Genomic DNA, 56657 nt, shown 5'->3' on the forward strand with positions numbered 1-56657 from the left:
CCATGCTGATGAGCGAAAACCAGCGCAATAAATTGAACGGCTGCTTGCGCGAGCTCAGGCAAACATCACCCTCCTCGGCCTGGAGTGTTTGAGTAGGCATGTCCATGGACGTGTTCCCGACGATTCCCCCTATAGGGTTATAGCCCACTAATAGCCGTTTGCCCGACGTTGGGTCTCGTCCCCCCCACTTCCTCCTTATCCCCATCTCCCCCCAATCCTGGGGACAGTGGCCCGCTCCCAAAAACCGCGCTCCGATGCCGTTTGTGAGTGACACGCCCGTGACTCGGGCCTCTACAGGCCGTTTTCGCCGGTTGGTATGGAAGTTGCCGACCCCCCTCTCAACTGACCCGCCTCCATGGGGCAGGCATTCCGATATAGAGGGCTTAACTCATGCACCCTTTACTGTCCAAAACCGCGGCCGCCCTGATCGTTAGCGCACTGGCCCAAGGCGTCGCCCAGGCGGCGCTTTTTGCCGTCGACCCCGGCCCCTACCTGCCAGCCAATGGTTCGTTCGCCGCCTGGTATCAGGACACTCACGGTCGAACCCTCGATCTTTGCCTGTCCAAGGCCGTCAGCTCGCGCGTGCCCAGCGCGCCGGGCGCACCGACGTACATGTGCAACTTGCTGCCGACCCCCGGGATCTTCGACGACACGCAACCGCTCGTCTTCCCGAGCAACTTCCCTGATGAGGCGTTCTGGTTCACCGGCGACGGCACCATCGTCGACGCCGCCCGAGGTATCGACCTGACCTATGTCAGCGCCGTTGAAGCCGCCTTCAGCGGTGGCGAACCCGTCGAAGGTGACCAGATCAGCTTCGCCCGCATCCGCATGCGTATCGATGTACCGACCGCGGGCACCTACGTCATTACCCACCCCTACGGCGTCGATGTCTTCAACGTCGATACCCCCGGGCGTCGGGCGATCAACATGACCCGGGACATCGGTATCGGTGCGTCGAAGACTTACGACGGCGCGCTCAAAGGTGACATTGGACCGTTCCTGCGCAGCGTCAATGGCCCCTACACCGAGACCAATCCGGTCACCGGTTCAGCCGAGCAATTCGTCGGCGACCCGAACCTGGAGGAGGCCTTCACCGGCAGCCCTTTCAATACCAATTACATCCGCATTGAAGGACCCAACGGGCTGGATTTGCGCACGACGGTGATGGCCATCTCCGGCAAGTTGGCGACAGTCGCCCGGCCGACGCCAATGATCACCCAGCGCAGCACCTACTCGCGTAAACCCGGCGCCAGCGCTCCAGTGGCCCAGCAAGACGTGTTCGTCCTGGCCCCGCCGCCACCGGCCAAAGTGACTCTGGACAGCAACAACCCGGTGTTGAACCTTACCGAGGCCAACACCACCGGCAACTGGTATGCGCAGTCTTCGACCAACCCGAGCTTGCCGAGCACTTTGCAAGTGACCGCCGACAACCACCTGGCCATTGCTAGCAGCACGCCGACCACCTTACCCATGCCCCTGACTGACCTGGTGGTGATTTCACGTGCCGAGTACAGCCTCAGCACCGGGCAAATAACGGTCGTGGCCTCGACCAGCGACGAAACTTCGCCACCGGTGCTCACGGCCACCTCTGGCACAGGTGTCGCCATCGGCGCCCTCAGTGGCGATGGAGCCGTGAAATCCCTGGCCACCGGCATCTCGCCGATACCACCGGCCAAGGTTCGAGTGACGTCATCCAATGGCGGCAGCGACACCGAAGAAGTGGTCATCGTGCAATGAACGCTCACATGCCCAGATCCTCATCAGGAGGCATCATGAACAATTGGCCACGCCTGGCGCTCAACGCCCTGGGACTGACGCTGTCGCTGTCGCTGTCCGGCAGTGCTTTCGCGCAACTCGCTGCAGTCGACCCCGGTCCTTATACCTTTGCCTCTGGGAAATTCCCGATCTGGTATCAGGACAAAAATCTGCTGTCGATGGAACTGTGCCAGTCCCGGGCCGCCAGCTCGCGGGTGCCGGCTGCCACACCACCGGCCTACATGTGTACCCTGCTGCCGACACCGGGCATTTTCGACGACACCCTGCCGATGGTGTTCCCGGATAACTGGCCAGATGAAGCCTTCTGGTTCCTCGCCGAGACCAACATTCCCAACAATGCCGCTGGCTATGGAATGGACGCCTACGTGGCCGGGGTAGAAGCAGCTTTTGCCGGCGGAAATCCGCTCGATGGCGATCAAATCAGCTTTGCGCGGATTCGTATGCGGATAAACGTGCCCGTCGCCGGGACCTACACCATCACTCACCCTTATGGCGTGGAAACGGTCAAAGTCACCACCCCCGGTCGTCGCGCAATCAACATCACCAGAGACATCGGCGTCGGTGCGCCGGGAGTTTTCAACGGGGCATTGAGCGGTGCTATCGGGCCATTCCTGCGCAGCGTCAACGGCCCCTACACCGAAGTGAACCCGGACACCGGCGCAATCGAAACCTTCGTCGGCGACCCGAATCTCACCGAACAAATCACCGGCAGCCCCAACAACACCAACTTTGTGCGCATCCAGGGCCCGGCCGGGACGATCCAAAGCAACCTGTTCACGCTGGCTGGCAAAGTGCTCGACAATCGTGCGCAAACCCATGTCGACCTTAGCCGTGCAACCTACCGTCGCATCGTCTCGGGCACTGGTACCAGCACCCGGGTCGAAGTCTTTGGCAAAGCGGACAACAGCTCTAAATTGTGCTTCCGCGAAACCGTCGCCCTTGTGCCAGGCCCACCGCCTTCACCCTGCCTGACCAACATGGTGGGTGACGGCACCGGGTTGTACTTCGGCCAGCGTCTGCTCAGCGGCCCCGTGCCTCCGGTCGTGGTGCTCACCGCCACCAACCCGGCCGGCACCACCCGCCCTACGGCGGTCTCGAGCAAGCTCACCGACCTGGTGAAAATCCAGACCGCTCGCTACACCTGGAGCAATCACAGCCTGCTGATCGAGGCCACGTCCACTGATGAAGTGGCGGTGCCAGACATGGTCGCGCAGGGTTATGGACGTCTGTCGAAAACCGGCACCCTGCAAAAAATCACCGTCGCCGATCTGCCCCAGCCACCCGCAACTGTCACGGTCAAATCCGCCGCTGGTGGTAGTGACACCGAGCCTGTCGTCGTGGTGGGCGCTGCACCGGATGCCGGCGAGAACCAGGCGCCACTGTCCGTGGCCGACACCGGCAGCACCAGCTTCGGCGTGCCGATCACCCTCAACCTGCTGGCCAACGACAGAGACCCGGACGGCAACACGCCACTGAGCATTAGCGCGCTGACCCAACCGGCCGCAGGCCAGGGCACCGTGGCATTGAGCGGAACGACAGCGGTGGTCTACACCCCGCCCGCCGTGGTCGCTGTGCCGTTAACCACGACCTTCACCTACAAGGCTCAAGACATCAAAGGCCTGGATTCGGCTACCCCAGCGACCGTGACCATCACCGTGGCGCCTAACCGGCCACCGGTGGCAGTCGCCGACGCCGTCGCGACCCTGGGCGTGGCGATACCGATCAACGTATTGGCCAATGACACTGATCCGGAAGGCAACGTGCCTTTGGCTGTCGCCAGCCTGACCCAACCTGCGGCCGGCCGTGGCACCGTCAGCAGCAACGGCACAGTGATCACCTACACCCCACCGGCTACGGTCACGACGGCCTTCACTACAACCTTCACCTACATCGCCCGGGACAGCTTCGGCGCCCTGTCGACACCGGCCACGGTCACGGTGCAAGTCTCACCAAGGCCTGTTGCGGAAACCTTCACGGTGACCACGGCGACGGTGTCGGCTCGCTCCAACAACCGCTTCACCTGGAGCTTTGCAGGCACCTCATCGGTGGTCACCGGCAACACCATCACCATCAGAGTCTCCACCCCGACCGGGCTGGCAACCCTGGGCACCACCTCGGTACCGGCGAACGGTCGCTGGAAGCTGACGGTGAACAACACCACGACGGTGATTCCATCGGCGAACCCGACAGCCACCATCACCTCGTCCCAAGGCACCGTGCGCACGGTCTCGGTGATCTCGAACTGAGCCCTCGCCCCACCCGCCGATTCGGTGGGTGGGGCCGGCCTCTTCCCAAAGGACGCCGCCCGGAGCTGGCTCGCTCCCACAGTGGATTTTCGTCGTTCACAAAATCTGTGTCCCATGAAGATCAATGTGGGAGCGAGCCTGCTCGCGATCGCGGTGTGTCATTCAACATTGATGGTGGCGGACCCACCGCTATCGCGAGCAGGCTCGCACACAGGGATTGAGTACGTCCGGGAACAACTGCTGGGCTGTCAGGCCGTCTCGCGTGTTTTGTGCACGACGCGGATCAACTGTGGGAGCGTGGCTTGCCCGCGATTGGTCCTTCAATCCAGCCAATAACCCGCTGAAAAACCACCCTCCCCCAAACACCGCGAAAAATTCGGACTTCCCCTACAAGCCAAACCGAATCCCCCGGCATCCACCATTGAGCCCCATCGCCAAAGTGCCCCGTTTCCAAGGACCGGGCACAACGCGTGACAAAACTCATCCCCCAGCACCAACTCGCCGGCCAGAGCGGCCAAGTACTCGACAGCCATCAAGCTGCCGATGCTCTTCGTCAGGCCCTGAACTACCCATACGACTTACAAGGCTTCGACGACCTGCTAAATGCCGTAGGGGCCAACCACTCCAACTACATGCAGGCCACCCACCAGCAAAAACTGATTCAGGCCGTGAGCAACGGCGATTGGGTGATGGTCACGCCTCGCGTCAATCTGGATAACAGTGGCGGCTCATGGAATGGATTCAAGACCCAACCCGAACCACCCCCGGCGCAACATCTGGTCGAAGATCACGCCTTCACCCAGCCCAAGCCTGCGGAAACGGGGTTTCACATTGTTGAAAAGCCCATGAGCCTTGAGTCGCTGGAACGCTCGCTGTACGAGAGTTCGCCAAGTGATGCATTACGTCGCGAATTTCGTTCGCTCAATCGTCATCTGGGTGAACACGTGAAACCGGGGCAAATGGTGATTTTCAGCGACTCACGGCATTACATGTGCCGGCGTGAAGAGGCGCAGATGATGATCGCTGCGCAGAAGGTCAATGACGCGCTCAAGGATCTGAGTGATGAAGAGGCTTCGTTCATGATTGAGCACCATGAAGTGATTGAGCCGTTTCTGGAGGTCTCGGCGGGATCGTTGGGTGTGGCGTCGTTCATGATTGGGCAGCATCTGGAGGGTTTGAAAAATGCCCTCAAAGAACTGGAGGAGCTGCATCAGCAACAATATCGCCAGTACCGCAATCTGCATTCGCCAGAGTTTTTTTCCAAGCGTAAACGACTTATGGCGAAGCTTGATGCCAGCCTTGGGTCACTCGTACGCAAAGGCACCGGCATTGCGGATCACCCGAAACTCAAGCGAGCCTTGGGGTTATCAACTCGCAGAACGATTCATCGCTGGGACAAGGCTGGGGCACCAACACAGTTGCCTGGGTACGCAACGAACATTGAGGGTGTCTCACGAGCGGCAAAATATATGAAAGCCGGTGGTTATGTCGGGATTGGTCTGCAGTTAGGCGCATCCAGTTTAAAAATTCATGAGGTCTGCACTACTGGTCGCGAGGATGAATGCAAGCAAATGAAATTTGTTGAGGGCGCAAAAATGGTGGGCGGTACAGCCGGAGCTGTCGCCGGGGGTGCAGCAGGCTCGAAAATAGGCACCGCTGTGTGTGCAAAAGTAAAAGGACTCGGAAAACTCGTTTGTGTACTCGTTGCCGGCGCGGTAGGCGCCACGGGAACCGGAACGCTGATGACCGACGGCGGCGAACTTATTGGGCAAGAACTCTATGAGCATTCTGAATAATGGAACTCACTAGAACAACACTCGCCTGGGTCTGGGGAGCGCTTATCCTGCTGAGCCTTTTCGACGTAGCTATCATTTTTTACGCTGCTCACACAAAACTCGAGGCACTGGAAAAGCATTTCAAGCAACTGGATTCCATATGCGTCAACCGCCTCACGTGGGGCACGGGGCATCATGGAAGAATTTTTCGTCTGGCCGCAATCAGCGCTTTAATCTCGTCAAAAAAAATTCAGCGCCAGGAACCCTTATCAGTTGAAGAAGTGAAACGGTTGCCTAAAAGGCTTAAGCGCTGGGCAGCGTATCCATTTCATATTGCCTATTTCGTTACAGGGGCGGTGGTGGTTCTTTGGCTATATGGGAAATACACCGGCCTACTCAAATGAAGAACCAGCAGCTAATTCGACGACCCCATACGAGTCCCTACATTCATGAATGAAGCCAAAGACATTTTTCTTATCTTAGGTATGGGTATGTTTTATTAATTTTTATCAGCCAAGGGATTCTTTTGTACGCCGCCTTTTTCAAGCTCGATCACATTGAAAAACACTTCAGTTCTTATTGTTGGAGGCGCGCCCGAATCCTATCTTGAGAGTTCATACTTCATCGGCCGCAACCGCCGGGTGTTGGGTGACGGGGTGCTCGATCGACTCTGCCGCTTGACTCACATTTCTTTGATGCTGGCGCCAGATAGCGATTTTGTTTTTGGCAATGATGTGCAGGTGATAAAAGCCGTTAAGACGTTTCCTGGCCATCATCGACGATGGATCGAAATCTCGCAGAGATTTACTGCCTGTTCATTCTTCGGTTTGGTCGCTTTGGGGGCTGGGGAAGGTCACTGGACTACTGGGCTAACACGCAACCGCTTAGACGCAGATCTAGATTTTTGCATCCAGATACTAAAGGCCGCTAAAACGCAAAGTCCTTGAAAGGACTAGCCGCAAGGACGAAAACCCAAGTGGCCGTTGCCGCAGGAATGGATATGTACACCTGAAAGAAATAGGTCGGCTATCAGGCCGCCATCGCAAGCAAGCTCAGCTCCTACATTTGATCGGGGTACACCTGAAAGAAATAGGTCGGCTGTCAGGCCGCCTTCGCGAGCAAGCTCGGCTCCTACAGTTGATCGGGTACACCTGAAAGAAATAGGTCGGCTGTCAGGCCGCCTTCGCGAGCAAGCTCGGCTCCTACAATTGATCGGGTACACCTGAAAGAAATAGATCGGCTATCAGGCCGCCTTCGCGAGCAAGCTCGGCTCCTACAGTTGATCGGGGTACACCTGAAAAAAATAGGTCGGCTATCAGGCCGCCTTCGCGAGCAGGCTCGCTCCCACATTGGGACGGGGTACACCGTCCGCTTCTCACCACTCAACAGGCCGAGCGTTAGCTCGCCTGCAGCTCTTGATCTTGACCTGCCCGCCCCTTCGGGAGGCTGAGTGGAGGTGTTCATCTGGGGGTAGGCGCGCAGCGCCGTTCGACGCAGTCGAACACATCGAGAGGAGGTTGAAGCGAAGCCAACCGGAGGCGATGCCCCCAGATGAATACCGGAACGAAGGAACGCCGAGCCTAAGCGAGGGGCCGGACGCTGGGGCGAAGCCTTTTGGTTCCTTTTTGGCGTTTGAAAAAGGGACTCGCTGTAAGAGCCATCCCTTTCAAGGTCTTTTGACTTTGGCGGCCTTGAGCACCCTATCCGTCGACACGTGGGCATGCACTGCCTTGCCTTCAAGCCACTCCTTGGATTTAGGCACCTTCGGACCTCGTTTGCTTTTAGCGACGGTTTTTGGCGGGACTTTTCTGGCCAGCGCCAGTAAGTGCTGAGCCAGCCCTCCTGCGCGGATTGGGATGGATAAGTGCTCTGGCGGCAAGGCAATCTGCATGCCCTCATAACCACTGCGTACCTGTATCGTCAGGTGGAAAATCGATGCTTCCCAATCTTCAGGTTGGGTCTGGCGATGAGCCTGTTCAACGCTGCGCTTAAGCACCGACAAAATGTTGTAAGCCAACACAGCCGACGCAAACCCCAGCAGGGCTGCCTTAGGGTTGCCCAAGGTTTCGATTTCACTTTCCAGCACCGATTCCAGGCGCTGGAACATCCCTTCGATACTCCAGCGACGACGGTACAAGTCGGCGATTTGTTCAGCGCTGATGGTGTCGGGCAAGTTGCTCCAGAACAACAGCGTGGCGTCGCCTGATTCGGTGGGTTTTTGCAGGCGAAGTTCGACACGCCGCCACTGGCGTCCGCTTTTCACTTCGATGGTTTGCTCGCGCACGTTTCCCGTCGCGACCGCGACAGACTCCTGCCAGTCGCTTTCCTGAAACAGGCGCGGATGCTTACTTGGCTCACGAATAATGAATGAAGCCCCGGCATCTTCGCAGGCCTCCATGACCGGGAGCGTGCAATACAGTCGATCAGCCATCCACAGTTGGCCAGCACTGGCTTTTTCCAGCAACGGCAGCACGCTGACGCGCTCGCTGGCGTAAGCATCTTCGCAGGGCTGAAGGTCGACGACCTGGTCGAGATCAGGGTCGTAAACCACGACCGAAAAACCAGGCCGAGCGGCGCCTCGTTCACGGCGCAAAGCGCCCAAACGTTTTTCGCTGGAAGGCAGGTGGTTACCGTCAACGACTCGCAGTTGCCAGCCAGGCAAAATGGCAGAACAACCCAGCTCTTCAATCGTCGGAGCCAGGCGCTGTGCGCTGCCGATTACCAAGGCACGCAGCAGCGCAGGCTCTGTGCGACTGACCTTGTCATAGAGCGCCGCCAAGCTGACGGGAAGATCATTCATCTGCCGCGCTGCGGCATGCAGCGAAGGCCGCAAACCCAGTGAAACCAAGGACATCAGCTCAACGATAGTCGAAAACAAAAGCTCACGCGGGTACTGCCGTTGACGATGCTCTTCAAACACCTGATCGACCCACTCAGGCGCAATGGCCTGCTCCAACACCAATTTGGCCATGACACTGGCCGGTGCTTTTTTCTCGAACCGCGCTAAAACCTCTGCCCACATCGTCTCGTCGTCCTGACCGGTATTTTTGGGGGATTTTATCAAAGACCTTGAAAGGGATGGCTGTAAGAGCGAAACCATTAGCGGCCGTTACCGCAGGAATGGATATGTACACCTGAAAGAAAATGGTCGGCTGTCAGGCCGCCTTCGCGAGCAAGCTCAGCTCCTACAGTTGATCTGGGGACATCTGAAAAAGCCAGGTCGGGCCGAAGGTCATCATCAGCACCAGCATCAGGGCCAGTAGCCAGTGTGACATCAGCGCCCCAACGTCTGAGGCGTTTGGGATTGGCCTTTGGGCGCGGACGCGCCATCGAGGGAGGCCTTTTCGGCCACGAACTGCCAGTCCTTGTAGCTCGCCATGCCGGTGAAGTCCGACCATTGAGTGGGGAAATCCGCCTGCTTGAGCGGCGTGTCCGTGGAGGGGCTGTTGAGGCCGGTGATGCGTCCGTCGAGCCCGCGCATCAACGTCCATTCGCCACCACCAATCGGGTCCGGGTACAGCTGACGCAGGTGGTGTTTGGGCGATGGAAAACGCTCGTCCTGCAACAGATCCGCCAGATCTTTCGGGTACTGGGCCAGGCCAGGCGAACTGCGGTAATAACTGCGCAAGGCCTGGGCGTATTGAGTACCGACCCACAGCAACTGGCGTTCACGATCACGGCGCGACGCGGTGGACCACAACTGGCCAGCACTGGCCAGGCCCAGGCCCATCAACACAATCAGAAACAGCACGCCCAGGTAAGTGAAACCCGCCTCGTTCGAGGGCTTACCACTCGGAATAAAGGCTGCCATCACGCGCCCTCCCTGTGGCCCCGCTTTTGATATCGGCGACCCCGCCCGGGACGCCGTCAGGTGGCGCTACCAGCACCCAGAGGTCTTTGCGTTCGGCAATCGGGTCCATCGGCGGGTTGCGCAGGTAACGCTGCTCGACCAGCTGTTCGATGGAGTCGGGATAACGCCCGGTGTCGCCGTAGTAGTGATCCAGTGCTTCGCGCATCGCCGACAGGCTCTGGCGCAGCGTGGTCTCTTTCGAGACCTCGAGGCTGTTGAAATAGCGTGGCAAGGCGATGGTCATCAGGGTGGCGATGATTGCCATAACCACCATCAGTTCCAGCAGGGTAAACCCCTTTTCCCGACGCATAATCTCACCACTCCCGGTAGGCGATGCCGTTGAGACCCTTGCCGCGAGCCTTGGAGTAAACGTCAAAGACGTCTTCGCCTTCGCGCGGGTTTTGAGCCGTACTGTCGTAGGAGCGCACGCCCCAGCCGCCTTCGTCGTTACGCTTGACCGGCGCCAGCGGGTCATGGGGCACGCGCCGTAAAAAGAAGAACTTGGCACCCTTGGCGCTGCGTACATCGCGCACACCGTCCACCAGCACTTGCAGGTTCGGCGGGTAACCGCTGCTGTCCAGGGATTTCTCGATGTAGCCGGCGTCGAACGCACGTTTGTAGGCGTCGATGGCATCGCGAATCTGATACAGCGCCGTGCGCAGTTCCTGCTCCTTGCCCCGGCGCACCACGGTCTCGGTCAGCGGCGCAGCCATACCGGCCAGCAGGCCGATCAAGGCCAGCGTCACCACGACTTCGATCAGGGTAAAACCGCGTTGCGAGGCGTTCATGATCAAGGCTTCTCGACGACAACGCGGGTGGACGCAACCGGAGCACCGAGGGTCTCTGTGGGGCTCGTTGAGTCCATCCCACGGTCCGGTGCCTGGATGTGCATGCTGGTTTCAGTGCCGGTGGTGAATTCCATGTCCGACGGGCTCTGGTACGGCAGGTTGCGCACGATCCGCGGCGTGATCGACAGCACCAGCTCCGACTTGCCGACCGTGTCCTTGTTGCTGCCAAACAAGCGGCCAAGACCTGGAATGTCGCCAAGGCCGGGGATTTTGTTACCGGTGGCGCCATGGTCGTCGCGCATCAGGCCGGCGAGGATCTGGGTTTCGCCGTCATGCAGGCGCAACGTGGTCTGGGCGTTGCGGGTGTCGACCTGAACCGGAATCGTGCCCTGGCGGGTCGGCTCCAGTGGCGTGGCGTTACTCACTTCCAGGGCGATTTTGATCGCCACTTCGTTGTTCAGGTGCACGGTCGGCTGTACTTCAAGTTTAAGACCGACATCGAGGTAGGTGACGCTTTCGGTGATCACCGGCCCTTGCGTCGAAGGCACCGAGGTGGCGCTGATGATCGGCACGCGCTGACCAATGTGGATGCGCGCCTGTTCGCGGTTGCTGACGCGAATCACCGGGCTGGCCAGGGTGTTGATGTCGTTGTCCTGGGCGTTGATCTTGGCCTGCGGCGACGGCGAGATGGAGATCCGGCTGGAGTTGATGCCTTTGAGTTGGTCGAGCAGGGTCACGGCCGAGCCATCGCTGTTGACCACGCCGAAGGTGTTCGGCCATTGCAGGCCAAGGTCGAGAATCCGCTGGGTAGCGACTTCCATCACCTCCACTTCCAGCACCACTTCAGGGTTGGACTGGTCCTGCGATTGCAGGAGTTTTTCAGCCATGCGGACAGCGTCTTCAGAGTCGCGCATGGTCAGGGTATTGAGGCGCTCATCGACGAACACGTCGCGGGTCTTGAGCATGGTTTTGATCATGTTCAGCGCGGTGTTGGCATCGATGCTGGTCAGGTAGAAGGTGCGCATCACCAGCTCCTGGTAATCCTTGAGCTTCTGCGGCGAGTCCGGGTAGATCAGCAGGGTGTTTTCGTTCACCACTTTCTGGTGCAGCTGGTTCTGTTGCAGCAGCAGTTCCACGGCGTCTTCGATGCGTAGGTCACGCACGAAGATGGTGGCTTTCATGTCCGGGCGCAGGTCCTTGTCGAAGATGAAATTCAAACCGGCGACCTGCGACAGCACTTCGAAGATGGTTTTCAGGTTGGCATCGCGAAACTCCAGGGTCACCGGCCGATCGAGACGGGTCCGCAGTTGTGGATATGGAACCACGTTGCGGCTTTGCACCAGGCGGACGTTGCTTTGCAGCTCCAGCGCCCCTTCATTCTTCGGGTCCAGTTCGAGGATTTGTTTCACCTGGCGGTCGGCGCCGTAGATGTCACCGCGACGCAGGTCGCCACGCGCCAATTCTAGTTTTTCATCGAGACTGCGCATGTGATCGAGCTGGCGCAGCGAGTCCTGGGCACGACGGTTGTTCGGTTCGATGGTCAACACCCGGCCGAAAGCCTGGCGGGCAGAAGCGAAATCACGCTGGGCGCGATCCATGTCGCCCTGGGTCAACAGCGCCGTCACTGCACGGGCACGGCCGCTGTTCAGGGCCAGGTGCAGCTCGGTGTTGCGAGGGTTTTCCTTCAGCCCTTCCTCGATGCGGGCCAGGCCGGCTTCGTACTGTCCCGACTCCATCAGGTCGGTCGACTCTTTCTTGGCAACCTGCGCCGAACTGCACGCGGCCAGTCCTGCACAAAGGCAAAGGTTCATCAGCAAACGGGATCTGTTCATTGCGTGCTCCCCACAGACAAAGTCTGAGACAAATGCAGAGGCAGGTAGACAAAGCTGAGTTCCTCGTCGGAAATCCCCTCGATCCGCCAGGTGTCGTCGATCACATCCCCTTTGCGCACGACGTATATTTTTTCGCCGCTCTGCAAAAACACTTGCAGGTCGGAACGGTCATTCAGCTTGCCAATGAACTGGAAAGGCATCGGTGGTGCAGTGGGGACTTGCACGACCGGGGTCAGGTTGGCGGATTGTTCGGTGACGGTGGCGAGCTGCTGCGCAGACGTCCAGCTGCGGGCGGCGAACAGGTCGCCAGTCGGGCTCAGGTCCTTGACCACTGCCGGAGTTTTACCGGCGGACGCGGCAGGCAGTGCACCGCGGATGTTGCTTTTAGCCGGGGCGGCCACGGCGGCCACCGAAGCATCGCCCTCCTCGGACGACGACGTGAAGTATTCAGGCCCCCAGGTCAGCGCCGCCGCCACGCCGAAGAACGCCACCCAACCCACTGCGCGTTTGGTATTCATCATGACCTCGACAGGTAAAGGGTCATGCGGATCCGCCCGGTCAGGTCGGTGTCGGCGATTTTTTTACGCTGGAACTCCACGTCCTCCACCACCACCGCCGGCAACTGGCCGAGCAAGGCATGCAGGAAGCGCCGCAGTTGCGGGTAGCTGCCGCGCACCGGCAGCAGAATCTGATAACGGGCCAGGTGCGTCTTGGGGTCGATGCCCAGGGAATATTCACCGCGCGCCAGGGTGATGTGCTCCTGAGCCGCCAGCGCGTAAATCTTGTCGATGGCCACGGTGGCCTGCGGCTGGGACGGCAACTTGCTGCGGAAGTCGTCGAGCTGACGTTGCGGCACCACCGGCGCGGCGATACTGCCGTCTTCGACTTTGGCCAGGTATTCGCCGGCTTCGCGCGTCTGCTGGCTGAGTGTTTGCAGCGACTGCCAGTCCGGCATCAGGCCCACCAGGCCATATACCAACGCCAGCATCAACATCGCCAGCCCTGCCACACCGGGAATGCCCAAGCCTTGCAGGTATTCGTGGACGATCAATCTAGGGATTTGCATCGCCAATCTCCCAGCTAGCCGACAGGTTGAATTGCACCGGGTGTTCCGGCACGTTGGCGACGATTTCATGGCTGAGCAGCGAGACATCGGACAGCTCGTCGCTGGCTTCGAGGCTGCGGTGGAAATCGAGCATGGCTTCCAGGTTCCGCGCCTCGGCGCTGATCCGCACCTGGCCTTTGCGGGCATCCGGGGTCAGGGTCAGCAAGGCAATGTCGTCCCGGGGCATGGCTTCGAGCATGGCGAACAGACGCTCCCATGGCCGGCGCAATTGCTGGGACACCTTGCGCATCTCGGCCAGGTTGTGCGCCTGTTCGCGGGTTTCGGCCGGGGTCAGGCTGACTTTGCCGCCCGTGTCGCCGGTGAGTACGCGCTGAGTGGTTTGCAAGTGGCCTTGTTGTTGCGCGGCTTGTTCGCTGAGGTGCTGCTGAACCAGCACACAGGTCAGCGTCAGCACCAAGCCACCGGCCAGCAGGCTCCAGCCCAATGGGCCCGAGCGGCGGCGCGGCTGGAAGTCGAGCATCAGGGCGCGCATGTCAGGCCACCGCCCGGGACATGACATACAAGCCATCGCGTACGGATGTCCGTTCTTCTTCGAGGGTGCGCAAGTGCACACCGGGTACGTCAGGATGCGAATCAATGCGTGCCGGCGCGTGCAGGTAAACGTTCAGCGGCTGCTCGCTGGTGGACACCTGCAATTGGTTTTCACGTCCGATCAATGCCGTCAGCGCGGCGTCGCTGTCGCTGCTGCCCACCGAACGCACCGATGCCCAGCGCCCTTCCCGCGCCAGCAACAACACACTGCGCACCGGCTCGGCGACCACGAACAGGAAGTCGCCGGCGTCGAAGCTTTTATCGAAGTGATTGAACGCCGCCATCAGGTACGGCTGCACCGACCGCAGGCGCAGGCCACGCGCAGTGACCAGCGTACGCAGATGCATCAGCAAGTCTTGCGGCAGCGCGGTGGCGACCCGGTCGTAGCCCGCCGGTTCAGCCGACAGCACCATGTTCCAGCGTTGAGTCGGTACGCCGTAAAGGTCTTCGAAACACAGTTGGGCAAACCCGAGCAATTCGGCAGGGCTGCTGATTTGTTCGCTCCAGGGCACGAGACAGAAGCGGCTGAAGTGCCCGGAGATCACCACACTCAATTCGGCACCGGGACGGGTGTGTTCGCCCAGCAGACGGTCGAGGGTTTCCAGCGCCACGGCCCAGGCATGAAAGCCTTCGTCGATAAAGCCGACGCTGCCTAGCCACAGGGTTTCACTGCCACGACGCTGGCCCAGACCGACACCACTGGCGCCGAGCACGGCGACAAAACGATCACGCGATAAAAGTGACACGATTGATCTCCTCGAGCGTGGTCCGCCCCTCTGCAACCAGCTCCAGTGCCGACTCGCGCAACAGGCGCAAGCCACGGCTGCAAGCCAGGGCTTTGATTTTCGAAATGGGTTGGCGCTCGACGATCATCTGCCGCAGCTCGTCGTCCAGGTGCAGCAGCTCGGCAATCGCCGTACGCCCGCGGTAACCGGTGCCCCGGCAGTGGCCGCAGCCCTTGCCGTGGACGAAGTGGTAGTGATCGACCTGTTGCGGGTCGAGGCCCGAGAGGCGCAATTCTTCATCGCTCGGGTAAGCCGGCGCGCTGCAACTGGTGCACACCAGTCGGATCAAGCGCTGGGCCAGCACGGCATTGAGTGCCGAAACGAGGCTGTAAGGGTCGATTTCCATCTGGGTGAAACGGCCGATCACGTCGAACACGTTGTTGGCGTGAATGGTGGTGAACACCAGGTGCCCGGTGAGCGCCGATTGCACGGCGATCTGCGCGGTGTCGGGGTCGCGGATTTCACCGACCATGATCTTGTCCGGGTCATGGCGCAGGATCGAGCGCAAACCACGGGCGAAGGTCAGGCCTTTCTTTTCGTTGACCGGGATTTGCAGCACACCCGGCAGTTGGTACTCCACCGGGTCTTCAATGGTGATGATCTTTTCCACGCCGTGGTTGATCTCGGTGATCATCGCGTACAGCGTGGTGGTTTTGCCGCTACCGGTGGGGCCGGTCACCAGCACCATGCCGTAAGGTTCGGCTGCCAGCCGACGCAGATGGCGCAGGGTTTCTTCTTCGAAGCCCAGGGCTTGCAACTGCACGCCGCAGACCTTGTCGGCCAGGTCCTGTTTGTCGAGGACCCGCAGCACCGCGTCTTCGCCGAAAATGCTCGGCATGATCGACACCCGAAAGTCGATCTGCCGGCCGCTGATGCCGATCTTGAAGCGTCCATCCTGGGGCACGCGTTTTTCGCCAATGTCCAGTTCGGCCATGACTTTGACCCGGGAAATCACCTGCTCGGCGAACTCGCTGCCCTGGATTTTGCTGATGTTGTTCAGCACGCCATCGATCCGGTACTTGATCACCAGACCGCTGCCGGTGGTGCCCAGATGGATATCGCTGGCGTGCATTTTCAGCGCGTCGTAGAGGGTCGAGTTGACCAGTTTGACGACGACGCTGGCGTCTTCGCTGATGCTGGTCAGGGACAGGCTTTGCAGGGTATCGATTTCGACATTGGCGTCGGCCTGGGCATTGAGCGATTCCACGGCGTGGAAGCTCTCTTCGTGGCGTGCCAGGTAGGCTTTCAGGTCGTCGGCATGCACCAGGTACAGCGGCGCGCCGTGCAGGCAGTCATCGATCCAGGCCAGGCGAGTCGTGTCGAAAGGGTCGGCAAACACGCCAATGACCGCATCGTCGTGACGCAGCAGGATGAATTCACGTTTGAGGCATTGGGCCAGGGTGACCCGGTCGAACACCGGGGTGGCTGTGAACAGGCTGTCGGTGTCGAGCACCGGATAATGCAGGGTCGCGCCGAGGCACTGGATGAAGGGCATGGGGGCCAGTTCGCACAACCCCCCGAGGGCTTCCAGTACCCGTTCGCCGGAACTGGCGGCCAGGGAGCGTGCCTGGGCCAGTTGCTCACTGGAAAAGCGAGACGGTACACAGTCCAACAGCGCCGGTTCGACGGCAAGGGATAGACGGTCCATGGCATGCTCTCCAACGCCGGGGGCTTTGAGCCCTGTCGACGCGGCAGGCCATTGCGGCGGATGCCGGAACGTCTTGTCGCGCCACTACTCCCCGGTGAGCAATTGTTCGTCGTCTGGTGCCTTGGAGGTCGATGTACTTCGTCGACGATCTGCCAGCACCCAACTGCCGTCGTACAACTGCAGCGGGAAACTCTCGGTCCTGCTCTGGCGTCGTTCGACAAAACCTTCGCAATGGCTCATGCCTGCTTTGGGTTCGCGCTCCATCCCCAGAAGGTCGCAGACTGCTCGGGCCAATTCCGCCAATGGAAACGGTTTGAACAGGATATGGCTGACTCCCAGTTGCCGGGCCCGCTCACAGACTTCAGCGGTTGGGTGCCCGGTAATCAGCACAAAATGACACTTCCTGTTCTGGCGGACAGCATCGAGCACCTCAAAGCCTTCCATGTCGGGCAAGCGGTAATCGAACACCATCACATCGGGTGAAAAACTTTCGGCTTCGCCGATTGCCCTGGCACCGTCGTGAGCTATCCGGACGTCCAGCGCTTGCGCCTGAAGGTAATCCTTGAGGTTTTCGGCAAGGAGCTGTTCGTCTTCGACAACCAGTACTTTGTTTAACAAGGTCGACTCCTTGAAACCGCAGGTCCGATGTTCCAGCTCTGGGAGTACGCGCCTTCACTGAGGCTAACGCACACTTCATGCCAGGCTGAGCGCCGGTTTTTTAACCATTGTATGTATTTGATTTTCATGAAAAAAACCATTTCGTCCAGGAACCCTGTCCCCCAAAGGCGGGGAAGCGCTCGGAGGTGTCTTGAAGCTTTTCCCCATTATTGGGGGGGAACCTTCAATCATCGTCAATCCGTTCAATTCGATTGCTCGATCGCAGCTGCGCCAGAACCTGTAGACGAGCCTGAGCCTGTTGCTGTCGGGCAAGGTAAGCCCGGACCATTTCAAGCCCTTGCACCTCTGAGACATCGGTCGCCTCCAAGTGGTTCTGTAGGTCAATCAAATGCCAGCCCAACGCTGTACGCACCGGTGTACTGACAGTCCCCGGTGCCAAGGCAAAGGCCGCTGCTTCGAATTCAGGCATCATCCGTCCACGAGGAAAATAGCCCAGATCACCGCCGTCGCTGGCGGAAGCATCTTCGGAACCGGCCCGGGCTACGCTGGCAAAGTCCTCACCCTGACTGATTTTCACACGCATCTCCTCTAAGCGTAGCCGGGCTGCTTCAACTGCGGCGGCATCCGCGCCTTGAGGCACTTTGATCAGGATGTGCCGTGCCTGGATTTGTTCCGGCCGGCTCATCTCGGCGCGATGCTCTTCATAGAACGCACGGACTTGTTTTTCGTCAGGCCCGGCGACCTGCGTAAGGTCGGCAAACACTTGCTGGGCCGCGAGCTCACGGCGGGTGTACTCGGTGTAACCGACTTCGTCGAAACCGGCGTCTTCCAGGCGTCGGGTGAAGACGTCGGCACCGCCCATGGCTTGCCTAGTCTGATCGACCTGACTTTGCACCACCGCGTCACTGATCACCACCCCGCGCTTGACGGCTTCCTGCCACAGCAATTCTTTGTCAATCAAGGCTGTCAGTGCCGCCTGACGCAATTGCTTGTAGGCCTTGGGGTTGCGGATGCTGCCCACCGCCCGGCCCTGATCCTCCAGGTATTCGGCGAAATAGCGCTCCAGGCGGTACTCGGAAATTTCCTCGCCATTGACCCGCGCGGCGGCCGGGCCATTGCTGCAGAACGCCACGGGAACCCACAGCGTGAGCAGGAGCAACAGAGTCTTGAGCGGCATGATCGAGACCTCCAGTCAGGGTGTAGCGGCAATGGGTTTGTAGGGCGCGACCAGATAAAAGCGCTGGTTGGGCAAGTCCACGGTGACGATATGCGCGCCGCTCAAGCCCAGGCGGCGGCCCGGACCGAAGCTGATCAACGGGGTCAGCCCGGTATCGAAGTCATGCAGGCCTTCCAGCGCATTGATGAGTTTCTCGCGGCTGGCGTCGCGCCCGGCCTGCTTCATGCCTTCGCTGAGCAGCAGCATCGAACTGAACGCGCCGACTTGCAGCACCGCATGCTGGCCGCCGAGCCCCTGGCGTTCGCGCAGCTGGGTCAGGGCCAGGCGTCCGGCCAGCGTCCAGTCACTGGGCACGAACGGATAAGCCAGAAACACCCGCCGGGAAAAACCACTGGGCACCTGCAACAGTTCACCCGCCACCTGGTTCGACGCAGCGAACAGATAAGGCACCTGCCCCGCCGTCTGCAAGCGCTCGGCGAGACGACTGAAGCCGCCGCCGCTGCCCAGGTAAAACACCGACCGCGAACCCAGTGGCAGTTCGTCCTGCGCCGAGTCGTAGGCTTTCAGACTGACCTGTTGCCAGGCGTGATCTTGCAAGTACTGGCCGAGGCTCAGCGCCGCCAGCCGTTGACCGGGCTCGTCCGGGTAGGTGATCAGCGTCGGTCCCTGGAGCACCCGCAAATTGTCGGTGGCGTAATTGGCCAGGGCGATCAGTTGCTCGCGCAAACCCGGCAGCGGTTCAAAAATCTGCCGACTGACCTGCGCTGTGCCGAGCAACGACAGCGGTCCGATCAGCGGAATGCCGGCCCGTTCCAGGCGCGCAGCCAGGTCCGAGTCCAGTGCCGGTACCAGTGGCGCGATCAGGGCGAACACCTGTTCCTGCTCGATCAATTGATCCAGCGCCTGCTCGGCACTGGCACGGTCCGGGCCCGGATCGACGATGGTCAGGCGCAACTGCCGGCCATGAATCCCGCCCGCTTCGTTGATTCGCGCCACGCTGCCCTGGAGCACCGCCGCCACCGTGGCGCCCTCCTCGCTCAACGGCCCCTGGCTTGGCAACAACGTGCCCAGGTGCAGACTGTCGGGGGTCAGGCCGGGGTCACGGTCCTCGGCCAGGCGTTTGAGGTAGGCCGTGAGGTTGCGCTGATCATTCATCGACAGGACAAAGCGCGGCATCGCCGGGTCGAGCCGATTGTTGCCCGGGTCACGCCCTTCCTGGATGGCCCACGCCAACGTGCTTTCGGTATACGCCGGGTGCGCACGGCCATTGATTTGCTGCTGACCGTAGTTGCTGGTGAGCCGCGACCAGCTGAGATCCGGCGGTCGCACCCCGCCTTCGGGCCGCCCCAAGCCATCGGCGCCGTGGCAGTTGGCGCACGGCAGGCTGGTGGCCGGCAACAGAATACTCGCCGCCCCGACCCGCGCCATGATCGGCTCACCACTGCCGGAAACACCCTCGCGATACAGCCGTTTACCGGCGCTTTCGCTGGGGTTCAGCGGCAACGCGTTGGCGGCGAAAGGAATGCCGCCGAGCAGTAGCAGGCCGAGGATGAGTGAGGTTTTCATGGCGCAGGCTCAACGACCGGCCACGGGCATTGTCAGCAACTGCAAGCGCTGGGCAATGGCGGCGGCCGGGGCATCGGGACGGATTTTGCTCCAGCGTTTGTTGGCCACGTCACCCACGATCAGTTGTGTTGAATGCTGCTCGGGGGTCGGCACGATCTGGCCGATGCGGCCCAGGACCAGGTCCATTTGTGCCTTGTCGCCGGTAAGAAAAAGCCAGTGGGGCTCATCGACGCCCTGCTTCAAGGTGTAAGCCTTGAGTACCGCCGGGGTGTCCCGCAGCGGATCACTGGTAAGGGAGATAAAAGTGATGCCGTCCGCCTTGTCGCCCAGCAACTCACGCACGTCCTTGAGCTTGCGGGTGATCAGCGGACAAGCATCGTTGCAGCGGGTGAAAATCACGTTCAACAGCACCACGCCGTTCTGGTCCTGCAACGGCGTGTCGGTGAACCAGGTTTTCGCATCGCGCGTGCCAGTGCCCGTCACCCTGCCCGGTTGTGCGACAGCCACTGCGGATGCCGGCTCTTCGTGCCCTTCGTGGGCCAACGCCAGCGAACTGAACATGCAAAAACACACCATCAGGGTGATCCAGTCTCGGGCTCTCATGGCTGCTGCTCCATCGCGATGGCCGTGTGCTTGGCGTGGACGTTGCGCTGCCCGCTGAGTTTCTCCACTTCACGGGCCAGCACCGTCGGGTCGGTGAAGCCGTAATAGCGGGTCCAGTGGCGGCTGTTGCCGTCACCCACCAGAATCAGTGGCTGATGGTTTTTGAAGTCCCCGCTGAAGGTGCCCAGTCCCTTGAGGGTTTCGTTGATCGACTGCGAGCTGCCGGTCAGCCAGCTCCAGCCCGGGCCGTTCTGGAAGTGGCGGGCGTAGTCGTTCAGGCGTTTGGCGTCATCGCGCTGCGGGTCGATGCTGATCGACACCAGTTGCACCTCGCCGCCGACCCGGGCACCCAGCTGTTTTTGCACCTTGCCCATGATCGACGACACCACCGGGCAAACCGTGGTGCAACGGGTGTAGATGAAGCTCATGACCACAATCTTGTTGGTCACCAGGTCTTTTTCCAGGCGCACCGCTTTGCCGTTCTGGTCCACCAGCGCCACGTCGGCGAATTTGACCTGGGCGCTTTCCGAACGGGCGCTTTTGGCCGGCATTTCGTGACCGGCGTGTTCATCCGCCGAGTGGGCCAGGGCCTGGCCGATGCCGGCGGCCAACAGGCCGAACGTCAGCAGTCCACGGTGTGCGAATCGGTTCATGTTGAATTCCTCTTCAGTGGGCATCGCCGGGCAGGACCCGAACGCTGGCAAAAGTCTTGTCGTCGAAACTCGCGCCCAGCGACGCCGCGCACACATGCAGGTACCAGGCGCCGTTCTGGTCGAGGGTCACCGGGGCTTCATAAACGCCGTCGCCCACTTCCAGCGCGCGACGTGTTGTACCCGGGACGTCGGGGCCCGGAAGTAGCGCACCTGAACGTCCTTGACCCCGGTGCGCTGCGCCTTCTGCTTGCCCTGAACGATGCGAAAGCGCACCACGTAAGGACTGCCGAGGGCGGCGGTGGACGTGTCGAGCATGAATTCCACCTTCGGCACACCCGCGTGCGGGTTGAGGTTTTTGTCCGGCTCAACCAAGGCCGTGAAGCAATGGATAATGTTCGGCTGGTTCAGCAGGAAGGCCACGTCGAAACACCCGGCGGTGGGCAGTTTGATCCGTGCGCTGTACAGCCCCGGCTCGACTTCGCGCAGGCTGCGGTCGATGACCATCGCCGCCCGCGCCACTTGGCCTGGGCCAGGGACCTGTCATGGTCGTCGACCACATCGCGGCGCAGGGCGAACATCATTCCGTTGGCGTTCTGTGCACCGAGGCGGTTGAACATCAGCGGCTGATCCAGCGCCACGACGTTGGCCACCAAGTTGCGCTCGCAGCGCACGGCCGCTTCTGCCAGCTCGATGCCCAGCATCGACGCCACCAACAGCAGCAGATTAAACAAGGACGGAGCGCAGGGTATGCCGGTCATGATCACGGGCCTCGCTGTGGGTACTCATTAGGAATAAGTCTCGACAAATCCTCTTGAGCAATCCGCATGCCATAAATATTTTAGTTATTTTTCAATCGGTTACAGTAATTACTTAATAACTCGGGGGATATTCCCCACCCATTCCCCACTTTCCGGGCGGGGCCTTGTAGCAGCTGCCGAGCCTGCGAGGCTGCGTTCGGCTGCGAAGCAGTCGTAAAACCTGAACGCGAGGAATTGCTGAAACACCGCGTCGTCTGAATTCACGACTGCTTCGCAGCCGAACGGGGATAAATCCCCTCGCCACAGCCTCGCAGGCTCGACAGCTGCTACGGGGCGAACGTGGTCTTCAGTTCGGTGATACAGATCGAGTTGCCCCACTAATGGGGGAACCCCCCAATCACAGCGGCGCATCCGCGGCCAGGCCCTGCAAGCGTCGGTATTGGCGCAAGACACTGGGCACGTAACGCCGGGTTTCGGCGAACGGCGGGATCACCCCGCCACGGCTGAGCACCGCTTGCGGCCCGGCGTTGTAGGCCGCCACGGCGAGGCTGATGTCGTTATCGAACAGGGTCATCAGGTGCTTCAGGTATTTGGCGCCACCCTGAATATTGGCTTTCGGGTCATAGACATTCTTCACCCCCATCTCCCGGGCGGTGTCAGGCATCAATTGCATCAACCCGCCTGCGCCTTTGGGTGACCGCGCACCGGAGTCATACGCGGACTCGGCCTGGATCACCGCATGCAACAGCGCCGCCGGCAATTCATTGGCTGTGGCAGCCGCCGAAACCAGCTCGGCATAGGGCTGCCGGGCAATCATCTGCGGTTGCTGATCCATGCTGACCCGGGCGGGTTCAGGCTCATGAATCACCCGTTCATAGATGCGGCCGGGACGGTGGACATTGGACAGAACGTAGCTGCCCTTGGCGTCCACAGAAACGAACACATCGGCCTGAGCGACGCCGGTCAGCACTAGCAGACCGAGCAGTCCTGTGGTGAATGTTTTCATTATTTGCCTCTCCTGCCCGGCCCCGAAAAATGGGGCTAATGCCCCAATGGCCGGTAGTAAACCAGCCATACGCAAGCACTGTGCCGGATGCGCAAAGGCCCGTAATTCAGGGGTTGCAGAAGGATCTCCGAGCCTGTGCATGGCAATTGCATAAGCCTTCATGGCGACCCTTCTGCCGACTGTGTGAGGTCATCATGAATCAGCGTTTGCGTTCCGCCCCGCGTGCTCAAAGCGGGTTCACCCTGCTCGAACTGTTGGTGGTGCTGGTGGTGCTGGGGCTGTTGGCCGGCATCGTCGCGCCGAAGTATTTCGCCCAACTGGGCCGCTCCGAAGTGAAGGTGGCCAAGGCTCAAATAGAAGGCCTGGGCAAAGCATTGGATCTGTACCGTCTGGAGGTCGGTCATTACCCGTCGACCGAACAGGGTTTGCAGGCGCTGATCACCGCGCCCAGCGATGAAACACGCTGGACCGGCCCTTACTTGCAGAAAAAACTGCCGCAGGATCCGTGGGGCCGTAACTACACCTATCGCTGCCCCGGCGAAAACGGCGAATACGACTTGCTGTCCATGGGCAAGGACGGTCAACCCGGCGGCGAAGGCGAAAACGCCGAAGTCACCAGCTGGCAATGACGGGAGTGGCGACCATGCGATTTCATCTCAAAGCCGTTGGCAAGGCCGGTGTAGTCTCATTGACCGTCGAGGCGCTTGGCCACAGCGAAGCCCGGCGCATCGTCGAAGATCAGGGTTATCGGGTGGTCAGCCTGTACGCCGAGCGTCACTGGCGTGCGTTGCGCGTCAGGCAGCGCGAGACCTTCAACCTGGTGCTGTTCAGCCAGGAACTGACGACGTTGCTCAATGCCGGCCTACCGCTGATCGATGCGCTGGAAAGCCTGGCGGAAAAAGAGAACGCGCCCCAGGCCCGCAAAACCTTGAGCGAACTGGTGCGCCTGCTTTATGAAGGCAAATCGTTCTCCCAGGCACTGGCCCAGTTGTCGGCGGTTTTCCCTGCGCTCTACGTAGCGCTGGTGCAGTCCAGCGAGAAGACCGGCGCCGTGGGCGATGCCCTGGGCCGCTATGTCAGCTATCGCCAGCGCATGGACGAGGTTCGGCAAAAAATCATCAGCGCTTCGATCTACCCCCTGCTGTTGCTGGTGGTGGGAGGTGGCGTGGTGTTGTTTCTGATGGGCTACGTGGTGCCGCGCTTCAGCCTCGTGTTCGAAGGGCTGGGCTCGAACCTGCCGTGGCTGTCGCAGATCCTGATGAGCAGCGGGATGTTCCTGCACACCCATCAGGGTGAATTCTTCGGTACATTGGCGGCAATCATCGTCGCCCTCACCTTCCTCCAGCGCCAACCGGCCTTTCGCCGGGGCGTGGACCGCATGATCGAAAAACTCCCGGCGGTCCATCAACGCATCTTCATGTACGAACTGGCGCGCTTCTACCGTTCGCTGGGGATTCTGCTGCAAGGCGGCATTCCCCTCGTCACCGCCATGGGCATGGTTCGCGGCCTGCTCACCGTCGCCTCCCGCGCGCGCCTGGACGAGGCCTGCGAACGGGTGCGCGAGGGCCAGTCGCTGTCGACCGCTCTGGAACTCAATCACCTCGTGACACCGGTGTCCCTGCGCTTGCTGCGCGCTGGCGAACAGTCCGGCAACCTGGGGCAAATGATGGAGCGCAGCGCCGACTTCTACGACGAAGAAATCAGCCGCTGGATCGAATGGTTCGTGCGGCTGTTCGAACCCTTGCTCATGACCTTCATCGGCCTGCTGATCGGGGTGATCGTGATCCTGATGTACATCCCGATTTTCGAGCTGGCCTCGAGTATTCACTGACCCCTTGAACAGGGTGAGCTGTACGTTGCTGTGTTCATCGACGTTACAACTGAATAAATCAGTACGTTGAAGTGTTTATCAACAGTCCAACTGAATAATTGGATAAAGCAGCACGTTGCATTGTTCATCAACGTTCCAACCTGAATAAGAAGACGGAGAACGATATGCACATCAACAAGCTTTTGATTGCAGTAGCTATTGGCGCAGTTCTGTCGGCGTCTACCGTATTGATTCCGGACAGCCTGTCCGGTATGTCGAGCGCTCAGGCCAAGGATGGTGGTAGTGGTGGCGGGGGCGGCGGTGGATCTGGTGGTGGTGGCGGATCTGGCGGCGGTGGCGGTGGATCCGGCGGGGGCGGCTCTGGCGGTGGTGGAAGCGGTGGCGGCGGCAATGGCGGTGGTCACGGCGGAAGCGGCAGTGGCGGCAACAGTGGCAGCGGTCACAGCGGCAGCGACCATGGTTCGGGACATTCCGGTAACACAGCCTCCTCCGGACGCAATGGCACTCACGCCGAGCCCGGTGATGACCACGGCGTTCATCGCGCCGGTGAAATCGGCGACGACCACGGCGTGCATCGTGCAGGTGAAGTCGGCGATGACCACGGCGTACATCGCGCCGGTGAAGTCGGCGATGACCACGGCGTGCATCGCTCGGGTGAAATCGGTGACGACCACGGTGTGCATGTCGGTGGCGAGCCAGGCGATGACAAACGGACCTGACAAACACTGAACCCCAAAACTCCACAAATCCCCTGTGGGAGCGAGCCTGCTCGCGATAGCAATCTGTCATTCAACATGATGTCGTCTGACACTCCGCCATCGCGAGCAGGCTCGCTCCCACAGTGGAAGTGGTGAGCCTTACAACCCACCGTCAGCCTGATCCAACCGCTCGCGCAAAAACTCGATCAACGCCTGCACCGGCCGCGAACTCTGACGATGCTGCGGATACACCGCCGATAACGTCAGCGGCTGCGGACGATACTCGTCCAACACCGGCACCAGCCTGCCATCCTTCAGCGCCGACCCGACAATGAACGTCGGCAAGTACGTAATCCCCATCCCGGCCACCGCCGCGTCCTTGAGCAACTCACCGTTGTTGACCCGCATCCTGCCTGTAACGTTGACAGTCAGCGGCTTGCCCTGCCCGTCGAAACGCCATTGCACCTGACGACCGTGGCCGTAAGGCAGGCAGTCATGCGTGTGCAAGTCTTCGGGTTTGAGCGGCGTACCGCGCTCGGCCAGGTAAGCCGGGCTGGCGCAGTACACCCGCTGGATGGAGGCGATGCGTCGGGCGATCAGCGTCGAATCCTCCAGAATGCCAATGCGCAGCGCCAGGTCATAACCCTCACCGAGCAAATCCACCGGCCGATCACTGAGGTCGACCTCCACCGTGACGTCGCGATAACGCTGCAAAAACACCGGCAGCAGACACCCCAAATGCGCCAGCGCAAACGACAGCGGCGCGCTGATACGAATAGTGCCGCGGGGCTCAGTGGTCTGGCCGGCGATGCCCTGCTCCACTTGCTCGACTTCGCCCAGCAGGCGCAAGGCTGACTCGTAATAACTCTGCCCCAGTGGCGTCACGTCCAGTCGCCGCGTGGAGCGATTGAGCAGCCGCACACCCAGACGCTCTTCGAGTTGCATCAACCGCCGGCTGACGAACTGCTTGGACAGGCCTAATTGATCGGCCGCCGCGGTGAAGCTGCCGGAATCCATGACTTGGCAAAAAATACGCATATCTTCGAACGGGTTCATTGTCACGCCTTGGTTGACAGTCAAACATTTTATAGCCGCTTTTGCGCGTCCGGTTAAGGTCAAAGGTGAATTGCCGGTGTTCGTGTTCTTCCACGGTGGCGACTGGGTGTTGGGCGATTACCCGACTCACCAGTCGTCTGATCCACGACTTGGTGGTCGTGGCCTTGATGGCCAAGGAAACAAAAAACCCCGGCCCTGCGCTTCCAGCTGTTGATGTGGCCAGTGACCAACGCACAGTTCGACACCGGGTCGTACCAGCAATTTGCTGAAGGCCACTTCCTGACCAAGGGCATGATGAACGGGTTCTGGGACAGCTACACCACCGACAAAGCCGAGCGTGCGCAGATCCATGCCTCGCCGTTGCAAGCCAGCGCCGAACAGCTCAAAGGCTTGCCAGCGGCCCTGGTACAAACCGACGAGTTCGACGTGTTGCGTTACGAAGGCGAAGCCTATGCCCGCCACCTCGACGCGGCCGGTGTGCCGGTCACGGTCGTGCGCTACAACGGCATGATTCACGACTTCGGCCTGCTCAACCCGCGGAGCCAGATTCCGGAAGTGAAAGCGGCGGTTCGCCAGGCGGCACTGGAACTCAAGACTCACTTGAACTGAGTCCTCACCTCGCCACACAGAAATGCGTGGCGAAGCTGCCTGCCCTTGTAGCAGCTGTCGAGCCCCAGCGAGGCTGCGTTCGGCTGCGAAGCAGTCGTGAAATCAGGCGATGCGGTTTTCCAGCAAGACCGCGTATACAGGTTTCACGACTGCTGCGCAGCCGAACGCAGCCTCGCTGAGGCTCGACAGCTGCTACAGGAAGCGCATTCGCCAGCCAAAAAAATGCCCGCACATTCGCGGGCATTTTTCGGTGTGATCGCAAACTTACTTCGACGTCAGCACCGAGTAGCTGTTCATCAAATTGCGGTAGTTCGGAATGCGCGGCGACAGCAGGTTCGCCAGGCCTTCCATGTCGTTGCGCCAGTCGCCCTGCAGCTCGCAGGCCACCGAGAACCAGTTCACCAGTTGAGCACCGGCCGCCGCCATGCGCGCCCAGGCCGCTTGTTGCACGGTTTCGTTGAAGGTACCCGAGGCGTCGGTCACGACGAACACTTCAAACCCTTCAGCCAGCGCCGACAGCGTCGGGAACGTCACGCAAACGTCGGTGACTACACCGGCGATGATCAGTTGCTTGCGGCCTGTGGCTTTAACAGCCTTGACGAAATCTTCGTTGTCCCAGGCATTGATCTGGCCTGGACGCGGGATGTATGGCGCGTCCGGGAACTGTTCTTTCAGCTCGGGAACCATCGGGCCGTTCGGGCCGTTTTCGAAGCTGGTGGTCAGGATGGTCGGCAGCTTGAAGAACTTGGCCACATCGCCCAAGGCCAGTACGTTGTTCTTGAATTCGTTCGGCGAGAAATCCTGAACCAGCGAGATCAGACCCGTCTGGTGGTCGACCAGCAGCACCACGGCGTCATCTTTATTCAAGCGTTTGTACGGAACGTTGCTCATGTGAAACTCCTCGGTGGATGGGTGTTACATACGGCGCCGACGCGCAGGGTCGGCGCTTTTTTTTGATCGTCAGAAGGCAAAGCACGAGCAGCCAAACGCGCCCCAGAAACCCGCGAAATCGCTGACCGGCGCATTCGACAAGCGCGCCTTTTCATGGTTATGGGAATGCACGCCGCACGGCCCGCTGCAATGGTGAACCTGCGCCTGCATCGGCGAGGTCGGACGCCAGTGCCCCGGCACTTTCACCACCGGCGACCAGTCCGGCAGCACCGGCACGCTGGCCGGCCCGAGTTTTTCGAAGTCACCGGCGGCGTACACCACCTTGCCGCCGACCACGGTCAACACCGACTCGATCCACTTGATCGCTTCTTCGTCGACGCTGAAAAAATCCGCGCTCAGGGCCGCGACGTCAGCCAGTTGGCCAACCTTGATCATGCCTTTCTTGCCCTGCTCGGAAGAGAACCAGGCGCTACCGTGGGTGAACAGCTCCAGCGCGGTTTGTCGGGACAGGCCCTCGGCGTGCAGTTCCAGGCCACCGACGGTGCGGCCGCTGACCATCCAGTACAGCGAAGTCCAGGGGTTGTAGCTGGACACTCGCGTGGCATCGGTACCGGCGCCGACCGGTACACCTTCGGCCAGCATGCGCTTGATCGGCGGCGTGGCTTCGGCCGCTTTGGCGCCGTAACGCTCGACGAAATATTCGCCCTGAAACGCCATGCGATCCTGAATCGCGATACCACCACCCAGCGCCCTCACCCGCTCAATGTTCTGCGGGGTGATGGTTTCAGCGTGGTCGAAAAACCACGGCAAACCGTTGAACGGAATGTCACGGTTGACCTTCTCGAACACGTCGAGCATGCGGCTGATGGATTCGTTGTACGTGGCGTGCAAACGGAACGGCCAGCGCTGCTCGACCAAGTGGCGCACCACCGGTTCCAGCTCGTCTTCCATGGTTTGCGGCAAGTCCGGACGCGGCTCGAGGAAGTCCTCGAAATCCGCCGCCGAGAACACCAGCATTTCCCCGGCGCCGTTGTGTCGCAGATAGTCGTCGCCCTGATGCAGGGTCACGCTGCTGGTCCAGTTCTTGAAGTCAGTCAGCTCTTCCTTGGGCTTCTGGGTGAACAGGTTGTAGGCAATACGAATGGTCAGCTGCTGGTCCTTGGCCAACTGCTCGATCACCTGGTAATCGTCCGGATAATTCTGGAAACCACCGCCGGCGTCGATGGCGCTGGTCAGGCCGAGGCGATTGAGTTCACGCATGAACTGGCGTGTCGAGTTGACCTGATACTCCAGCGGCAACTTCGGCCCTTTGGCCAGCGTCGAGTACAGAATCATGGCGTTGGGCCGCGCCACCAGCATGCCGGTCGGCTCACCGTTGGCATCGCGCACAATCTCGCCACCCGTCGGGTTCGGCGTGTTGCGGGTGTAACCGGCCACCCGCAACGCGGCACGGTTGAGCAAGGCGCGGTCGTACAAATGCAGGACAAATACCGGTGTATCCGGCGCGGCCTGATTGAGTTCTTCGAGGGTCGGCATGCGCTTTTCAGCGAACTGGAATTCATTCCAGCCACCGACCACACGCACCCACTGCGGCGTCGGCGTGCGGTCGGCCTGTTCCTTGAGCATGCGCAGGGCATCGGCCAGCGACGGCACCCCTTCCCAGCGCAGTTCAAGGTTGTAGTTCAAACCGCCACGGATCAGGTGCAAGTGCGAGTCGTTGAGGCCGGGAATGACGCAGCGACCCTTGAGATCGATGATCTGCGTGCCCGAACCGCGCAGGGCCATGGCTTCGGCATCGGTGCCGACCGCAACGAAGCGACCCTCGCTGATCGCAACCGCACTGGCGCGCGGGTTTTCACGGTCAACGGTATGAAATTGGCCATTGAACAAAATCAGATCGGCGGTCATCGCGTTTCCTTGGGCTGAGTGGAAGAGGACAGCCAAGGCGCGAACAACCGCGTCGCCATCGGCATGAACAGGTACACCACCGAAACGACGATGGTCAGCGTGATCAGGAACGTCGCGACCACGTAATTGGAAAGGATGGCGTTGAGTTGCAACAGCGGGCCCCAGATCAGCGGCACCAGCAAGGTGTGCGGCAAAATCACCAACAACGTCACCACGGCCTGCTTCCAGCGCGGCGGTGGCGGCGAAGCGGCGTCGGCTTGCGGCGCGAACCAGAATTCGTTGACCGGATTGACCTCGGTCTGGTCGCCGTCGGCGAGCATCGGCGTGGCTTCGTTAACCAGTGCCAGCCGTTGCGGCGAATCGAGCCAGCGCTGCATCGCGTCGGTAGAGCAAAAGCGCAGCACGCAGGTGTACATGTCCAGGCCGGCGTTTTTGCCGCGCATCACGTCCACACCCAAGTGCCCTTCCTGCTGCCCGGCAATACTGACAATGTTGCGCAACCAGGCTTCGTAGGGCACTTCAAAACCGGCCTTGACCCGGTGCTTGATCACCAGGGTCACGACTTCCTCGAAACGATTGGATTCAGGCATAACGTAAAGCTCCGGCGAATCGGACATTGAGCGCCAGCCGTCCCGGCCCGGCGATAAGAATGCTGGTGAACAGAATCAACAGCAGCCAGCCGAACTGCCCTTCATCGAGGCTCCATTGCGGATGCACAATCAGCAGCGCCACCAGCAGCAAACACAGAATCGGCAGACACGCCAAACGCACCAGCACCCCGGTAATGATCAACAACGGACACAACACCTCGGCAAAAATCGCCAGCATTAGCGTGACGTTCGCGCCCAGGTGAAAAGGGTCTTCGATGATCTGCAGTTGCGCCCTGTAGTTAAGCAGCTTCGGCAAACCGTGCACCCACAGCAGAAACAATCCGGCACTGACCCGCAAAAACAGCAGTCCGAGATCCTGGACCCGCTCATCCCATCGCGACGTATTCATGGGCTACCTGCACAAATGAAAAACCACCGGCGTTCATGCGCCGGGACTTGATTTGATAGTGCCGGTGTGGGGGCGGGAAAAATTGGATGTGTGTGCTCTTTTTGTGGATGAGCCCGGCGGTACGATCCACCGCAGATCCCTTGTGGGAGCGAGCCTGCTCGCGATAGCGGTGGGTCAGGCAATATCAATGCTCAATGACACATCGCCTTCGCGAGCAGGCTCGCTCCCACAAGGGATATTGTTTGCCCGCAGGTTTCTGTCAGGCACAAAAAAACGGCCTCTACCGAGACCGTTTCTTTTCAACTGACGACGTTACCGCGGATCAACTCTGTCCAACGCCCGATTCACCACCAGCTCAGCCAGCATGATGACCTGCTGAATACCCGGCATCGTATTGCGATGCGGCCCCTCCATCAGCCCGGCGAAATCGCTGGCCATGACACTGGCGGAAGCCAGAGATTCGCAGGCGTTGACCAATAGGGTTTCAGTGTCGATGCCATTAAACCCACCTCTCAGATCAGTACATATTCGCTGTGGGAGCGAGCCTGCTCGCGATGGCAGTCAGTCAGCCAACTTCAATGCTGAGTGACACACCGCCATCGCGAGCAGGCTCCCACACACAGTTGGACTGGGCGCATCTGGAGGAGATTGGTCGGCTACTAGGCCGCCATCGCGAGCAAGCTCGGCTCCTACAAAAGCAGAGCGGCGCACACCCGCCGCCCTCCACCACTCAACAGGCCGAGCGTTAGCTCGCCTGCAGCTTTTGATCTTGATCCATCCGCCCCTGCGGGAAGCTGAGTGGAGGTGTTCATCTGGGGGTAGGCGCGCAGCGCCGTTCGACGAAGTCGAACACATCGAGAGGAGGTTGAAGCGAAGCCAACCGGAGGCGATGCCCCCAGATGAATGCCGAAGCGAGGGTACGCCGAGCCTGGGCGAGGGGCCGGACGCTGGGGCGAAGCCTTTTGGTTCCTTTTTGGCGTTTGAAAAAGGGACTCGCCGTAAGGGCCATCCCTTTCAAGGTCTTTGATAAAATCCCCCAAAAATACCGGTCAGGACGACGAGACGATGTGGGCAGAGGTTTTAGCGCGGTTCGAGAAAAAAGCACCGGCCAGTGTCATGGCCAAATTGGTGTTGGAGCAGGCCATTGCGCCTGAGTGGGTCGATCAGGTGTTTGAAGAGCATCGTCAACGGCAGTACCCGCGTGAGCTTTTGTTTTCGACTATCGTTGAGCTGATGTCCTTGGTTTCACTGGGTTTGCGGCCTTCGCTGCATGCCGCAGCGCGGCAGATGAATGATCTTCCCGTCAGCTTGGCGGCGCTCTATGACAAGGTCAGTCGCACAGAGCCTGCGCTGCTGCGTGCCTTGGTAATCGGCAGCGCACAGCGCCTGGCTCCGACGATTGAAGAGCTGGGTTGTTCTGCCATTTTGCCTGGCTGGCAACTGCGAGTCGTTGACGGTAACCACCTGCCTTCCAGCGAAAAACGTTTGGGCGCTTTGCGCCGTGAACGAGGCGCCGCTCGGCCTGGTTTTTCGGTCGTGGTTTACGACCCTGATCTCGACCAGGTCGTCGACCTTCAGCCCTGCGAAGATGCTTACGCCAGCGAGCGCGTCAGCGTGCTGCCGTTGCTGGAAAAAGCCAGTGCTGGCCAACTGTGGATGGCTGATCGACTGTATTGCACGCTCCCGGTCATGGAGGCCTGCGAAGATGCCGGGGCTTCATTCATTATTCGTGAGCCAAGTAAGCATCCGCGCCTGTTTCAGGAAAGCGACTGGCAGGAGTCTGTCGCGGTCGCGACGGGAAACGTGCGCGAGCAAACCATCGAAGTGAAAAGCGGACGCCAGTGGCGGCGTGTCGAACTTCGCCTGCAAAAACCCACCGAATCAGGCGACGCCACGCTGTTGTTCTGGAGCAACTTGCCCGACACCATCAGCGCTGAACAAATCGCCGACTTGTACCGTCGTCGCTGGAGTATCGAAGGGATGTTCCAGCGCCTGGAATCGGTGCTGGAAAGTGAAATCGAAACCTTGGGCAACCCTAAGGCAGCCCTGCTGGGGTTTGCGTCGGCTGTGTTGGCTTACAACATTTTGTCGGTGCTTAAGCGCAGCGTTGAACAGGCTCATCGCCAGACCCAACCTGAAGATTGGGAGGCATCGATTTTCCACCTGACGATACAGGTACGCAGTGGTTATGAGGGCATGCAGATTGCCTTGCCGCCAGAGCACTTATCCATCCCAATCCGCGCAGGAGGGCTGGCTCAGCACTTACTGGCGCTGGCCAGAAAAGTCCCGCCAAAAACCGTCGCTAAAAGCAAACGAGGTCCGAAGGTGCCTAAATCCAAGGAGTGGCTTGAAGGCAAGGCAGTGCATGCCCACGTGTCGACGGATAGGGTGCTCAAGGCCGCCAAAGTCAAAAGACCTTGAAAGGGATGGCCGTAAGGGCGAAACCCTAAGTGGCCGTTACCGCAGGAATGGATATGTACACCTGAAAGAGATTGGTCGGCTACTAGGCCGCCTTCGCGAGCAAGCCCGCTCCCACAGTTGGATGGTGTACATCTGGGGGAGAATGGTCGGCTGTCAGGCCGCCTTCGCGAGCAGGCTCGCTCCCACAGTTGGACGGGGTACATCAGGATATAAACAGGTCGGCTGTCAGGCCGCCTTCGCGGGCAGGCTCGCTCCCACAGTTGGACGGGGTACATCAGGATATAAACAGGTCGGCTGTCAGGCCGCCTTCGCGGGCAAGCCTCGCTCCTACAGGGGATCGGACAGGCGGGAACGTGGTCGGCCCGGAGGCCGCCACGGTCAAGCCGAAATCGGCAAAGGCCTCGACATGAACTCACTGATCCGCGACCGCAACCACCGCTCCGCCGGATCATTGTCATGCACCCCGCTCCATGCCATCGACAACTGCGCCGCATCGATGGGAAACGGTGGATCCTCAGCCCGCAACGCACACCCTTCAACCAGCGCACACGCCGCATAATCCGGCACGGTGGCGATCATTTCAGTGCCGGCGAGCAACGCGCGCAAACCGCTGAACTGCGGCACGCCCAATACCACGCGGCGGCTACGGCCGACCTTGGCCAGATCCAGATCGATGTTGCCGCTCAGGTCGCCGGAGAACGACACCATGGCATGCGGTCGTTCGCAGTATTCGTCGAGCGTCAGCGTCCCCGGTCGTTTGTCCCCGCGCAGCACTTTGCAGGGGATGTCCCGCAACTTCTTGCACTTGGCATTCGCCGGCAAATCCGTGGTATAGCTCACCCCCACGGAAATTTCTCCCGAGGCCAGCAATGCCGGCATCAGCAGGTAGTTGGCGCGGCGCACCACAACCACGATCCCCGGAGCCTCTTCTTGCAGTTGCCGCAGCAACGGCGGAAACAAGCCAAACTCGGCGTCGTCCGACAGCCCAATGCGAAACACATCGCAGCTTGTAGCAGGATCGAATTCTTTAGCCCGGCTCACCGCCCCGGAAATCACATCCATCGCCGGCTGCAGCTCCTTGAGAATCGCCAGTGCCCGCCCCGTCGGCTCCATCCCGCGGCCGTTGCGCAACAGCAGCGGATCGTCGAACAGATCCCGTAACCGTCCCAGCGCCGCACTCACCGCCGGCTGCCCCATGAACAGTTTTTCAGCAACACGGGTGAGGTTCTTTTCGAACATCAACGCCTCGAAAATCACTAACAGGTTCATGTCGACGCGGCGCAGATCGTTACGGTTCACAGGCAGGTTCCCTTGTGTGTTCAGCCAGGCACTTAGCGGTGGACTTTACTCGATCAGCGGTACGTTGGCTGCACGTTTGTAAGGACCGTACTCCACCGGTACCCATTGGAAATGCTTGCCCTGCGCCGCGATATGGCCGATGCCCGGAAACGGCAAATGCGCCGCCGTTACCCAGACTTTGCTCGCCGCTGCATCGCTGAAAACCTTGGCGCGGCTCTTGATCGCTTGCTGGCTGTTGACGTCAAAGCCGATCGACACTTCAGGGTGCTCGAACTGCACCGCGAGGTTATGCACCAGATCGCCCATGAACAGAATGCTCTGCCCCTGCGAAGTGAAGCGGTACGTGGTGCTGCCCGGCGTGTGACCGGCCTCCAGTTCCGCATCGACTACACCCGGCACGGGCGACTGACCGGCATCGAACGTCTTGAAGCGACCTGCCGCGACGTAGGGCGCGGTCGAGTCCTGGGCGATTTTGAAATACGGCTTGGCACCCTCGGGCGCCTTGCCCAGGGCCTTAGGATCGAGCCAGTAGTCAGCTTCTGCCTTCGCCGCGTAAACAGTGGCGTTGGCGAAAATCGGTTTCTGCTGGCCGTCGACGAGTCCGCAGACATGGTCCAAATGCAGGTGGGTCAGCAAAATCGTATCGACCTGCGCAGGCTCATAACCGGCGGCTTTCATATTCTCTGACAGCATCCCGGCTGTAGCACCAATGCACTGGCCAGCGCCGGTATCGACGAGGATCAACTGCTTGCCAGTGTTGATCAGAAAGGCGTTGAACGCGGTTTGTACGCCCGGCGTTTCAATCGAACGGCGAGCCAGCAGCGCGCGGATCTGACTTTGGGTCAGGCCCTTGAGCAATTTGGGCGACAGATCGTTGTAGCCATCGAACAACGCCGTCACCTCGTAATCGCCCACCGCCAACCGGTAGTAACCCGGCACTTGTGTGCCGACTTGCGCCGGTGCCTGAGCCGAGGAAATGCCGGACGCCAGCGCTACCGCGAGCCCCAGCGCGCAAACCAGAGAATGTTTCATGCCACCACCTTGGTCGAGTCAGAAGAGCGGCCACGCACAACGCCGCCAGATAACGTCTATTTTGCACGGCTCGTACCCGCAGAAATTGCAGCAATGTGCTGAGTTAGCGCTGTTGGTTACCACCTCACACGGACGGAATTAACAACGTTTAACTCGCCTGCCAGAACCCAGCGGCCAAAGATGAAGCTCACCGACACGGACATTTTTCATGGCCCATTCTCAGCAAAACGTCGCCCGCGCGACGGCTACTGAAACGCGAAAGAAAAATACCGGCGGCCTGACCCCGTGGCGCGAAAGCCTGGTCAAGCAACTGATCCTCGAGCGCCTTGGTGAAACCGTTGAAGTGACCGAACTGGCCCGCGCCTGCGCCCTTTCGCGCAGTCATTTCTCCCGCGCGTTCAAGTGCAGCACCGGGCTCTCGCCTCAGGACTGGATTCGCAACCAGCGCATCGCCCGCGCCAAGCAATTGATCCAGAGCACTGACCTGACGCTGACGCAAATCAGTCTCGAATGCGGCTTCTGCGATCAGGCACATTTCTGCCACATCTTCACCCGCAGCGAAGGCATCACTCCGTTTGCGTGGCGTTGCAAGATTGTGCGCGCCTTACGCCTTCCTCCCGCGAATCACCGCGCTGCCTCCACGTCTCAACTTAACGCACCGTAAACCCGCCAACACATTCCTTGCAGCAGCTGTCGAGCCCCGGCGAGGCTGCGTTCGGCTGCGAAGCAGTCGTGAATTCAGCACCCCGGTGTTTCAGGTAGGCTGCGTTCTCGGATTTTGCGACTGCTTCGCAGACGAACGCAGCCTCGCCGGGGCTCGACAGCTGCTACAGAGCTTCCATGGCATAGGATCGGGGGGCTAGGGATTAACGCTTAGTCCTTCAAAAACGCCAGCAGATCAGCGTTGAGCTGATCCTTGTGGGTATCCGTCAAGCCATGGGGAGCGCCCGGGTAGACCTTCAACGTAGATCCTTTCACCAGTTTTGCAGATGCAATGCCCGCCGCTTCGATCGGCACCACCTGGTCAGCATCGCCATGCACCACCAGCGTCGGTATGTCGAACTTCTTCAGGTCTTCGGTGAAGTCGGTTTCGGAGAACGCCTTGATGCAGTCATAAGCGTTCTTGTGGCCGGAGGTCATGCCTTGCATCCAGAACCAGTCGATCATGCCCTGGGATGGCTTGGCGTCCGGTTTGTTGAAGCCGAAGAACGGACCGCTGGCGAGGTTGATGTAGAGCTGCGAACGGTCGGCCAGGGACGCCTCGCGAATGCCGTCAAACACCTCGATCGGCAGGCCGCCAGGGTTGGCTTCAGTCTTGAGCATCAGCGGTGGCACCGAAGAAATCAGCCCGGCCTTGGCCACGCGGTCGGTGCCGTGGCGACCAATGTAGCGCGCCACTTCGCCGCCGCCCGTGGAGAAACCGAACAGCACGGCGTCTTTGAGGTCCAGCAACTCGATCAACTGCGCCAGATCATCGGCGTAGGTGTCCATGTCATTGCCGGTCCATGGCTGGCTGGAGCGGCCATGACCGCGGCGATCATGGGCGATCACCCGGTAACCTTTGGAGGCCAGGAAGATCATCTGCGATTCCCAACTGTCGGCATTCAGCGGCCAACCGTGGCTGAAGACGATGGGCTGACCGGTGCCCCAGTCCTTGTAATAAATCTCGGTGCCGTCTCGGGTCGTGAACGTACTCATGCGTTGTCTCCTTAGCGAGTGTTGGGGTGTATCAAACCGGTGAGTGGCTCATGCGTTCAGCCAGCCGCGCCACTCGCTCGCCCAGATGCGCAGCGGTGCAGCGGTCTTCGGGGGGAGGTGCGAGTTCGGGGGACTGTTCGACATTCGACTGCGCCATGGCGCCCAGCGAGCTGCCCAGGCGATTCATTTGCCCATCGAACACGCCCGTGCTCGAACGCGCCGGCAGCAGGTCGAGGCCGACCCAGATCATTGAATGCTGCGCGGCGAACACTGCCATCTGCAGCAAGGTGTTGAGTTTGTCGCCGCACAGGCAGCCGGAATTGGTGAAGCCGGCCGCCAGTTTGTCGCGCCAGGGTTGGGCCAGGTAGAACGCCGCCGTAGCTTCCATGAACCCCTTGAAGGCTGCCGAGGCGCTGCCCATGTAGGTCGGCGCGCCGAAGATGATCGCGTCGGCGTTGTGCAAATGGTCCCAGTGCCGGTCCACGTCCTCGACCGAAATCAGCTGGCAGGTACTGCCCAGGTGCCTTTCCACACCCAGGGCCACTGCTTCGGCCATGACACGGGTGTGCCCGTAGCCACTGTGATAGACCACCACCACGTTGCTCATTCCGGCGTCCTCATGACATGTTTAATCCCTTTGTTACACGGCAGCCCCCCTGTGGGAGCGAGCCTGCTCGCGAAAGCGTTGTATCAGTCACTAACGATGTTGAATGTGCCGCCGCCTTCGCGAGCAGGCTCGCTCCCACAGACCGGTGGCCGTTGAAGATGCAGAGTTTTGGGCGTAGACAAGACGCAGGACGAGTTAAACGTTGTTAATTTTCCCTGGCGCGCTAAAAGCCTCAGCGACACCTTCAAGACCGTCGCGCCCAATAAATACGGAACGTATGAACAGGGGCCGCAAACCAGCAGTCCAGGCGGACACCGCTGAGTCATGCGCCCAGCGCATTGCGCTGTCGTACAAACCTGACGAATATGCTCGGAAACCGCTTACCAGACGGCTGCAAGCAGGAGTGACACGTTGACCCTTCCCCCCGAACAAGCCATCCATTTCGGCCCCTACCGGATCTATCCCGGACAACGTCTGGTCATGGAGGCCGACCAGCCCCTGCGCCTGGGTCGGCGTGCCATGGACATTCTATTGATCCTTTTGGAACACGCCGGGGAAGTGGTCAGCAAACAAGCGCTGATCGCCAGCGTCTGGCCCAAAAGCGTGGTGGAAGACATCAACCTGCGGGTGCACATGGCCGCATTGCGCAAGGCCCTCGGTGACGGCCAGGCCGGCCAGCGTTACATCGTCACCGTGGCACAGCGCGGGTACAGCTTTGTGGCGCCGTATTCGCTGGAGCACATCGAGCACCCTCCAGGGAGCGAAGCGCCCGCGTCGAGCGGCCACAACCTGCCCGTTCGTCGAACCCGCATGATCGGTCGCCAGTCCCTCGTCGATAACTTGATGGTCCAGCTGTCACGCCAGCGTTTCATTACCTTGGTCGGCCCCGGCGGGATCGGCAAAACCACCGTGGCCCTGCGTGTCGCCGAACAACTGATCGGGCGCTACCGGGATGGCATTCGACTGCTGGACCTGGCGCCGATCAACGATCCGTCAATGATCACCGTTCACCTGGCGACATTGCTCGAACTGTCCTTGCACGACGCCGAGCCGATGAGCGGCCTCGCCGCGTTTTTGCGCGACCGGCAGATGCTGCTGGTGATCGACAACTGCGAACACCTGGTCGATGCCATCGCATTGCTGAGCGAGAGCCTCCTGCGCGCCGCGCCAGAGGTGCACATTCTGGCCACCAGCCGTGAGAGCCTGCGGGCCGAAGGTGAATGTGTCCAGCGCCTGGAGTCGCTGGACTGCCCTCCCCCCATCGCCGTACCAGACCGCGCTCAAGCCCTGACCTTTTCCGCCCTGCAGTTGTTCGTCGAACGGGCGATGGCCAGCCACGACAGCTTCGAGCTGACCGATGACGAGCTGCCGCTGGCGATTGAAATCTGCCGGCGTCTGGACGGTATTCCATTGGCGATCGAATTGGCGGCCGCGCAAGTCAGCGGCCTCGGATTAGGCGGATTGCTGACCCAACTCCAAGGCAGTTTTCGCCTGCTCACCCAGGGTTGTCAGACCACGTTGGGCCGACACCAAACCCTGCGCGCCACGCTGGACTGGAGCTTCGAACTGCTGAATGCCTGCGAACAAATCTGCCTGCGCCGACTGGGTGTGTTCAGAGGCGGATTCACTCTGGAATCGGCGGCGGCGGTGATCGTCGGCGAGCACATCGAACCGCAAGCAGTGTTTGGCTCGATCACGCAACTGGTGGCCAAATCGCTGCTGAACGTGGAGGTGGGTGACGAAGAGGTGTTCTACCGATTGCTCGACACCACCCGCAGCTATGCCCTGGAGAAACTCGACCAGGCCGCCGACCTACCCGATACCCGGGAACGTCACGCCGAGCGCTGCCTGGCGTTGATGAATCAGGCCCGGCACGACTGGGAGCTGATCCCGACAGGTACGTGGATCGAGCGTTATGCCCGCAGTCTGGAAGACATTCGTTCGGCCCTCGACTGGTGCTTTAACGCGCAAGGATCGCAGGCATTGGCGATCCGCCTGACGGCAGCTTCCACGCCGCTGTGGCAGGAACTGTCGCTGCTCAAGGAGCACGGCCTGTACGTGCGCAGGGCGCTGGCACTGCTCGATGCAACGTCCGATCCCTGCCCGCAGCTGAAAATAGCCCTCCATCTCGCTCTCGGCAGTTCTTGCTATCACACTCAGATCAGCACGGCGGAAACCATCGACGCTTTCGTCAGCGCCAGAACCCTGGCCAAACATTGCAACGATTTGGCCGGTCAGTTGCGGGCGGTGTCCGGGCATATGGCGGTCAATCTCTGCTGCGCCAACTATCAAATGGCCCTGGAACAGAGCCGGCAATACGATCGGTTGGGGCTGCACGGCGATGCGGTGGTGTCCCTTAGCACGCATCGCCTGCGGGTGCTGGCGTTGCACTTTGCCGGGGACCAACAGCAGGCGCGGATGAATGCCGAACAGGTCCTTCAGCGCATGGCCCAGAGCGGCCACCTCAACCGCTTCACCTACGGTTTTGGCGTGCACTACGATCAGAGCGTCGCCGCCCTGACGATTCTGGCGCGCATCCTCTGGTTGCAGGGGCAACCGGAACAAGCCTGGCGCACCGCCCGGCAAGCGCTGGACATTGCGATCCAGATCAACCACGGCACGTCGATCTGCTACACCCTGGCGCTGGCCGGTTGCCTGATCGCTCACTACAACGGCGATACCCGTACCGCTCGTGAACTCTTGCGTCTGCTGCTGGAGCAAGCACAGAAACACTCGGTGCTGCTGTTCTACACCTGGGCCCGGCACTATGCGCAGGTGATCGACCGCGCCGAGGCGCACTTGCCTCTTCAGCCAGGCGTGGGGCTGATCAAGGACATCATGGTCACGCTGGATAGCGGTTTCGTCGATGACGCCCTATTGCAACGGGCCGACACCGGCACGGCTGGCTGGAGCACGGCGGAAGTTCTGCGGGCCCGGGCTGATGCGCTGCTGGCCGAGAATTGCCCACTGAAAACCGAAGCGGCCGAGGCCGTGCTGATCAGGGCATTAAACGTGGCGAAACATCAGGGCGCCCTGGCTTGGGAACTGCGCAGCGCCACCTCGCTGGCGCAACTTTGGCAGCGTCAGGGCTTGTATCAGCAAGCTCATGAGCTGCTGGCACCGATCTACCATCGGTTCACCGAGGGATTTTCTACACCGGACCTGAGCAAAGTCCGTCGATTACTCGACGAGCTCCATAGGCAACTGCACGCCTGAGACCCAGCGCGCCCGGCTGATGTAGTGCCAATAGCGCCGCTCAAACGCCCCCAGATGGCCGCTGTGTTCGAGCTTCTCAACGGCATACGTGCGCGTGGTGTTGAGAAAGCGATAACGGGCTGTGCCGTTGACCTGATCCATCGAGAGCAACGATTTGGCGACCAGTCGCTTTACCAGTGCCGCCAGTTGATCGGGCTTCAGCTCCACGCAACTGCACACACCAATCGCGGCATCGAGGGTGAAGGACATTTTGAACACCGACAGGCGCTGAAACACGGTTTGTTCCAGCAGGCTCAGCCGTTCATAGCTCCAGTCCAGCGCTGCTTTGAGTGTCTGATGCCGGGGCACGGCCGTGCGCCGGCCTTGGGTCAGTAGCTGAAAACAGTTATCCAGCTGAGCTTGCAAACCGACCAACGCCAGCGCATGGATCTGCGCCGCTGCCAGTTCAATGGCCAGTGGCAAACCATCGAGCCGCCGACAGATTTCACGGACCGCTTTGAGGTCTTGTTCGCGCAAGGCAAACCCTTGTTGACAGGTTCGGGCACGACTGACGAACAGCTGCACCGCCGAATACCCCATAGCTTCGGCGACACTGTGCAACGCCGACGCGGGCGGCACCGCCAGAGACGGAAGACGCTGGACCGTTTCTCCTGCCGCCTGCAAAGGCTCGCGGCTGGTCACCAGAATGGACAGCCGAGGCGCCGACATCAGCAAATCCTCGACCAGGGTTCGGCAACGTTCCAGCAGGTGTTCGCAGTTGTCGAGCACCAGCAACGCGTGCCGGTTTGCCAGCACGTCCAGCGTCGTGCCGATCTCCCGTTCAAGGGTCTGGATCAGATGATCGACCACTCGCGCGGGGTCATCGATCGCCGCGAAATCAACCAGCCACACGCCATCTTCATAGTGCTGCAACAGCAGTTCGGCGACACGCAACGCCACCGTGGTCTTGCCGACGCCGCCGGGGCCGACCAGGGTCATGAAACGCCGAACCGGCAACTGCCGGACTAGACTGCCGACCATCGAATCTCGGCCAGTCACCGGCGTGAGTCGTGCAGGCAGGTTGTGCTGATGTTTTTGAACGGTCTCGATCAGGACCTGCGTGCCTGCGGACGCATGCTGCACCGGGGCGATAAAGCTGTAACCACGCTGGGGAATGTTGACGATGTAGCGCTGGCCATTCTGCCCGTCACCGAGCGCCCGACGCAGGGCCGCAATGTGCACGCGCAGGTTGATTTCCTCGACCACCGAAGTCGGCCAGACGTGCGCAATCAGTTCGTCCTTGCTGACCACATTGCCGGCGCGCTCGACCAGCACCTGGAGGATATCCAGTGCCCGGCCGCCCATGCGCAGCGGCCGATCACCTTCAAGGATCAGCCGTTGCCGCAGGTGAAATGCGTAGGGCCCGAATCGTAGCACCGCATCGCTGTTTAAATCTCTGAGGCTGTTCATGCACATTCTCGTGCTGAAACCTGGTCCGGCTCACCGTGCAGCACATCCATCGCACGCGCCCTCCAGACTCCCGCATCTCCATGCTAAGCGTTCACCGGTATCTTGGCAGGCCTCAGTGACGGTACAACTGCCACGGTAGGAGTGTCACCGCCATCTGGGTGCGCAGAACGGACAAGAACGCTCTAACTGAACTGTTCGCGGTATTGGGTCGGCGTCAAACCAAGCTTTTCACTGAACAGAAAACGCATGTGCCGCACACTACCGAAGCCACTTTTGAACGCCACGGTCTTGAGCGGCAAGTCGCTGGTTTCCAGCAGATTCCTGGCGCTGTCGATGCGTGCACTTTGCAGAAATTCCATGGGTGTCATGTTCACTTCCCGAGCAAACATCCGGGCGAAGTGCCGCGCACTCATGTTCGCGAGGCTGGCCATGCGGTCGATGCTGAATGCTTCATCGAGGTGTTCGAGCACATAGTTCTGCACGCGAGTGATCGGCGTTTCCTGCGGTGCGACAGCGGCCATCAACGGGCTGAACTGCGCCTGCCCACCCTGGCGCTTCATGACCACCAGCAATACCTTGGCCACGTCCTGGGCGACTTTCTTGCCATGGTCTTCGGCGACCACCGACAGTGCCAGGTCGATGCCGGCAGTGACGCCGCCGGAGGTGATGAGGTTGCGGTCCTGCACGTAAATCTGATCGGTCTCGACGGTGGCCTTTGGGAAGCCTTTGATCAGTCGTTCGGTGTAATGCCAGTGGGTGGTCACGCGATAACCGTCCAGCAAACCGGCATGCCCCAGCACAAACGCGCCGGTGCAGATCGAGCCATATCGCTCGGCGCGACCGACCGCGGCTTTGAGCCAACACAACAACGGTGGATGTTTTTCGTTGTAGGCACCCGGACCGCCCGGCACCAGCAATAGGTCATACGCGTGATCCGCCTGATCGATGTGCAAATCGGTCTGAACGCTGACGCCGTTGGAGGCACGCAATACGCCATGCTCGGTGCCGATGGTCGACAGCTCGTAACGATCATCCGCTGCCAGATATCGATTGGCGATGGAAAACACTTCCATCGGGCCTGCCATGTCCAGCAGGAGAAAGTCCGGGAACAACACCATAGCCACGGTTTTCATGGGTTCAAATCACTGAAGTCAAAAGAAAATCCATCTACCAAACACCAACCCTCTGTGGGAGCGAGCCTGCTCGCGAAAGCGGTGTATCAGTCACCAACAGTGTTGGATGTGACGCCGCCTTCGCGAGCAGGCTCGCTCCCACAGGTTTCGTGTCCGGCATCAGGGGGATGCTGTGCATTATGGCCAAGTGTGGCGTCAGTGTTGGAGAAGAATACGTGATCGCGCTCACATTACTGTCAACCTGAACGCGACAGTATTTCAATTTTCACCTACTTATTGCACCAGCCATTAACTATTAACCTTCTCCTCACTCGGACGAATCAACGTCCCCACAGGAGATTTCATCATGCTGACCCTTCGCAAAGCTTCGGATCGCGGCGCAGCCAATCACGGTTGGTTGAAGTCGTTCCATACCTTTTCCTTCGCCAGCTATCGCAACCCGAAAGAGCAGGGTTTTTCCGACCTGCTGGTGATCAACGACGACCGGGTTGCCGCCGGTAAAGGCTTCGGCCAGCACCCGCACCGCGACATGGAGATTTTCTCTTATGTACTCGAAGGTGCTTTGGAACACAAAGACACCCTGGGCACCGGCTCGGTGATCCGCCCCGGCGACGTGCAGTTGATGAGTGCCGGCAGCGGCGTGGCGCACAGTGAATACAACCACTCGGCCACCCGGCCGGTGCACTTCCTGCAAATCTGGATCGTGCCGGAAGTCAGCGGCGCCAAGCCGCGTTATCAGCAAGAGCACTTCAGCGCGCAGAAGAAACGCGGCCGTCTGCAACTGATCATCTCCCCCGACGGGGCGAAGGGTTCGCTGAAGGTGCGTCAGGATGCGCGGGTTTATGCCGCGCTGATCGACGGTAAGGAAAGCGCCACCCTGGAATTGGCCGCAAACCGCTATGCCTATGTGCATGTGGCCCGTGGCAGCGTCGAGCTCAACGGCGTGCAGTTGCAGGAAGGCGATGGCGTGCGGGTTCGCGATGAACAGGTGCTGATGTTGAGCAACGGCGTCGATGCTGAAGTATTGGTGTTTGACCTGCGGCCGCAAGAACTGCCGGAAATGCCATGACACTCACGCGATCCCTGTAGCAGCTGGCGAAGCCTGCGTCCGGCTGCGAGCAGTCGTAAACCCGGCATATGCGGTGTGTCATGAAGACCGCAGTGTCTGGTTTTACGACTGCTTCGCAGCCGGACGCAGGCTTCGCCAGCTGCTACAGGGTTTTGCGTGTTATTCGCCGGTGCCAGAAAACACCGCAACAATTTCATCAATCACTACACGGACTCTGGCGGTATGCCGCAAATCCGCGTGGGTCACCAGCCACACGTCATACGGCACCGGTCGCGTGCGTTCCGGCCACAGCCTGACCAGCCCGTCCCTCTCCCCCATGTACACCGGAATTTCCCCCACACCGAGCCCTGCAGCGATGGATCGGCGTACCAACAGGCCGGAGCCCAGGGTCGAAACGATCCGCCCGCGGCTCACCGGTTCCGATACCAGCGTCATCTCCTTGTTGCCTGCCAGATACGGCTGGTACACCACCAAATCATGTCCTTCAAACGCCGAACCCGGTTCCGGCACTCCGTGCGCGTCGACATAACATTGTGAGGCGAACAAGCCCACCGGCCAGCGGGCGATACGCCGGGCGATCAGGTCCGGGTTGTCCGGCCGGGCATTGCGCACCGCAATATCGGCTTCGCGCTTGGCCAGGCTGATCATTTGCGTGGACGCGTCGAGTTGCACCCGCACATCCGGGTGTTTGTCGTGCAACCGGGCAATCGCCGGGATCAGGAAATCGATGGCCAGCGAATCGGTCGTGCTGACCCTCACCGTACCGGTCAGCCGATCATCCAGGCCCAGGATTTGCCGTTCCAGCTCCAATGCCGACACCTCCATTTTTTCCACGGCCTGCAATGCCGCTTCGCCCACCGCTGTCAGCGCATAACCTTCGGAAGTGCGCAGGAACAGTGTCGCGCTCAAGGACTTTTCCAGCGCCGTGACCCGCCGCCCGACCGTGGCCTGATCGACCCCCAGCACCCGCGCCGCGCCTCGCAGCGTCGATTCGCGGCACACCGCCAGAAACACCCGTGCGTCATCCCAATTCATACGGCTCCCCTCGTGCTGCACATTCGCATCACTGTAGCGCGAAATCGCTGCATTACTGCATCAATAATTCTCGATACGCTGCACGCCAGAGATAACCTCACAGGACGTTTCCCATGCATAGCACATTGACCACCCCGCGCAGCGCGATCTGGCTGCCGATCTTCGCCGGCCTCGCCGCCAGCCTGGTCAGTATTGGCCTGGCGCGGTTTGCATACACGCCGTTGATTCCCTCGTTGATCCAGGCGCAGTGGTTTTCCGCCAGCGACGTGGTGTACCTCGGTGCCGCCAACCTGGTGGGCTACCTGATCGGCGCGCTGATCGGCCGACCACTGGCCCACCGCACCTCCAATACCACCGCCCTGCGTCTGATGATGTTGGCAGTGACCCTGGCGTTCTTTGCCTGTGCTTTTCCACTGTCGATGAGCTGGTTCTTTGGCTGGCGCCTGCTGTCGGGCGTTGCGGGCGGCGCGATCATGGTGTTGGTGGCCGCGACGGTGTTGCCCCATGTGCCGGCGTCTCGCCGAGGTTTGGTCAGCGGCGCAATTTTCCTCGGCATTGGCCTGGGCATTGCCGGGTCGGGGACGATTGTCCCGCCGTTGCTGAGCCTTGGCTTGCAGCAAACCTGGCTTGGCCTGGGTCTTCTGTCACTGATCCTGACCGCCGCGAGCTGGTTCGCCTGGCCTAAAGAGACCCACCATCAAGCCGTTGAGGTGTCGATCGAGAAAACCACGACCCCGACCGATCCAGGCGTTTACCTGTTGTTCGCCCAATACGCGTTCATGGCCGCCGGACTCGTGCCAGCCATGGTGTTCCTGGTGGATTACGTGGCCCGCGGGCTCGGTGCCGGCTCGCACATTGGTGCACTGATCTGGGTGATGTATGGCGTTGGCGCGATTATCGGGCCGGTGAGTTATGGCTTTCTGGCCGATCAACTGGGCGCGAAACAAAGCATTCGGCTGGTGCTGGTGGTGCAAGCGATTGCCGTCGGCCTGCTGTCGATATCGAGTTCTTTTGCAGTGCTGGCCTTGCTGGCGGTGATCCTCGGCTCATTCCCCCCGGGCATCGTCCCACTGGCGCTGGCACGGGTTCACGAACTGATCCCACAGCATCATCAGCAGCAAATTGCCTGGAGCCGCGCGACGGTTTCGTTCGCCACGTTTCAGGCCGTCGCCGGGTTTGCGTATTCGGCGTTGTTCAACGCCAGCGGCGGCGATCACGCGTTGTTGTTTGTCATTGCGGCCGGCGCCATTGTGGTCGCACTGTTACTGGAACTGGGGATGCGTTTGCTGAACAGATCAAACAATGTGGGAGCGAGCCTGCTCGCGAAGACGGCGTCACATTCAACACAGTAGGTGACTGACACACCGCTTTCGCGAGCAGGCTCGCTCCCACAGGGATCGGTGCATTGGACTGAATCATTCGTTCACTCATGCGATCCCATTTACAGATGACTTTCTCAACAGGACGCCAACATGACTCTGCCCCAAACCATGACCCTGATTGAAATCACCGAACCCGGCGGCCCGGAGGTTTTAAAGCCGCGCCAGGAATCGGTCCCGACCGCTGGCGCAGGCGAAGTGCTGATTCGCGTGCACGCTGCCGGGGTCAACCGCCCCGACGTGATTCAACGCGCCGGCAAGTACCCGATGAAACCCGGTATGAGCCCGATTCCCGGTCTGGAAGTGGCCGGTGAAGTGGTGGCCATCGGCGCCGGCGTCAACGAGTTCATCGTCGGCGATAACGTTTGCGCACTGACCAATGGCGGCGGTTACGCGCAATATTGCGTCGCACCGGCCAGCCAGACGCTGCCGATGCCTGAAGGGATGGATTGGGTGCAAGCCGCGGCGGTCCCGGAAACGTTCTTTACGGTATGGGCCAATCTGTTCGACATGGGCGGCGCCAGCAAAGGCCAGCGCGCACTTATTCACGGCGGCACCAGCGGCATCGGCACCACCGCGTTGATGTTGTGTCGCGAATTCGGCATCAAGGCCTTCGCCACCGCGGGCAGTGAGGAAAAATGTGCGGCGATTCGTAAGCTCGGTGCCGAGGCGATCAACTACCGCGATCAGGATTTCGCCCAGGTCATCCAGGAAAAAACCGCCGGCAAAGGCGTCAATGTCATCCTCGACATCATGGGCGGTTCGTACCTGAATCAGAATATCGCGGCGTTGGGCATGGACGGTCGGCTGGTGATGCTGGGCTTTCTCGGTGGCGCTCATGCCAAAGACGTCGACCTGCTGGCGATCATGAGCAAACGCGCGACGATCACTGGCTCACTGATGCGCTCGCGCACCCGCGAAGAAAAAGCCTCGATCGCTGAACAGTTGCGCGAGTATGTCTGGCCCGTACTCGCCGCCGGGCGTTGCCTGCCGATGATCGACAAAGTCTATCCGTACACCGACGCGTCGCAGGCTCATGCACGGATGGAAGGGGGTGATCACATTGGCAAGATCGTCTTGCGTGTGGACTGATCAGTAGCCCTCACCCGCCGCTTGGGCGCCGCTGATGATAGCGATGCCCGAACTGGTGCCCAGTCGGGTGGCACCGGCCTCGATCATCGCCAGCGCGGTCGGGTAATCACGCACGCCACCGGACGCCTTGACGCCGATGTCAGGCCCGACGGTGCGGCGCATCAGGGCGACATCTTCCACGGTAGCGCCGCTGCGGCTGAAACCGGTCGATGTCTTGACGAAGGCGACGTTCAGCTCACGGCAAATCTCGCAGGCCTTCACTTTTTCGGCGTCGGTGAGCAGGCAGTTTTCCAGAATGACTTTCAGCGGCACACTGCCGCAGGCCTGTTTGACCTGGGCGATGTCATCCCGCACCTGATCGAACAAGCCGTCTTTCAACCAGCCGATGTTCAACACCATGTCGATCTCCCCGGCACCGGCGGCAATCGCCCGCTCGGCTTCGAAGGCTTTGGTCTCGCTCAGACCGGCACCCAGCGGGAAGCCGATCACCGCGCAGATATTGACGCGTTGCCCTGCAAGGCACTGAGCCGCATGAGGGACCTGCCCCGAGTTCACGCACACCGAATAGAAGCCGTGTTCTGCGGCTTCGCGGCACAACGTTGCGATTTGCTCGCGGGAAGCATCGGGCGCCAGCAAGGTATGATCGATGTACTGCGCCAACGCTTGGGGTTCGAGGTGTGCCATCGCAAAAACTCCTGTTTGTATATTCAAATGCCCCTGCGCCACAATCGAGAGTGATTCGCGCAAAAACGTTACAAATCTCACAAATAATGTTACTTAAATAACACCAACAATCAACCCCGGAATGCCTGTGGACAGTAAAAAAGCCGAGCGTCTCAAGCTGATTCAACAAGCCCTGCAAGACCAGAGCGCCATTCATTTGCGTGAGATGGCGGCGTTGCTGGACGTGTCCGAGATGACCCTGCGCCGTGACCTGAGCAAGTACACCGACCACCTGCGGCTGCTCGGTGGCTACATCACCAAAATTCACGACGGCAGCGAACCCGGCGATTACCGCGTGGCAGAACAGGACACCCGACATGTCGAAGAAAAGCGCCGCATCGGCAAACTCGCTGCCGGGTTCATTCAACCCGGCGACACGGTGTTCTTCGACTGCGGCACCACCACGCCTTTCGTGGTCGATTTTATCCCCGACGAACTCGAGTTCACCGCGGTGTGTAACTCCCTGAACGTGCTGCTCAAACTTTCGCAAAAACCCAACTGTCACATCGTGTTGTGCGGCGGCACGTTCCACCGCAAGAACCAGGTGTTCGAGAACCAGACCGAAACCGGCATTCTCGACAGCGTGCGCCTGACCTGGGCCTTCGTTTCCGCTGCCGGCATCAGCCAGGACTTCGGCGTGACCTGCTTCAACTTCAATGAAGTGGAGGTCAAGCAGAAGGTCCTGCGTCAGGCGCAACAGCGGCTGCTGCTGGCCGACCACAGCAAGTTCGACACAGTGCGCACGGCGCATTTCGCTAACCTTGAGGACTTTCAGTTCGTGGTCAGCGACAAGAAAATCCCCAAGGCCTACCGCGACGCCATTACTGCCAGCGGCGCGCAGTTGATCATCTGATCAGGGCCTGTTGTTCCGCTGCACTGAGGTAACCGGTGGTGACGCTGAAATCAGCCGTCGCCCCCGCCGCCAGTGAACGCACATGGCCCTTGGCAGACTCGGCGCGATAGCCTTCCGGCTCGCACGTGGCCGGCAGCACGAACGCCGCCACGTGTTGATCGGTGTTGTGCAAAATCCAACGCGCGGCATGCTCGAACTGGTCGGGACGGTAGCGCGTATAGAACGCCGCACCGTCCGGATGGCTCAGCAGAAAATGCGCGTGGCCACTGTCATCTGCCCGCACGCCGTCGAAGAAAAACACAATCTCGGGATCGTAGAGCTCGGGTCGACCAAGGCACTGGAACTGCTCCGGCGTACACGCCAACTCATCCATATAACGGCTCCAGGCCGGCGTCGGTTTCACATGGGCCGGCACGCTCGTGCGCAGGCGCACACGTTCGAAACTCAGGGGCTCGATGAAACGAGCGCCTTCGACATAGGCGTAATTCATGTGCGCCATGTACATCAGGTCCATCGGTTTGCCCGCGAGATTGGTCACTTGCATGGCGATGTCGAACAGCCCCGAATCGGCACGCAACGTCACGCTCGGGCTCGCCCGATATCGGTCACCAAAACCCTGCACGTATTCGTATTCGCCACCCAGCCGCAGGAAGCCTCCAACGCTGTCCTCACCGACCTCCAGCCAGGCGCGATCCATCGCCGCGCAGGGCATCTCGCCGTGTAGCGGATGATCGTCCTCGGGACTCGGGCAACCGTTGCGCAGCAGACCGCTGTGAAACATGAAACAGCCGTAGGTGCCGATCACCGTCGGGCTGGGTTTGGGCTGGCTGAACAGGTTGCGCATGGTCAGGTCGCAACCGTCGAACACCGCGGACCAGATCATCTGGCCTTGATACGGAAGTACCACGAGACTGCCGCGACGGTTGGTCAATTCAACGGCCAGCACACCACTGGGATAAACCCAGGCGTTGACCGTGAACGCCTCGGAGTCCAGCAACGTTTTGCGCGCCTCGCCAAACTGTGACGGATAGAGATTGATCCGTGTGTTCATGAAGCTACCACCGCACCTACCGGTGCCCGTTCGCTGTCGGAATGACGCAGGCAACGCACCGCGTACATCACGATCACGATGAAGCACAGCAGCGGCACGCTATAGGCCAGTTGCATGTTGCCGCCGCTGTAGTCAGACAGCAGCCCCTGGAAGATTGGAATCACCCCGCCACCGACAATGCTCATCACCAACAGCGAACCGCCGACGCCGGTGTCTTCACCCAAGCCATCAATCGTCAGGCCGTAGATGGTTGGCCAGCACGGACCGAGGAACACGCTCACGCCCACCGCCGCATACACCGCGGTGATGTTCGGCACCAGAATGGTGTACGCCAGCAACGCGATGCACAGCACGCCATACACCGCCAGCACCTTGGCTGGGTGCAGTTTACGCATCAGCACGTTAGCGATCAGCTTGCCGACAAAGTACGCGGCGAACGTAGTCAACAGGAACCACGACGCGCTGCGCTCGTTCATGCCACCCAATTGCATCGCCAAGCGAATGGTAAAACTCCACACACCGACCTGTGCCCCGACATAGAGAAACTGCGCCAACACACCAAAGGTGAACCGCTTGTTACGCCACAGCCGCGACAGGCTCTGGCCGAGGCTGGCGGTTTTCTTGCTGCTCGGTTGATTGCCTTTGCACGCGGGGAACCGGGTGATGGCGATCAGGATGAACATCAGCACCAGCACCGCGATCATCCATTTGTACGGCAGCAACGTGGACTGGATCATTTGCAGTTGCTGGATCGCCGCGTCCGAGGCGCTCATTTGCGTGAGTTGCTCGCGGGTCGCGTCGGTGTCCTTGAACATCACAAAGCTACCGACATACACCCCGGCCATCGCACCGAACGGGTGGAACGTCTGGGAAATATTCAGGCGACGGGTACCGGTTTCACGCGGGCCCATCAACGTCGAATAGGTGTTGCACGCAGTTTCGAGAAACGACAGCCCCGCCGCGATCACAAACAGCGCCAACAGGAACATGCCGTACTTGGCAGTCGATGCCGCCGGGAAGAACAGCAGGCAACCGAACATGTACAGCATCAGGCCGATCAGGATGGTGGTCTTGTAGCTGAATCGCCGAACCACCAGCGCGGCCGGAATCGCCACGAAGAAATAGCCTAGATAAAACGCCGACTGCACGAACGCGGTCTGGAAATCGCTGAGCAGAAAGGCCTTCTTGAAATGCGCGATGAGCACGTCGTTCATGCTCGCGGCCGCTGCCCATAACGCAAAGATACTGCACAGCAAAATGAAGGCGAACCAGGGCGTGCGGTTCAAGTAGAAACCATCGGGCGTCTGTTGGAGCGGAGGTTTTGTCATTGTTGTTCTCCGTGGTGAGCTTCGGGATGTTAGAGCGGTTGAATCACCTCAACTTCAGGCGTCGAGGCTGCGCTGGAATTCAGCGAATGCGTGGGCGTCCGGATAGGACGTCTGAGTGCCCAGGCCCGTGACCGAGCAGGCGGAATACGCCACGGCCTGGGTCATGGCGGCGCGGATATCGCGGTCGCGACTCCAGTGATGAATGAAGCAACCGATGAAGGCGTCTCCTGCCCCGGTGGTGTCGCGCGCGGCAACAGACAGGCCGGGGATCTGAAACTCGCCCTCCTCGCCGACATACAGCGCGCCTTGCTGGCCGAGGGTCACGATGACGTGGCGGATGCCGCTGGCAATCAATGTCTGTGCGGCTTTGTGGGCCGACTCCGGCGAGTCCACGGTCTGGCCGGTGATCAGCGCCAACTCGGACTCGTTGGGCACCAGGAAATCCAGTTGCGCCAGGTGTTCACGGCTCAGGCCTGACAAGGCCGGCGCCGGGTTGAGCAGCACCGGAATGTTGTGTGCGCGGCCGAACTCGATGGCGTAGTAAACGGTGTCGACGTTGATTTCCAGCTGCAGAACGATCAGCGAGCACTCGCGCAACGCTTGCGCGGCCGCGTCGATATCCGCCGGAAGGAGATGTGCGTTGGCGCCTTTGACGATGAGGATGCTGTTGTGCGAGTCGGACTGAACGAAGATCGGCGCCACACCGCTGGACACGCCGGGGACACGCTGCACGTAACGGGTGTCGATGCCAAAGCGCTGGAAGTTGGCCAGGGTGTTATCGGCAAACAGGTCATCGCCGACCTTGGTGAGCATCAACACATCCGCCCCAAGCTTGGCGGCGGCAACCGCCTGATTGGCGCCCTTGCCGCCACAACCGAGGGCAAACCCCGGCGCTTCGAGCGTCTCGCCCTGGGCCGGCATGCGATCGATGTAGGTGATCAGATCCACCATGTTGCTGCCGATGACTGCGATCTTGCTCATTGCTATCCCACCTTGATACGGCTTGCCAGACTGACGCTGGCGTTCTTGTTTTGTTATTTAAATAACATTTAATGTGATTATTCAATCTTTTTGTTGGGCAGGTGCTTGAAGCAAAGACGAATGGCTTTGCGCGCGGCTTTAAAGTTGTATTGGCAGAAATGACCTCTTCGTCGGAACGCCGCCCAAACCGGGCCATTCATACGACTGTCGAATTTATCCCCACCTTCCCCACGCTTCTGTTAAAACCCGGACTTTCCTTTTCATCCTCCGGACCACCGCATGCTTTCGAACCTGATGAGCCGCTTGAGCCGACGCTGGCTGCCATTGCTGTGCATGGCCGCGCTGATCGTCGGTCTGCCCGTGAGTTGCGGGGCACTCAAATACACAGAGCGCGAGCTGCTGTTCCGTATCGAGCCGGGAACGGCCGGTTGGTATCGCGGTCTGCCGCAGGACGTTCAGGAATTCGACATCAAACCCGCCAGCTTCAAGGCCGGGCAAAACCTGCATGCCTGGTGGTGGCCGGCCGCGCGTCGCGATGCGCCGTCGATCCTCTATCTGCACGGCGTGCGCTGGAACCTGACGGGCCAGGCGTTCCGCATCGAGCAATTGCGCGCCATGGGCTATTCGGTGTTGGCCATCGACTACCGCGGGTTTGGCCAGAGCAAGGGTGATCTGCCGTCGGAAGCCAGTGTTTACGAAGACGCCCGAGCCGCTTGGGAGCGCTTCACGGCGATGCAACCGGATGCGAACAAACGGCTGATCTACGGCCACTCCCTGGGCGGCGCGGTGGCTATCGACCTCGCGGCAGACTTGGCTGCGCAGGCGAAAAAGGACCATAGCGAGATACCGGTGCGCGGTCTGGTGATCGAGTCCACCTTCACCTCGCTGGGCGATGCCGTGGCGCAAGTGGCCGACAGCAACCTGCCAGTGAAATGGTTGCCGGTGCGCTGGCTGCTGTCGCAGAAATTCGATTCCATCGACAAAATCGTCGACATCAACATGCCGTTGCTGGTGGTCCATGGCCTGGCCGACCCGTTCATGCCATCGCGATTCAGCCAGCAGTTGTTCAATGCCGCCAACGAACCCAAGCGCCTGTTATTGGTGCCCGGTGGTACGCACAACAACAGCATGAGCCTGGGTGGTAGCCAGTATCGCCAGGCACTCGAAGGCTTGATGAAGGCAAAACCACCGCAGATGGCCGGGCCGACGGTAACTCGGGTTTCTCGGGAGTCCTGAGCGCTATCGGTAGCCGCGGGCCTGCAAATCAAATAGCTGCGCATAGCGCCCGCCTGCGGCCACCAGACTGTCGTGATCCCCCCGCTCAAGGATCGCTCCCTGATCCAGCACGATGATGTGGTCCGCGTTGCGCACGCTGGAAAACCGGTGAGAGATCAGCAACGTCATCCGGCCTTCGGTGTGCTCGCTGAAATGCTCAAACACCGCCGCTTCCGCCGCCGGGTCGAGTGCCGAGGTCGGCTCATCCAGAATCAGGATATCGGCGTTGCGCCGCATGTAGGCGCGCGACAACGCGATCTTTTGCCATTGCCCGCCGGACAGCTCCTGCCCCCCGGCAAACCACCGCCCCAATTGCGTGGCATACCCTCGATCCAGCCCCTCGATGAAAGGTGCGGCCATGCCCTCGGCGGCGGCGGCCTGCCAGCGTTGTTCATCGTTGAACGCCAGCGTGTCACCGACACCGATGTTCTCGCCGACGGAGAATTGGTAGCGGATGTAGTCCTGAAAAATCACCCCGATGCGCCGCCGCAGCGCGTCTTCTTCCCACGCTTGCAGATCGCTGCCGTCCAGCAGGATACGGCCCTGATCAGGATGGTACAGCCGCGTCAGTAATTTGATCAGCGTGGTCTTGCCCGAACCGTTCTCCCCCACCAGCGCCAGACTGCGCCCAGGGACAAGGTGAAAATCGATGCCTTCCAGCGCGGCGCGACTGGCACCTGGATAACGGAAACAGACGTTCTCGAAACGCAGGCCATCGCCGGGGACCGAGCCCACGGTGAGGTTGCCGGTATCCGCAACAACAGGCTCGGCCAGGTATTCATAGAGACTGGAGAGGTACAGTCCATCTTCGTAGAGACCGCTGATGGCACTCAGGCTGCTGCTCACCGCCGTCTGCCCCTGTTTGAACAACACCAGGTACATGGTCATCTGCCCGAGGCTGATGTTGCCATGGACGGTATCGACCACCACCCAGGCATACGCCAGATAAAACGCGCCGGTGCCCAGTAGACCGAGGACAAATCCCCAGCCATCTCGACGTAGTGTCAGGCGCCGGTCTTCGGCATAGAGACGCGCGAACGTCTCGCGATAACGCTTCAATAGCAGCGGCGCGAAGCCGAACAGTTTGACCTCTTTGATGTAGCCCTCGTGGGAGAGCAGCGTCTCGATGTAATTCTGTTGTCGACTTTCTGGCGCACGGCGAGTGAAAAGTCTGAAAGCATCACCGGAAAAATGCGCTTCGGCAAAGAACACCGGCAACGCGCCGACCACCAGCAGCACCAGCGCCCAAGGTGAAAAATGCACCAGCAACACGCCGAAGCTGATCAACACGATCAGGTTCTGGATCAGCCCCAAGGACTTCATCACCAGCGCCAACGGCCGGGTCGAGGCTTCACGGCGCACCCGAACCAGTTTGTCGTAGAACTCGGAATTCTCGAACTGCACCAGCGATAACGTCTGGGCCTTCTCCAGTATCATCGTGTTGACCTTCTGCCCCAACTGCACCCGCAACAGCGATTGCTGGACCGACAGCGCCCGTTGAGTCCCGGACAGCAACGCGAGCACGCCCGCCTCAAACAGCACATAACGCACGACCGGCCACAATGGCGCACTGCCCTGTTGCGCGTGCAACTGCATGGCGGTGACGACCGCATCAACAATGCGTTGGCCCAACCAGGCGGCCAGTGCCGGGAGTACACCGGCGATCAGCGTCGCCAGCACCAATCCCAGAAACAGTCCGCGAGACGTTGCCCAGACCAGCAGCAAGGCGCGTCTCGCCTGGTCGAGTAACGAGGTGAATCGATCAAAAACAGGGTTCACTCCGTGAGCTCCCCCTGATACCTCGCCCGATACCGTCCCGGACTTTCTCCCGTCCACTTCTTGAACGCCCGGTGAAACGCGCTCGGTTCCTGAAAACCCAATTGCTCGGCAATGTCGCTGATGCTCGCTCGGCTCTGGCGCAGCTGTTCGAAGGCAACGCCACGCCGCACCTCGTCCTTGATCTCCTGATACGAACACCCTTCCCGCTCCAGTTTTCGGCGAAAAGTGCTGGGGCTCAGGTGCTGTTCCAGGGCGAAGGCCTGCAAGGTCGGCCATTGGCTGTAATGGCTGTTACGCAGGCGCTGATGGACCTGCGACGCCAGGCCATGCTGATTACGAAAACGGATCACCAGCCATTGCGGCGCGGTGCGCAAAAACACTTTCAGTGATGCCAGATCCTGGACCACCGGCAGACGCAGGTAGTGGCTGGCGAATTCGATTTCGGTGCGCTCGGCACCAAAGGTCAGGTTCGGTCCCCAGAGCAAACGGTCATCGCTGAGTGACACA

Annotated in this window: 52 protein-coding genes and 3 pseudogenes (2 of these 55 cut by a window edge); 17 read left to right on the forward strand and 38 right to left on the reverse strand. The window is 60.3% G+C overall.

The annotated features are described in order from the left end of the window. Positions 1-106, reverse strand: partial view of a sensor histidine kinase gene (locus ACYZTW_RS21660; protein WP_462001736.1) — the 5' end (the start) only. 1343 nt of this gene lie to the left of the window's left edge; only the first 106 of its 1449 coding nucleotides appear in the window; its start codon is at positions 104-106; its stop codon lies off the left edge, out of view. Between the two features lie 284 nt (positions 107-390). On the opposite strand from ACYZTW_RS21660, the gene ACYZTW_RS21665 reads away from it, so the two are divergent. The 5 genes from ACYZTW_RS21665 (at position 391) to ACYZTW_RS21685 (ending at position 6744) form a co-directional block, all read left to right on the forward strand. Beyond that, on the forward strand, positions 391-1737 hold the full coding sequence (locus ACYZTW_RS21665) for a hypothetical protein (protein WP_462001737.1): 1347 nt from the start codon (positions 391-393) through the stop codon (positions 1735-1737). A 35-nt stretch (positions 1738-1772) separates the two neighbouring features. After that, positions 1773-4022 (forward strand): Ig-like domain-containing protein, encoded by a 2250-nt coding sequence (locus tag ACYZTW_RS21670; protein ID WP_462001738.1) that lies wholly within the window; start codon positions 1773-1775, stop codon positions 4020-4022. A gap of 470 nt (positions 4023-4492) precedes the next feature. Beyond that, positions 4493-5818 (forward strand): hypothetical protein, encoded by a 1326-nt coding sequence (locus tag ACYZTW_RS21675; protein WP_462001739.1) that lies wholly within the window; start codon positions 4493-4495, stop codon positions 5816-5818. After that, a complete protein-coding gene (locus ACYZTW_RS21680; protein ID WP_129443244.1) occupies positions 5818-6201 on the forward strand; it encodes a hypothetical protein in 384 nt (127 codons plus the stop codon). The genes ACYZTW_RS21675 and ACYZTW_RS21680 overlap by 1 nt, the downstream gene beginning before the upstream one ends. Positions 6202-6354: 153 nt before the next feature. After that, complete coding sequence (locus tag ACYZTW_RS21685; RefSeq protein ID WP_462001740.1) at positions 6355-6744, forward strand: hypothetical protein; 390 nt, start codon at positions 6355-6357, stop codon at positions 6742-6744. A 719-nt stretch (positions 6745-7463) separates the two neighbouring features. On the opposite strand, the gene ACYZTW_RS21690 is transcribed toward ACYZTW_RS21685, so the two are convergent. The 18 genes and pseudogenes from ACYZTW_RS21690 to ACYZTW_RS21775 all read right to left on the reverse strand — a co-directional run bounded on the left by ACYZTW_RS21690 (position 7464) and on the right by ACYZTW_RS21775 (position 22738). Beyond that, positions 7464-8768: an IS4 family transposase gene (locus tag ACYZTW_RS21690; RefSeq protein ID WP_462005703.1), complete on the reverse strand. Its 1305-nt coding sequence runs from the start codon at positions 8766-8768 to the stop codon at positions 7464-7466. Positions 8769-9071: 303 nt separating this feature from the next. Then, entirely contained in the window at positions 9072-9608 is a 537-nt protein-coding gene (locus tag ACYZTW_RS21695; protein WP_462001741.1) for a type II secretion system protein, read from the reverse strand. After that, positions 9583-9957 carry a type II secretion system protein gene (locus ACYZTW_RS21700; protein WP_056746582.1) on the reverse strand — a complete coding sequence of 125 codons (375 nt, stop codon included), beginning with the start codon at positions 9955-9957 and terminating at the stop codon, positions 9583-9585. The genes ACYZTW_RS21695 and ACYZTW_RS21700 overlap by 26 nt, the downstream gene beginning before the upstream one ends. Positions 9958-9961: 4 nt before the next feature. Next, positions 9962-10435 (reverse strand): type II secretion system protein, encoded by a 474-nt coding sequence (locus tag ACYZTW_RS21705; protein WP_462001742.1) that lies wholly within the window; start codon positions 10433-10435, stop codon positions 9962-9964. 2 nt (positions 10436-10437) lie between these two features. Further along, complete coding sequence (locus ACYZTW_RS21710; RefSeq protein ID WP_462001743.1) at positions 10438-12267, reverse strand: secretin N-terminal domain-containing protein; 1830 nt, start codon at positions 12265-12267, stop codon at positions 10438-10440. After that, the gene (locus ACYZTW_RS21715) at positions 12264-12785 is read right to left on the reverse strand and encodes a hypothetical protein (RefSeq protein WP_462005816.1); all 522 of its coding nucleotides are present in this window, start codon (positions 12783-12785) and stop codon (positions 12264-12266) included. Before ACYZTW_RS21715 ends, ACYZTW_RS21710 begins: the two co-directional genes overlap by 4 nt. Then, positions 12785-13333 (reverse strand): GspMb/PilO family protein, encoded by a 549-nt coding sequence (locus tag ACYZTW_RS21720; protein WP_462001744.1) that lies wholly within the window; start codon positions 13331-13333, stop codon positions 12785-12787. Before ACYZTW_RS21720 ends, ACYZTW_RS21715 begins: the two co-directional genes overlap by 1 nt. Then, positions 13320-13865 (reverse strand): pilus assembly protein, encoded by a 546-nt coding sequence (locus ACYZTW_RS21725; protein WP_462001745.1) that lies wholly within the window; start codon positions 13863-13865, stop codon positions 13320-13322. The genes ACYZTW_RS21720 and ACYZTW_RS21725 overlap by 14 nt, the downstream gene beginning before the upstream one ends. Before the next feature lies 1 nt (position 13866). After that, on the reverse strand, positions 13867-14670 hold the full coding sequence (locus ACYZTW_RS21730) for a hypothetical protein (protein ID WP_462001746.1): 804 nt from the start codon (positions 14668-14670) through the stop codon (positions 13867-13869). Then, on the reverse strand, positions 14651-16357 hold the full coding sequence (locus tag ACYZTW_RS21735; protein ID WP_462001747.1) for a GspE/PulE family protein: 1707 nt from the start codon (positions 16355-16357) through the stop codon (positions 14651-14653). Before ACYZTW_RS21735 ends, ACYZTW_RS21730 begins: the two co-directional genes overlap by 20 nt. An 84-nt stretch (positions 16358-16441) precedes the next feature. After that, positions 16442-16975, reverse strand: coding sequence for a response regulator (locus ACYZTW_RS21740; protein ID WP_462001748.1), 534 nt, complete (start codon positions 16973-16975; stop codon positions 16442-16444). Positions 16976-17198: 223 nt separating this feature from the next. After that, complete coding sequence (locus tag ACYZTW_RS21745) at positions 17199-18152, reverse strand: peptidylprolyl isomerase (protein ID WP_462001749.1); 954 nt, start codon at positions 18150-18152, stop codon at positions 17199-17201. Between the two features lie 15 nt (positions 18153-18167). Continuing rightward, positions 18168-19718 (reverse strand): cytochrome c/ABC transporter substrate-binding protein, encoded by a 1551-nt coding sequence (locus tag ACYZTW_RS21750; RefSeq protein WP_462001750.1) that lies wholly within the window; start codon positions 19716-19718, stop codon positions 18168-18170. Between the two features lie 9 nt (positions 19719-19727). Continuing rightward, positions 19728-20321 carry an SCO family protein gene (locus ACYZTW_RS21755; protein ID WP_462001751.1) on the reverse strand — a complete coding sequence of 198 codons (594 nt, stop codon included), beginning with the start codon at positions 20319-20321 and terminating at the stop codon, positions 19728-19730. Then, a complete protein-coding gene (locus ACYZTW_RS21760) occupies positions 20318-20974 on the reverse strand; it encodes an SCO family protein (RefSeq protein WP_462001752.1) in 657 nt (218 codons plus the stop codon). Before ACYZTW_RS21760 ends, ACYZTW_RS21755 begins: the two co-directional genes overlap by 4 nt. 13 nt (positions 20975-20987) lie before the next feature. Beyond that, positions 20988-21508: pseudogene (locus tag ACYZTW_RS21765) on the reverse strand (cytochrome D1); the annotation flags it as partial. Continuing rightward, positions 21502-21732, reverse strand: a pseudogene (locus tag ACYZTW_RS21770) (hypothetical protein); the annotation flags it as partial. The pseudogenes ACYZTW_RS21765 and ACYZTW_RS21770, both read right to left, overlap by 7 nt. A 397-nt stretch (positions 21733-22129) precedes the next feature. Continuing rightward, the gene (locus tag ACYZTW_RS21775; protein ID WP_462001753.1) at positions 22130-22738 is read right to left on the reverse strand and encodes a lytic transglycosylase domain-containing protein; all 609 of its coding nucleotides are present in this window, start codon (positions 22736-22738) and stop codon (positions 22130-22132) included. 194 nt (positions 22739-22932) lie between these two features. Between ACYZTW_RS21775 and gspG the strand changes: the two genes are divergently transcribed. The 3 genes from gspG (at position 22933) to ACYZTW_RS21790 (ending at position 25288) form a co-directional block, all read left to right on the forward strand. Beyond that, positions 22933-23367, forward strand: coding sequence for a type II secretion system major pseudopilin GspG (gene gspG / locus ACYZTW_RS21780; protein WP_462001754.1), 435 nt, complete (start codon positions 22933-22935; stop codon positions 23365-23367). A gap of 14 nt (positions 23368-23381) precedes the next feature. Next, positions 23382-24569: a type II secretion system F family protein gene (locus ACYZTW_RS21785; protein WP_462001755.1), complete on the forward strand. Its 1188-nt coding sequence runs from the start codon at positions 23382-23384 to the stop codon at positions 24567-24569. A gap of 164 nt (positions 24570-24733) precedes the next feature. Then, complete coding sequence (locus tag ACYZTW_RS21790; RefSeq protein WP_462001756.1) at positions 24734-25288, forward strand: hypothetical protein; 555 nt, start codon at positions 24734-24736, stop codon at positions 25286-25288. Between the two features lie 138 nt (positions 25289-25426). On the opposite strand, the gene ACYZTW_RS21795 is transcribed toward ACYZTW_RS21790, so the two are convergent. Beyond that, positions 25427-26323, reverse strand: coding sequence for a LysR family transcriptional regulator (locus ACYZTW_RS21795; protein ID WP_462001757.1), 897 nt, complete (start codon positions 26321-26323; stop codon positions 25427-25429). Positions 26324-26369: 46 nt separating this feature from the next. Here ACYZTW_RS21795 and ACYZTW_RS21800 point away from each other — a divergent pair. Next, positions 26370-26932 (forward strand): annotated as a pseudogene (locus ACYZTW_RS21800) (alpha/beta hydrolase fold domain-containing protein); the annotation flags it as partial. 264 nt (positions 26933-27196) lie between these two features. On the opposite strand, the gene ycaC reads toward ACYZTW_RS21800, so the two are convergent. The 5 genes from ycaC to ACYZTW_RS21825 all read right to left on the reverse strand — a co-directional run bounded on the left by ycaC (position 27197) and on the right by ACYZTW_RS21825 (position 31258). After that, a complete protein-coding gene (gene ycaC, locus ACYZTW_RS21805; RefSeq protein WP_008032694.1) occupies positions 27197-27823 on the reverse strand; it encodes an isochorismate family cysteine hydrolase YcaC in 627 nt (208 codons plus the stop codon). A gap of 69 nt (positions 27824-27892) precedes the next feature. Further along, positions 27893-29731: an amidohydrolase gene (locus tag ACYZTW_RS21810; protein ID WP_462001758.1), complete on the reverse strand. Its 1839-nt coding sequence runs from the start codon at positions 29729-29731 to the stop codon at positions 27893-27895. Then, positions 29728-30321: an antibiotic biosynthesis monooxygenase gene (locus tag ACYZTW_RS21815; protein WP_462001759.1), complete on the reverse strand. Its 594-nt coding sequence runs from the start codon at positions 30319-30321 to the stop codon at positions 29728-29730. The genes ACYZTW_RS21810 and ACYZTW_RS21815 overlap by 4 nt, the downstream gene beginning before the upstream one ends. Then, positions 30314-30730 (reverse strand): DoxX family protein, encoded by a 417-nt coding sequence (locus ACYZTW_RS21820; protein ID WP_462001760.1) that lies wholly within the window; start codon positions 30728-30730, stop codon positions 30314-30316. Before ACYZTW_RS21820 ends, ACYZTW_RS21815 begins: the two co-directional genes overlap by 8 nt. Positions 30731-31042: 312 nt before the next feature. Beyond that, positions 31043-31258 carry a DUF6124 family protein gene (locus ACYZTW_RS21825; RefSeq protein WP_462005817.1) on the reverse strand — a complete coding sequence of 72 codons (216 nt, stop codon included), beginning with the start codon at positions 31256-31258 and terminating at the stop codon, positions 31043-31045. Positions 31259-31846: 588 nt separating this feature from the next. Here ACYZTW_RS21825 and ACYZTW_RS21830 point away from each other — a divergent pair. Further along, the gene (locus ACYZTW_RS21830) at positions 31847-33151 is read left to right on the forward strand and encodes an IS4 family transposase (protein ID WP_462005703.1); all 1305 of its coding nucleotides are present in this window, start codon (positions 31847-31849) and stop codon (positions 33149-33151) included. 378 nt (positions 33152-33529) lie between these two features. On the opposite strand, the gene ACYZTW_RS21835 is transcribed toward ACYZTW_RS21830, so the two are convergent. Together ACYZTW_RS21835 and ACYZTW_RS21840 are read right to left on the reverse strand one after the other, a co-directional pair. Beyond that, positions 33530-34450 (reverse strand): LysR family transcriptional regulator, encoded by a 921-nt coding sequence (locus ACYZTW_RS21835; protein WP_462001761.1) that lies wholly within the window; start codon positions 34448-34450, stop codon positions 33530-33532. A 45-nt stretch (positions 34451-34495) separates the two neighbouring features. After that, on the reverse strand, positions 34496-35482 hold the full coding sequence (locus tag ACYZTW_RS21840; protein WP_462001762.1) for an MBL fold metallo-hydrolase: 987 nt from the start codon (positions 35480-35482) through the stop codon (positions 34496-34498). Positions 35483-35690: 208 nt separating this feature from the next. Between ACYZTW_RS21840 and ACYZTW_RS21845 the strand changes: the two genes are divergently transcribed. Next, positions 35691-36146 (forward strand): helix-turn-helix domain-containing protein, encoded by a 456-nt coding sequence (locus ACYZTW_RS21845; protein WP_462001763.1) that lies wholly within the window; start codon positions 35691-35693, stop codon positions 36144-36146. Positions 36147-36355: 209 nt separating this feature from the next. Here the strand turns inward: ACYZTW_RS21845 and ACYZTW_RS21850 are convergent, their stop codons facing one another. Continuing rightward, positions 36356-37180, reverse strand: a complete 825-nt coding sequence (locus tag ACYZTW_RS21850; RefSeq protein ID WP_462001764.1) for an alpha/beta fold hydrolase — start codon at positions 37178-37180, stop codon at positions 36356-36358. A 31-nt stretch (positions 37181-37211) separates the two neighbouring features. Then, entirely contained in the window at positions 37212-37787 is a 576-nt protein-coding gene (locus ACYZTW_RS21855) for a flavodoxin family protein (protein WP_462001765.1), read from the reverse strand. Between the two features lie 411 nt (positions 37788-38198). Here ACYZTW_RS21855 and ACYZTW_RS21860 point away from each other — a divergent pair, with 411 nt between their 5' ends. Continuing rightward, on the forward strand, positions 38199-41003 hold the full coding sequence (locus ACYZTW_RS21860) for an ATP-binding protein (protein WP_462001766.1): 2805 nt from the start codon (positions 38199-38201) through the stop codon (positions 41001-41003). Here ACYZTW_RS21860 and ACYZTW_RS21865 read toward each other — a convergent pair. Beyond that, a complete protein-coding gene (locus ACYZTW_RS21865) occupies positions 40968-42452 on the reverse strand; it encodes an ATP-binding protein (protein WP_462001767.1) in 1485 nt (494 codons plus the stop codon). The two genes, ACYZTW_RS21860 and ACYZTW_RS21865, sit on opposite strands and share 36 nt — an antisense overlap. 182 nt (positions 42453-42634) lie before the next feature. Next, complete coding sequence (locus tag ACYZTW_RS21870) at positions 42635-43585, reverse strand: GlxA family transcriptional regulator (RefSeq protein WP_462001768.1); 951 nt, start codon at positions 43583-43585, stop codon at positions 42635-42637. Positions 43586-43931: 346 nt separating this feature from the next. On the opposite strand from ACYZTW_RS21870, the gene ACYZTW_RS21875 reads away from it, so the two are divergent. Continuing rightward, positions 43932-44654, forward strand: coding sequence for a pirin family protein (locus tag ACYZTW_RS21875; protein ID WP_462001769.1), 723 nt, complete (start codon positions 43932-43934; stop codon positions 44652-44654). 159 nt (positions 44655-44813) lie between these two features. Here ACYZTW_RS21875 and ACYZTW_RS21880 read toward each other — a convergent pair whose 3' ends face one another. Next, positions 44814-45689 (reverse strand): LysR family transcriptional regulator, encoded by an 876-nt coding sequence (locus ACYZTW_RS21880; RefSeq protein WP_462001770.1) that lies wholly within the window; start codon positions 45687-45689, stop codon positions 44814-44816. A gap of 113 nt (positions 45690-45802) precedes the next feature. Between ACYZTW_RS21880 and ACYZTW_RS21885 the strand changes: the two genes are divergently transcribed. Next, on the forward strand, positions 45803-47041 hold the full coding sequence (locus tag ACYZTW_RS21885; protein WP_462001771.1) for a YbfB/YjiJ family MFS transporter: 1239 nt from the start codon (positions 45803-45805) through the stop codon (positions 47039-47041). Positions 47042-47161: 120 nt separating this feature from the next. Further along, a complete protein-coding gene (locus ACYZTW_RS21890) occupies positions 47162-48160 on the forward strand; it encodes an NAD(P)H-quinone oxidoreductase (protein WP_462001772.1) in 999 nt (332 codons plus the stop codon). Here ACYZTW_RS21890 and deoC read toward each other — a convergent pair whose 3' ends face one another. Next, a complete protein-coding gene (deoC, locus tag ACYZTW_RS21895; RefSeq protein WP_462001773.1) occupies positions 48161-48844 on the reverse strand; it encodes a deoxyribose-phosphate aldolase in 684 nt (227 codons plus the stop codon). Between the two features lie 121 nt (positions 48845-48965). On the opposite strand from deoC, the gene deoR reads away from it, so the two are divergent. Further along, positions 48966-49736: a DNA-binding transcriptional repressor DeoR gene (deoR, locus tag ACYZTW_RS21900; protein ID WP_462001774.1), complete on the forward strand. Its 771-nt coding sequence runs from the start codon at positions 48966-48968 to the stop codon at positions 49734-49736. Here the strand turns inward: deoR and ACYZTW_RS21905 are convergent. Genes ACYZTW_RS21905 through rbsK form a run of 3 tightly spaced genes read right to left on the reverse strand, consistent with a single transcriptional unit; the run spans position 49729 to position 53096 of the window. Continuing rightward, on the reverse strand, positions 49729-50787 hold the full coding sequence (locus tag ACYZTW_RS21905; RefSeq protein WP_462001775.1) for an aldose 1-epimerase family protein: 1059 nt from the start codon (positions 50785-50787) through the stop codon (positions 49729-49731). The two genes, deoR and ACYZTW_RS21905, sit on opposite strands and share 8 nt — an antisense overlap. Further along, positions 50784-52115 (reverse strand): L-fucose:H+ symporter permease, encoded by a 1332-nt coding sequence (gene fucP, locus ACYZTW_RS21910; protein ID WP_123367364.1) that lies wholly within the window; start codon positions 52113-52115, stop codon positions 50784-50786. Before fucP ends, ACYZTW_RS21905 begins: the two co-directional genes overlap by 4 nt. A gap of 54 nt (positions 52116-52169) precedes the next feature. After that, on the reverse strand, positions 52170-53096 hold the full coding sequence (rbsK, locus tag ACYZTW_RS21915; RefSeq protein WP_462001776.1) for a ribokinase: 927 nt from the start codon (positions 53094-53096) through the stop codon (positions 52170-52172). A 279-nt stretch (positions 53097-53375) separates the two neighbouring features. Here rbsK and ACYZTW_RS21920 point away from each other — a divergent pair, with 279 nt between their 5' ends. Further along, the gene (locus ACYZTW_RS21920; RefSeq protein WP_462001777.1) at positions 53376-54332 is read left to right on the forward strand and encodes an alpha/beta hydrolase; all 957 of its coding nucleotides are present in this window, start codon (positions 53376-53378) and stop codon (positions 54330-54332) included. A gap of 3 nt (positions 54333-54335) precedes the next feature. Here the strand turns inward: ACYZTW_RS21920 and ACYZTW_RS21925 are convergent, their stop codons facing one another. Both ACYZTW_RS21925 and ACYZTW_RS21930 read right to left on the reverse strand, forming a co-directional pair. Next, positions 54336-56150, reverse strand: coding sequence for an ABC transporter ATP-binding protein (locus tag ACYZTW_RS21925; RefSeq protein ID WP_462001778.1), 1815 nt, complete (start codon positions 56148-56150; stop codon positions 54336-54338). Beyond that, a protein-coding gene (locus ACYZTW_RS21930) for an AraC family transcriptional regulator (RefSeq protein WP_462001779.1) crosses the window boundary here: on the reverse strand, positions 56147-56657 show its 3' portion. It continues 509 nt past the right edge of the window; only the last 511 of its 1020 coding nucleotides appear in the window; its start codon lies beyond the right edge, outside the window — the gene reads right to left on this strand; the stop codon is at positions 56147-56149. The genes ACYZTW_RS21925 and ACYZTW_RS21930 overlap by 4 nt, the downstream gene beginning before the upstream one ends.

Source organism: Pseudomonas sp. LB3P25, from assembly GCF_054897985.1.

What these genes read in the sequence shown, in the direction of transcription:
- ACYZTW_RS21855 (WP_462001765.1), bottom strand. Translation starts at nt 37,787, where the DNA reads ATGAGCAACGTGGTGGTGGTCTATCACAGTGGCTACGGGCACACCCGT.
- ACYZTW_RS21690 (WP_462005703.1), bottom strand. Translation starts at nt 8,768, where the DNA reads ATGGCCAAATTGGTGTTGGAGCAGGCCATTGCGCCTGAGTGGGTCGAT.
- ACYZTW_RS21750 (WP_462001750.1), bottom strand. Translation starts at nt 19,718, where the DNA reads ATGAAAACCTCACTCATCCTCGGCCTGCTACTGCTCGGCGGCATTCCT.
- ACYZTW_RS21810 (WP_462001758.1), bottom strand. Translation starts at nt 29,731, where the DNA reads ATGACCGCCGATCTGATTTTGTTCAATGGCCAATTTCATACCGTTGAC.
- ACYZTW_RS21850 (WP_462001764.1), bottom strand. Translation starts at nt 37,180, where the DNA reads ATGAGTACGTTCACGACCCGAGACGGCACCGAGATTTATTACAAGGAC.
- deoR (WP_462001774.1), top strand. Translation starts at nt 48,966, where the DNA reads ATGCCTGTGGACAGTAAAAAAGCCGAGCGTCTCAAGCTGATTCAACAA.
- ACYZTW_RS21710 (WP_462001743.1), bottom strand. Translation starts at nt 12,267, where the DNA reads ATGAACAGATCCCGTTTGCTGATGAACCTTTGCCTTTGTGCAGGACTG.
- ACYZTW_RS21885 (WP_462001771.1), top strand. Translation starts at nt 45,803, where the DNA reads ATGCATAGCACATTGACCACCCCGCGCAGCGCGATCTGGCTGCCGATC.
- ACYZTW_RS21785 (WP_462001755.1), top strand. Translation starts at nt 23,382, where the DNA reads ATGCGATTTCATCTCAAAGCCGTTGGCAAGGCCGGTGTAGTCTCATTG.
- gspG (WP_462001754.1), top strand. Translation starts at nt 22,933, where the DNA reads ATGAATCAGCGTTTGCGTTCCGCCCCGCGTGCTCAAAGCGGGTTCACC.
- ACYZTW_RS21820 (WP_462001760.1), bottom strand. Translation starts at nt 30,730, where the DNA reads ATGAATACGTCGCGATGGGATGAGCGGGTCCAGGATCTCGGACTGCTG.
- ACYZTW_RS21840 (WP_462001762.1), bottom strand. Translation starts at nt 35,482, where the DNA reads ATGAAACATTCTCTGGTTTGCGCGCTGGGGCTCGCGGTAGCGCTGGCG.
- deoC (WP_462001773.1), bottom strand. Translation starts at nt 48,844, where the DNA reads ATGGCACACCTCGAACCCCAAGCGTTGGCGCAGTACATCGATCATACC.
- fucP (WP_123367364.1), bottom strand. Translation starts at nt 52,115, where the DNA reads ATGACAAAACCTCCGCTCCAACAGACGCCCGATGGTTTCTACTTGAAC.
- ACYZTW_RS21795 (WP_462001757.1), bottom strand. Translation starts at nt 26,323, where the DNA reads ATGAACCCGTTCGAAGATATGCGTATTTTTTGCCAAGTCATGGATTCC.
- ACYZTW_RS21700 (WP_056746582.1), bottom strand. Translation starts at nt 9,957, where the DNA reads ATGCGTCGGGAAAAGGGGTTTACCCTGCTGGAACTGATGGTGGTTATG.
- ACYZTW_RS21705 (WP_462001742.1), bottom strand. Translation starts at nt 10,435, where the DNA reads ATGAACGCCTCGCAACGCGGTTTTACCCTGATCGAAGTCGTGGTGACG.
- ACYZTW_RS21670 (WP_462001738.1), top strand. Translation starts at nt 1,773, where the DNA reads ATGAACAATTGGCCACGCCTGGCGCTCAACGCCCTGGGACTGACGCTG.
- ACYZTW_RS21890 (WP_462001772.1), top strand. Translation starts at nt 47,162, where the DNA reads ATGACTCTGCCCCAAACCATGACCCTGATTGAAATCACCGAACCCGGC.
- ACYZTW_RS21755 (WP_462001751.1), bottom strand. Translation starts at nt 20,321, where the DNA reads ATGAGAGCCCGAGACTGGATCACCCTGATGGTGTGTTTTTGCATGTTC.
- ACYZTW_RS21695 (WP_462001741.1), bottom strand. Translation starts at nt 9,608, where the DNA reads ATGGCAGCCTTTATTCCGAGTGGTAAGCCCTCGAACGAGGCGGGTTTC.
- ACYZTW_RS21845 (WP_462001763.1), top strand. Translation starts at nt 35,691, where the DNA reads ATGGCCCATTCTCAGCAAAACGTCGCCCGCGCGACGGCTACTGAAACG.
- ACYZTW_RS21680 (WP_129443244.1), top strand. Translation starts at nt 5,818, where the DNA reads ATGGAACTCACTAGAACAACACTCGCCTGGGTCTGGGGAGCGCTTATC.
- ACYZTW_RS21745 (WP_462001749.1), bottom strand. Translation starts at nt 18,152, where the DNA reads ATGCCGCTCAAGACTCTGTTGCTCCTGCTCACGCTGTGGGTTCCCGTG.
- ACYZTW_RS21870 (WP_462001768.1), bottom strand. Translation starts at nt 43,585, where the DNA reads ATGAAAACCGTGGCTATGGTGTTGTTCCCGGACTTTCTCCTGCTGGAC.
- ACYZTW_RS21720 (WP_462001744.1), bottom strand. Translation starts at nt 13,333, where the DNA reads ATGCAAATCCCTAGATTGATCGTCCACGAATACCTGCAAGGCTTGGGC.
- ACYZTW_RS21725 (WP_462001745.1), bottom strand. Translation starts at nt 13,865, where the DNA reads ATGCGCGCCCTGATGCTCGACTTCCAGCCGCGCCGCCGCTCGGGCCCA.
- ACYZTW_RS21760 (WP_462001752.1), bottom strand. Translation starts at nt 20,974, where the DNA reads ATGAACCGATTCGCACACCGTGGACTGCTGACGTTCGGCCTGTTGGCC.
- ACYZTW_RS21920 (WP_462001777.1), top strand. Translation starts at nt 53,376, where the DNA reads ATGCTTTCGAACCTGATGAGCCGCTTGAGCCGACGCTGGCTGCCATTG.
- ACYZTW_RS21830 (WP_462005703.1), top strand. Translation starts at nt 31,847, where the DNA reads ATGGCCAAATTGGTGTTGGAGCAGGCCATTGCGCCTGAGTGGGTCGAT.
- ACYZTW_RS21715 (WP_462005816.1), bottom strand. Translation starts at nt 12,785, where the DNA reads ATGAATACCAAACGCGCAGTGGGTTGGGTGGCGTTCTTCGGCGTGGCG.
- ACYZTW_RS21790 (WP_462001756.1), top strand. Translation starts at nt 24,734, where the DNA reads ATGCACATCAACAAGCTTTTGATTGCAGTAGCTATTGGCGCAGTTCTG.
- ACYZTW_RS21735 (WP_462001747.1), bottom strand. Translation starts at nt 16,357, where the DNA reads ATGGACCGTCTATCCCTTGCCGTCGAACCGGCGCTGTTGGACTGTGTA.
- ACYZTW_RS21880 (WP_462001770.1), bottom strand. Translation starts at nt 45,689, where the DNA reads ATGAATTGGGATGACGCACGGGTGTTTCTGGCGGTGTGCCGCGAATCG.
- ACYZTW_RS21665 (WP_462001737.1), top strand. Translation starts at nt 391, where the DNA reads ATGCACCCTTTACTGTCCAAAACCGCGGCCGCCCTGATCGTTAGCGCA.
- ACYZTW_RS21905 (WP_462001775.1), bottom strand. Translation starts at nt 50,787, where the DNA reads ATGAACACACGGATCAATCTCTATCCGTCACAGTTTGGCGAGGCGCGC.
- ACYZTW_RS21775 (WP_462001753.1), bottom strand. Translation starts at nt 22,738, where the DNA reads ATGAAAACATTCACCACAGGACTGCTCGGTCTGCTAGTGCTGACCGGC.
- ACYZTW_RS21815 (WP_462001759.1), bottom strand. Translation starts at nt 30,321, where the DNA reads ATGCCTGAATCCAATCGTTTCGAGGAAGTCGTGACCCTGGTGATCAAG.
- ycaC (WP_008032694.1), bottom strand. Translation starts at nt 27,823, where the DNA reads ATGAGCAACGTTCCGTACAAACGCTTGAATAAAGATGACGCCGTGGTG.
- ACYZTW_RS21875 (WP_462001769.1), top strand. Translation starts at nt 43,932, where the DNA reads ATGCTGACCCTTCGCAAAGCTTCGGATCGCGGCGCAGCCAATCACGGT.
- ACYZTW_RS21865 (WP_462001767.1), bottom strand. Translation starts at nt 42,452, where the DNA reads ATGAACAGCCTCAGAGATTTAAACAGCGATGCGGTGCTACGATTCGGG.
- rbsK (WP_462001776.1), bottom strand. Translation starts at nt 53,096, where the DNA reads ATGAGCAAGATCGCAGTCATCGGCAGCAACATGGTGGATCTGATCACC.